At 49.5% G+C, this 43,499-nt stretch carries 43 protein-coding genes and 10 pseudogenes; 26 read left to right on the plus strand and 27 right to left on the minus strand.

Annotation, left to right across the window (positions count from 1 at the left end):
- Positions 1–140: 140 nt before the first annotated feature.
- The 3 genes from prc to HV477_RS24710 form a co-directional block, all read right to left on the minus strand.
- Positions 141–2,189 carry a carboxy terminal-processing peptidase gene (prc, locus tag HV477_RS24700; protein ID WP_001091237.1) on the minus strand — a complete coding sequence of 683 codons (2,049 nt, stop codon included), beginning with the start codon at positions 2,187–2,189 and terminating at the stop codon, positions 141–143.
- 19 nt (positions 2,190–2,208) lie between these two features.
- Positions 2,209–2,895, minus strand: coding sequence for an RNA chaperone ProQ (proQ, locus tag HV477_RS24705; protein WP_000431401.1), 687 nt, complete (start codon positions 2,893–2,895; stop codon positions 2,209–2,211).
- Positions 2,896–2,992: 97 nt separating this feature from the next.
- Positions 2,993–3,490 carry a GAF domain-containing protein gene (locus tag HV477_RS24710; protein ID WP_001518229.1) on the minus strand — a complete coding sequence of 166 codons (498 nt, stop codon included), beginning with the start codon at positions 3,488–3,490 and terminating at the stop codon, positions 2,993–2,995.
- Positions 3,491–3,618: 128 nt separating this feature from the next.
- Between HV477_RS24710 and yebS the strand changes: the two genes are divergently transcribed.
- The 5 genes from yebS to HV477_RS24735 all read left to right on the plus strand — a co-directional run bounded on the left by yebS (position 3,619) and on the right by HV477_RS24735 (position 9,677).
- Entirely contained in the window at positions 3,619–4,902 is a 1,284-nt protein-coding gene (gene yebS, locus HV477_RS24715; RefSeq protein WP_001207294.1) for a membrane integrity lipid transport subunit YebS, read from the plus strand.
- Entirely contained in the window at positions 4,871–7,504 is a 2,634-nt protein-coding gene (locus tag HV477_RS24720) for a PqiB family protein (protein ID WP_001521100.1), read from the plus strand. Before yebS ends, HV477_RS24720 begins: the two co-directional genes overlap by 32 nt.
- 77 nt (positions 7,505–7,581) lie before the next feature.
- Positions 7,582–9,021 (plus strand): 16S rRNA (cytosine(1407)-C(5))-methyltransferase RsmF, encoded by a 1,440-nt coding sequence (rsmF, locus tag HV477_RS24725; protein WP_079898836.1) that lies wholly within the window; start codon positions 7,582–7,584, stop codon positions 9,019–9,021.
- Positions 9,022–9,138: 117 nt separating this feature from the next.
- Positions 9,139–9,375: a YebV family protein gene (locus tag HV477_RS24730; RefSeq protein ID WP_024131108.1), complete on the plus strand. Its 237-nt coding sequence runs from the start codon at positions 9,139–9,141 to the stop codon at positions 9,373–9,375.
- Positions 9,376–9,485: 110 nt separating this feature from the next.
- Positions 9,486–9,677, plus strand: coding sequence for a YebW family protein (locus HV477_RS24735; protein ID WP_000457838.1), 192 nt, complete (start codon positions 9,486–9,488; stop codon positions 9,675–9,677).
- A gap of 18 nt (positions 9,678–9,695) precedes the next feature.
- Here HV477_RS24735 and pphA read toward each other — a convergent pair whose 3' ends face one another.
- From pphA to sopE2, 4 genes are all read right to left on the minus strand, one after another.
- Positions 9,696–10,346, minus strand: a complete 651-nt coding sequence (pphA, locus tag HV477_RS24740) for a protein-serine/threonine phosphatase (protein ID WP_000986176.1) — start codon at positions 10,344–10,346, stop codon at positions 9,696–9,698.
- 17 nt (positions 10,347–10,363) lie between these two features.
- Positions 10,364–10,579: a hypothetical protein gene (locus tag HV477_RS28935; RefSeq protein WP_001574231.1), complete on the minus strand. Its 216-nt coding sequence runs from the start codon at positions 10,577–10,579 to the stop codon at positions 10,364–10,366.
- Positions 10,570–10,734: a membrane protein gene (locus HV477_RS24745; RefSeq protein ID WP_001134856.1), complete on the minus strand. Its 165-nt coding sequence runs from the start codon at positions 10,732–10,734 to the stop codon at positions 10,570–10,572. The genes HV477_RS28935 and HV477_RS24745 overlap by 10 nt, the downstream gene beginning before the upstream one ends.
- A gap of 284 nt (positions 10,735–11,018) precedes the next feature.
- Complete coding sequence (gene sopE2, locus HV477_RS24750; RefSeq protein WP_175065500.1) at positions 11,019–11,741, minus strand: SPI-1 type III secretion system guanine nucleotide exchange factor SopE2; 723 nt, start codon at positions 11,739–11,741, stop codon at positions 11,019–11,021.
- A gap of 683 nt (positions 11,742–12,424) precedes the next feature.
- Here sopE2 and HV477_RS24755 point away from each other — a divergent pair.
- The gene (locus HV477_RS24755; protein WP_000422890.1) at positions 12,425–12,820 is read left to right on the plus strand and encodes a DUF1398 domain-containing protein; all 396 of its coding nucleotides are present in this window, start codon (positions 12,425–12,427) and stop codon (positions 12,818–12,820) included.
- Positions 12,821–13,149: 329 nt separating this feature from the next.
- Positions 13,150–13,626, plus strand: coding sequence for a hypothetical protein (locus HV477_RS24760; RefSeq protein WP_000030942.1), 477 nt, complete (start codon positions 13,150–13,152; stop codon positions 13,624–13,626).
- Positions 13,627–13,998: 372 nt separating this feature from the next.
- Here the strand turns inward: HV477_RS24760 and HV477_RS24765 are convergent, their stop codons facing one another.
- On the minus strand, positions 13,999–14,418 hold the full coding sequence (locus HV477_RS24765) for a GNAT family N-acetyltransferase (protein WP_079898761.1): 420 nt from the start codon (positions 14,416–14,418) through the stop codon (positions 13,999–14,001).
- A 369-nt stretch (positions 14,419–14,787) separates the two neighbouring features.
- Between HV477_RS24765 and HV477_RS24770 the strand changes: the two genes are divergently transcribed.
- Both HV477_RS24770 and HV477_RS24775 read left to right on the plus strand, forming a co-directional pair.
- Positions 14,788–15,057 carry a hypothetical protein gene (locus HV477_RS24770; protein ID WP_001752421.1) on the plus strand — a complete coding sequence of 90 codons (270 nt, stop codon included), beginning with the start codon at positions 14,788–14,790 and terminating at the stop codon, positions 15,055–15,057.
- 165 nt (positions 15,058–15,222) lie between these two features.
- Positions 15,223–15,363, plus strand: coding sequence for a hypothetical protein (locus HV477_RS24775; RefSeq protein ID WP_079898760.1), 141 nt, complete (start codon positions 15,223–15,225; stop codon positions 15,361–15,363).
- A gap of 145 nt (positions 15,364–15,508) precedes the next feature.
- On the opposite strand, the pseudogene HV477_RS24780 reads toward HV477_RS24775, so the two are convergent.
- Positions 15,509–16,703: pseudogene (locus HV477_RS24780) on the minus strand (IS256 family transposase).
- A 73-nt stretch (positions 16,704–16,776) separates the two neighbouring features.
- On the opposite strand from HV477_RS24780, the pseudogene HV477_RS24785 reads away from it, so the two are divergent.
- From HV477_RS24785 to HV477_RS24800, 4 genes and pseudogenes are all read left to right on the plus strand, one after another.
- Positions 16,777–17,196 (plus strand): annotated as a pseudogene (locus HV477_RS24785) (tyrosine-type recombinase/integrase); the annotation flags it as partial.
- A 1,083-nt stretch (positions 17,197–18,279) separates the two neighbouring features.
- The gene (locus HV477_RS24790) at positions 18,280–19,194 is read left to right on the plus strand and encodes a DMT family transporter (RefSeq protein WP_001233445.1); all 915 of its coding nucleotides are present in this window, start codon (positions 18,280–18,282) and stop codon (positions 19,192–19,194) included.
- 132 nt (positions 19,195–19,326) lie between these two features.
- Positions 19,327–19,485 carry a DUF5993 family protein gene (locus HV477_RS24795; RefSeq protein WP_000480735.1) on the plus strand — a complete coding sequence of 53 codons (159 nt, stop codon included), beginning with the start codon at positions 19,327–19,329 and terminating at the stop codon, positions 19,483–19,485.
- A gap of 9 nt (positions 19,486–19,494) precedes the next feature.
- The gene (locus HV477_RS24800) at positions 19,495–20,109 is read left to right on the plus strand and encodes a disulfide bond formation protein B (RefSeq protein ID WP_175065501.1); all 615 of its coding nucleotides are present in this window, start codon (positions 19,495–19,497) and stop codon (positions 20,107–20,109) included.
- A gap of 326 nt (positions 20,110–20,435) precedes the next feature.
- Here the strand turns inward: HV477_RS24800 and HV477_RS29095 are convergent.
- Positions 20,436–20,582: pseudogene (locus tag HV477_RS29095) on the minus strand (helix-turn-helix domain-containing protein); the annotation flags it as partial.
- Between the two features lie 14 nt (positions 20,583–20,596).
- On the opposite strand from HV477_RS29095, the gene HV477_RS29100 reads away from it, so the two are divergent.
- Positions 20,597–20,743 carry a hypothetical protein gene (locus HV477_RS29100; protein WP_000951652.1) on the plus strand — a complete coding sequence of 49 codons (147 nt, stop codon included), beginning with the start codon at positions 20,597–20,599 and terminating at the stop codon, positions 20,741–20,743.
- Positions 20,744–21,258: 515 nt separating this feature from the next.
- Here the strand turns inward: HV477_RS29100 and HV477_RS24815 are convergent.
- Complete coding sequence (locus tag HV477_RS24815; protein WP_000457876.1) at positions 21,259–21,384, minus strand: hypothetical protein; 126 nt, start codon at positions 21,382–21,384, stop codon at positions 21,259–21,261.
- Here HV477_RS24815 and HV477_RS28640 point away from each other — a divergent pair.
- Together HV477_RS28640 and HV477_RS24820 are read left to right on the plus strand one after the other, a co-directional pair.
- A pseudogene (locus tag HV477_RS28640) lies at positions 21,375–21,576 on the plus strand (IS3 family transposase); the annotation flags it as partial. The gene HV477_RS24815 and the pseudogene HV477_RS28640 sit on opposite strands and share 10 nt — an antisense overlap.
- Positions 21,577–21,953: 377 nt before the next feature.
- On the plus strand, positions 21,954–22,154 hold the full coding sequence (locus HV477_RS24820) for a PagK family vesicle-borne virulence factor (RefSeq protein WP_079898758.1): 201 nt from the start codon (positions 21,954–21,956) through the stop codon (positions 22,152–22,154).
- Positions 22,155–22,250: 96 nt separating this feature from the next.
- On the opposite strand, the pseudogene HV477_RS24825 reads toward HV477_RS24820, so the two are convergent.
- The 4 pseudogenes from HV477_RS24825 to HV477_RS24835 form a co-directional block, all read right to left on the minus strand.
- A pseudogene (locus tag HV477_RS24825) lies at positions 22,251–22,739 on the minus strand (tail fiber assembly protein); the annotation flags it as partial.
- A pseudogene (locus HV477_RS28290) lies at positions 22,706–23,080 on the minus strand (macro domain-containing protein); the annotation flags it as partial. The pseudogenes HV477_RS24825 and HV477_RS28290, both read right to left, overlap by 34 nt.
- A pseudogene (locus HV477_RS28645) lies at positions 23,072–23,296 on the minus strand (tail fiber protein); the annotation flags it as partial. The pseudogenes HV477_RS28290 and HV477_RS28645, both read right to left, overlap by 9 nt.
- A pseudogene (locus HV477_RS24835) lies at positions 23,289–23,549 on the minus strand (DUF1441 family protein); the annotation flags it as partial. The pseudogenes HV477_RS28645 and HV477_RS24835, both read right to left, overlap by 8 nt.
- 54 nt (positions 23,550–23,603) lie before the next feature.
- Here HV477_RS24835 and HV477_RS24840 point away from each other — a divergent pair.
- Both HV477_RS24840 and HV477_RS24845 read left to right on the plus strand, forming a co-directional pair.
- The gene (locus HV477_RS24840; protein WP_079898756.1) at positions 23,604–23,792 is read left to right on the plus strand and encodes a hypothetical protein; all 189 of its coding nucleotides are present in this window, start codon (positions 23,604–23,606) and stop codon (positions 23,790–23,792) included.
- 64 nt (positions 23,793–23,856) lie between these two features.
- Positions 23,857–24,024: a lytic enzyme gene (locus HV477_RS24845; RefSeq protein ID WP_000789530.1), complete on the plus strand. Its 168-nt coding sequence runs from the start codon at positions 23,857–23,859 to the stop codon at positions 24,022–24,024.
- A 256-nt stretch (positions 24,025–24,280) separates the two neighbouring features.
- On the opposite strand, the gene HV477_RS24850 is transcribed toward HV477_RS24845, so the two are convergent.
- On the minus strand, positions 24,281–24,814 hold the full coding sequence (locus HV477_RS24850; protein WP_060588443.1) for a DUF2514 domain-containing protein: 534 nt from the start codon (positions 24,812–24,814) through the stop codon (positions 24,281–24,283).
- Positions 24,815–24,867: 53 nt separating this feature from the next.
- Positions 24,868–25,059, minus strand: a pseudogene (locus HV477_RS24855) (glycoside hydrolase family 19 protein); the annotation flags it as partial.
- Between HV477_RS24855 and HV477_RS24860 the strand changes: the two are divergent.
- Together HV477_RS24860 and HV477_RS24865 are read left to right on the plus strand one after the other, a co-directional pair.
- A pseudogene (locus tag HV477_RS24860) lies at positions 25,048–26,202 on the plus strand (exonuclease VIII); the annotation flags it as partial. The pseudogenes HV477_RS24855 and HV477_RS24860 sit on opposite strands and share 12 nt — an antisense overlap.
- 29 nt (positions 26,203–26,231) lie before the next feature.
- The gene (locus HV477_RS24865; protein ID WP_079899311.1) at positions 26,232–27,311 is read left to right on the plus strand and encodes a tyrosine-type recombinase/integrase; all 1,080 of its coding nucleotides are present in this window, start codon (positions 26,232–26,234) and stop codon (positions 27,309–27,311) included.
- A gap of 373 nt (positions 27,312–27,684) precedes the next feature.
- On the opposite strand, the gene HV477_RS24870 is transcribed toward HV477_RS24865, so the two are convergent.
- From HV477_RS24870 to yobA, 3 genes are read right to left on the minus strand one after another with little or no spacing between them, the layout of a single operon-like run.
- Positions 27,685–28,038, minus strand: a complete 354-nt coding sequence (locus HV477_RS24870) for a YebY family protein (protein ID WP_000722368.1) — start codon at positions 28,036–28,038, stop codon at positions 27,685–27,687.
- Positions 28,039–28,054: 16 nt separating this feature from the next.
- Complete coding sequence (gene copD / locus HV477_RS24875) at positions 28,055–28,930, minus strand: copper homeostasis membrane protein CopD (RefSeq protein ID WP_079899312.1); 876 nt, start codon at positions 28,928–28,930, stop codon at positions 28,055–28,057.
- On the minus strand, positions 28,931–29,305 hold the full coding sequence (gene yobA, locus HV477_RS24880) for a CopC domain-containing protein YobA (protein ID WP_000168393.1): 375 nt from the start codon (positions 29,303–29,305) through the stop codon (positions 28,931–28,933).
- A 137-nt stretch (positions 29,306–29,442) separates the two neighbouring features.
- Between yobA and HV477_RS24885 the strand changes: the two genes are divergently transcribed.
- The 3 genes from HV477_RS24885 (at position 29,443) to exoX (ending at position 31,159) form a co-directional block, all read left to right on the plus strand.
- Positions 29,443–29,673 (plus strand): DNA polymerase III subunit theta, encoded by a 231-nt coding sequence (locus HV477_RS24885; protein WP_000856224.1) that lies wholly within the window; start codon positions 29,443–29,445, stop codon positions 29,671–29,673.
- Positions 29,674–29,780: 107 nt separating this feature from the next.
- Positions 29,781–30,437 (plus strand): carbon-nitrogen hydrolase family protein, encoded by a 657-nt coding sequence (locus tag HV477_RS24890; RefSeq protein WP_000100257.1) that lies wholly within the window; start codon positions 29,781–29,783, stop codon positions 30,435–30,437.
- Positions 30,438–30,460: 23 nt separating this feature from the next.
- Positions 30,461–31,159, plus strand: coding sequence for an exodeoxyribonuclease X (gene exoX / locus HV477_RS24895; protein WP_000944285.1), 699 nt, complete (start codon positions 30,461–30,463; stop codon positions 31,157–31,159).
- 34 nt (positions 31,160–31,193) lie between these two features.
- Here exoX and ptrB read toward each other — a convergent pair whose 3' ends face one another.
- From ptrB to yebG, 4 genes are all read right to left on the minus strand, one after another.
- On the minus strand, positions 31,194–33,245 hold the full coding sequence (gene ptrB / locus HV477_RS24900) for an oligopeptidase B (RefSeq protein ID WP_000936999.1): 2,052 nt from the start codon (positions 33,243–33,245) through the stop codon (positions 31,194–31,196).
- 212 nt (positions 33,246–33,457) lie between these two features.
- The gene (locus HV477_RS24905; RefSeq protein ID WP_000024707.1) at positions 33,458–34,117 is read right to left on the minus strand and encodes a tellurite resistance TerB family protein; all 660 of its coding nucleotides are present in this window, start codon (positions 34,115–34,117) and stop codon (positions 33,458–33,460) included.
- Between the two features lie 93 nt (positions 34,118–34,210).
- Positions 34,211–34,564, minus strand: a complete 354-nt coding sequence (gene yebF, locus HV477_RS24910) for a protein YebF (RefSeq protein ID WP_001042123.1) — start codon at positions 34,562–34,564, stop codon at positions 34,211–34,213.
- 67 nt (positions 34,565–34,631) lie between these two features.
- Positions 34,632–34,922 carry a DNA damage-inducible protein YebG gene (gene yebG / locus HV477_RS24915; RefSeq protein ID WP_000257723.1) on the minus strand — a complete coding sequence of 97 codons (291 nt, stop codon included), beginning with the start codon at positions 34,920–34,922 and terminating at the stop codon, positions 34,632–34,634.
- A gap of 130 nt (positions 34,923–35,052) precedes the next feature.
- On the opposite strand from yebG, the gene purT reads away from it, so the two are divergent.
- A complete protein-coding gene (gene purT, locus HV477_RS24920) occupies positions 35,053–36,231 on the plus strand; it encodes a formate-dependent phosphoribosylglycinamide formyltransferase (RefSeq protein WP_052932130.1) in 1,179 nt (392 codons plus the stop codon).
- Positions 36,232–36,330: 99 nt separating this feature from the next.
- On the opposite strand, the gene kdgA is transcribed toward purT, so the two are convergent.
- From kdgA to zwf, 3 genes are all read right to left on the minus strand, one after another.
- Positions 36,331–36,972 carry a bifunctional 4-hydroxy-2-oxoglutarate aldolase/2-dehydro-3-deoxy-phosphogluconate aldolase gene (gene kdgA / locus HV477_RS24925; RefSeq protein ID WP_000800494.1) on the minus strand — a complete coding sequence of 214 codons (642 nt, stop codon included), beginning with the start codon at positions 36,970–36,972 and terminating at the stop codon, positions 36,331–36,333.
- Between the two features lie 37 nt (positions 36,973–37,009).
- The gene (edd, locus tag HV477_RS24930) at positions 37,010–38,821 is read right to left on the minus strand and encodes a phosphogluconate dehydratase (RefSeq protein ID WP_001069118.1); all 1,812 of its coding nucleotides are present in this window, start codon (positions 38,819–38,821) and stop codon (positions 37,010–37,012) included.
- Between the two features lie 234 nt (positions 38,822–39,055).
- Complete coding sequence (gene zwf / locus HV477_RS24935) at positions 39,056–40,531, minus strand: glucose-6-phosphate dehydrogenase (RefSeq protein ID WP_000301711.1); 1,476 nt, start codon at positions 40,529–40,531, stop codon at positions 39,056–39,058.
- Positions 40,532–40,872: 341 nt separating this feature from the next.
- On the opposite strand from zwf, the gene HV477_RS24940 reads away from it, so the two are divergent.
- Both HV477_RS24940 and pyk read left to right on the plus strand, forming a co-directional pair.
- A complete protein-coding gene (locus HV477_RS24940; protein WP_020898861.1) occupies positions 40,873–41,742 on the plus strand; it encodes a MurR/RpiR family transcriptional regulator in 870 nt (289 codons plus the stop codon).
- Positions 41,743–41,865: 123 nt separating this feature from the next.
- Positions 41,866–43,308: a pyruvate kinase gene (pyk, locus tag HV477_RS24945; RefSeq protein WP_000091156.1), complete on the plus strand. Its 1,443-nt coding sequence runs from the start codon at positions 41,866–41,868 to the stop codon at positions 43,306–43,308.
- Positions 43,309–43,499 lie beyond the last annotated feature (191 nt).

Genomic DNA, 43,499 nt, shown 5'->3' on the forward strand with positions numbered 1-43,499 from the left:
CCAGACCGCAAGATGTTTTAACAAATCAAAAGGGGTTTTAATAACTGACTTAAAGCTGAAAGCTTTCCGGAACCCCCAGCCTAGCTGGGGGTTTTCCATAGACAAAAAAAACAGGCACAATTTTTTGTGCCTGTTTAGCGTTACTTATTGGCTGCCGCCTGCTCCGCTGGTTTTTCTTTTTCAAGATGCGCCAGGTCCAGAGCAATCTTCACCGTTTCATCAAGGTACGGGTCCGGCTCCTGGTAATCCTTTGGCAGATCATCCAGTTTCTTCAGCAACGGTTTACCCTCACGTTTAAACCGATCGTTAATACGCGCCAGACGCAGAGCGTCTTCTTCATTGTTCTCTTTCTCACGCTGCGCATAATTCAGAGAGACGATGTTGCGCTTATCCTTCATGGCATTGAAACGTGCAATATCCTTCATGATGTACTGAAACTCAGGATCTTTGGCGATACGCGCGTTGTGTTCTTTCAATAATTCCGGGCCAAACGGGGCCAAATCGTCCGATTTCACGTATTTCGCCGCATCAATGCTATCCCACGGCAAGGCGTTATCTTCAAATTTTTCTCCGGTTTCCGTCTCTTCATTGCCAGTCGGCATGATGATATCCGGCGTGACCCCTTTACGCTGCGTACTACCGCCGTTGACACGGTAAAACTTCTGAATGGTGTACTGCACCGAACCCAGCGCAGGCCATTCCGGGCGAAGCATCTGATCGTAAATTCGGTTTAGCGAACGATATTGCTGTACCGTCCCTTTACCGAAGGTCGGCTCACCGACAATCAGCGCGCGACCATAATCCTGCATCGCGGCAGCGAAGATTTCCGATGCCGAGGCACTGAAACGATCGACCAGCACCACCAGCGGGCCTTTGTAGTAGACCACGCCGTCGGTGTCGCTATCCTCACGCACTTTGCCGTTATTGTCGCGCACCTGAACTATCGGACCAGAAGGGATAAACAGACCGGAAAGCGAAACGGCTTCCGTCAGCGCCCCACCGCCGTTTGAACGCAGATCGATAACGATGCTGTTAACATTCTGTTTTTCCAGCTTCTGAAGCTGAACTTTGACATCATCGGTCAAGCCAACATAGAAGCCAGGAATATCCAGTACGCCAACTTTTTCCTTGCCGACGGTTTTCACCGACATTTTAACCGCGCGATCTTCAAGACGAATCCGTTCACGCGTCAGCGTGATGATACGCGTTTTCGTCCCTTTACCAGCCGGCAGTATTTCCAGTCGGACCTTGCTGCCTTTTGGCCCTTTGATCAGCGCCACCACATCGTCAAGACGCCAGCCAATGACGTCGACCATCGGTTTTCCGGCCTGCCCTACGCCGACGATACGATCGCCGACGCTAATCGACTTGCTCTTCGCTGCTGGGCCGCCGGCGACCAATGAGTTAATGACAGTGTAATCGTCATCCATTTGCAGCACCGCGCCGATACCTTCCAGAGACAGGCTCATTTCGGTATTAAACTGCTCGGTATTGCGGGGAGAAAGATAATTCGTATGCGGGTCGATTTCACGCGCAAAAGCGGTCATCGCCAGTGAGAACACATCTTCACTGTTGGTCTGCGCCAGGCGACGAATAGCGAATTTGTAGCGACGCGTCAGCGTTTCGCGAATTTCTTTGTCGCTCTTGCCGGTGAGTTTCAGACTGAGCTCATCGAATTTCACTTTACCATCCCACAGCGCATTTAGCTCAGCCTCATCTTTCGGCCAGGGCGCTTTACTGCGGTCCAGGTTAAACGTATCGTTTCCGGTGAAATCCATTGGCCGTTCCAGCACTTTTAGCGCGTACTGGTAACGTTCAAACCGGCGCTTTTGCGCCAGGTTATAAAGATCGTAAAAAACATCCAGCTTACCCGTGCGCAGCTCATCGCCCAACACGGTTTTCTTTTTCGCAAACTGCTCGACATCGCTCGCCAACAAAACGTTGTGGCTATAGTCGAGAAGATTCAGATAGCGATCAAAAATCTTTGCCGAAAATGCCTCATCCAGATCGAACTGGCGATAGTGGGAGCGGGTAAAACGCGACGTTACGCGCTCGCTCACCGTCGCATGTTGCGTCTCTTCCTTTAGTACGGGAATTTGATCGGCACGCGTAATATCTTCCACGGCGAAGGACTGGCCTGCTAATGCAAGCAGGCCAGCTAACGCGGTAAGCCTAAAAAAAGTGTTCATGCCAGGCCTGGCCTCCGTTTCAGAACACCAGGTGTTCTGCGCGTACAATCAAAGACATACCCGAATTCAGCTGTACACGGACACCATCTTTGGTGATTTCTAATACGGTGGCATCCATCGCATTATTACCCGCTTTCACCTTGAGGGACTGCCCTACGGTCAATACTGAAATATCAGAAACCGGCGTGTGCTTCTCTTCGCGAGGCGCACGCGGCGCTTTCGTCGTCGGTTTATCAGCGCGAGGTTTACGTTCAGCGCCTTCTTTACGACGCGCTACCGGGCGAGGTTTACGCTCGCGTCGCGGCGCGTCTTCTTTTTCGCCAGCCGCCGCGGCAGCTTCGCGTTTTTTCGCTTGCTGCTCTGCGCGCTGCGCCTGAACACGGGCTTTGGCTTCTTCAAGCTGCTTACGCGCATGTTCGACATGCTGTTCTTCCAGCTCGCCGCACGGATTGCCATCAAGGTCGACGCGCGTTGCGCCCGGCTTAACGCCGTACAGGTAACGCCAGCTTGAAGTATAAAGACGTAAAGCGGAACGAAGTTGCGTTTTGCTGAGGTTCATTTCGCCCCCAACTCGCTCTACCAGATCCTGAAAAATACCAATTTTCAGCGGGCGAGCTTCGCCTTCCGCACTAAAACAGTGAGGAAAACGCTCGGCCAGAAACGCGATAACTTCTTTACTGCTATTCAACTTAGGTTGATTTTCCATGAAATTTCCTGATTACAACGGACGTAGCCAACAAGCAGCAGGCATGAACAGGCGTCATTATAATGACGCCATCAGTAATTGCTACGTTATCCGTTGATTATCCTGCGACGCTCGCAAAGAATTTTTTGTAATCCGTCGTTGCAAGCACGGTTTCAAGCTGTGCGACCAGCGTACGCAGGCCGTGTTCATCTTCTTCGGTAAAACGGCCAAACGCCGTGCTATCTATATCCAGCACGCCGATAATCCGTTCGCCAACCGTGACAGGCAGCACAATTTCGGCGTTGCTGGCGGCATCACAGGCAATATGGCCGTCAAACGCATGAACATCATCAATACGTTGAACCTTATTCTGCGCTACCGCTGCGCCGCACACGCCGCGACCAACCGGAATCCGCACACAGGCGATTCGCCCCTGAAACGGCCCCAACACCAGCGTATCGCCTTCGAGGAGATAAAATCCCGCCCAGTTCACCTCGGTAAGGCGTTCGAACAGTAGCGCGCTGGTATTCGCCAGCGTGGCCAGAAAGCTGGTTTCACCTGCCATTAACGACTGAAAATCGCGGTTTAACGCCGCGTATAGTTCTGTTTTGCTCATTATATAATCACTTCGTGGTCTTACTCCTAAACACAGGCTATTAAAATAAGCATTAAATGCGTTCTTGCTCAAGATTATTCCTGTCATGAGTTAAGATTACATTATTCTAACACTTTGATTCACGATACATGGCTCTGAACACCTCACACGTCACGCCAACAAAAAAGCTAACGATCAGGTCAATTAGCGAAGCGCTGCCGCGCAGCCACTACCAGCGCTGCCCTGAATGCGACATGCTGTTCAGCTTGCCGGAGATGAGCGCTCATCAAAGCGCTTATTGTCCTCGTTGCCAGGCCAAAATTCGCGATGGGCGCGACTGGTCGCTGACGCGGCTGACCGCGATGGCGGTAACCATGCTGCTATTAATGCCGTTTGCCTGGAGCGAACCGTTACTCCATATCTACCTGTTGGGCGTACGCATTGATGCCAATGTGATGCACGGCATCTGGCAAATGACGCAGCAGGGCGATCCGTTAACCGCCGCAATGGTGCTCTTTTGCGTGGTTGGCGCGCCGCTTATTCTCGTTTTTTCAATTGCTTATCTGTGGTTTGGCAGCCTTCTCGGCATGAATCTGCGTCCAGTCCTGCTGATGCTGGAAAAACTGAAAGAGTGGGTGATGCTGGACATCTATCTGGTCGGTATTGGCGTTGCCTCTATCAAAGTGCAGGACTATGCCTTTCTGCAGCCGGGCATCGGGCTTTTAGCGTTCGTTTCGTTGGTGGTTCTTAGCATTCTGACTATGATTCATCTGAATGTGGAACAACTATGGGAACGATTTTATCCGCAGCGCCCTGCTCAACGTGCGGACGAAAGATTGCGCGTCTGTCTTGGCTGCCACTTTAGCGGCTATCCGGATGCGAAAGGACGCTGCCCGCGTTGTCATATTCCGCTACGGTTACGCAGAAAACAGAGCATACAGAAGTGTTGGGCGGCCTTGCTGGCGTCTATTGTCTTTTTGCTGCCGGCAAACCTGCTGCCTATCTCGGTAATCTACATTAATGGCGGGCGTCAGGAAGATACTATCCTGTCGGGCATTATGTCGCTTGCCAGCAGCAATATCGCCGTCGCCGCCGTCGTTTTTATCGCCAGTATTTTGGTGCCGTTTACCAAAGTCATCGTGATGTTTACGCTACTGTTGAGTATCCATTTTAAATGCCAACAGGGACTGCGGACGCGAATTCTGTTGCTGCGTCTGGTGACATGGATAGGCCGCTGGTCGATGCTTGATCTTTTCGTTATCTCGTTAACCATGTCTCTGATTAATCGCGATCAGATTCTGGCTTTTACTATGGGACCGGCTGCGTTTTATTTCGGCGCAGCGGTAATTTTGACTATTCTTGCAGTGGAATGGCTGGATAGCCGCTTACTTTGGGATGCACATGAGTCAGGAAACGCCCGCTTCGAAGACTGAAGCGCAAATTAAAACCAAACGCCGTATTTCACCTTTCTGGCTGCTACCGCTTATCGCGCTAATGATCGCGGGGTGGCTGGTATGGGATAGCTACCAGGATCGCGGCAATAGCGTGACTATCGATTTTATGTCGGCGGACGGTATCGTACCGGGCCGTACTCCCGTGCGTTATCAGGGAGTAGAAGTCGGCACCGTGGAAGATGTCAGTCTGAGCAAAGATCTGCGCAAAATTGAAGTTCGCGTCAGTATCAAATCAGATATGGAAGATGCGTTGCGCGAAGAGACGCAATTCTGGCTGGTGACGCCCAAAGCCTCGCTGGCGGGCGTTTCCGGCCTGGATGCGTTGGTCGGCGGGAATTACATCGGTATGATGCCAGGTAAAGGCAAGCCCAGAGATCATTTCGTCGCCCTGGATACACAGCCTAAATACCGGCTTAGCAACGGCGATCTGATGATTCATCTCAATGCGCCGGATCTCGGTTCGCTTAATAGCGGTTCACTGGTCTATTTCCGTAAAATCCCTGTCGGACGGGTGTATGACTATTCGATTAACCCTAACAAACAGGGCGTGACGATTGACGTTCTGATTGAGCGACGGTTTACCGATCTGGTGAAAAAAGGCAGCCGTTTTTGGAATGTCTCCGGCATTGACGCCGATCTAAGCCTGAGCGGCGCGAAGGTGAAACTGGAGAGCCTCGCAGCCCTGGTCAATGGCGCGATTGCGTTTGATTCGCCGGACAATTCCAAACCCGCCGCCCAGGATGACACGTTCGGCTTATATAAAGATTTAGCCCACAGCCAACGAGGGGTAATCGTTAAACTTGAGCTGCCCAGCGGAGACGGTCTGAAGGCGGAATCTACGCCGCTCATGTACCAGGGACTGGAGGTGGGTGAGCTTTCTAAACTGACGCTCAACCCTGGCGGTAAAGTCACCGGAGAGATGACCGTCGATCCCAGCGTTGTTCCGCTGATGCGGGAAAATACGCGTATTGAGTTACGCAATCCCAAACTGTCGCTGAGCGACGCGAATATCAGTTCGTTGTTAACCGGAAAAACCTTCGAGCTGGTGCCGGGCGACGGCGAACCGCGCAGTGAATTTGTGGTGGTGCCGGGTGAAAAGGCCCTGCTGCATGAGGCGAATGCCTTAACCCTGACGCTGACGGCCCCGGAAAGTTACGGTATCGAACCGGGCCAGCCGTTAATTTTACATGGCGTAAAAATTGGCCAGGTCATTGAGCGCAACTTATCCAGTAAAGGCGTGTCATTCATCGTCGCGATTGAACCGCAGCACCGGGATTTGGTACAGGGCGACAGTAAATTCGTGGTCAACAGCCGGGTGGATGTCAAAGTCGGCCTTGACGGCGTAGAGTTCCTCGGCGCCAGCGCCAGCGAGTGGATTGACGGCGGAATTCGTATTTTACCCGGTACGAGCGGGAAGATGAAATCCACCTACCCGCTCTATGCTAACCTGGAAAAAGCGCTGGAAAATAGTCTCAGTGACTTACCGACTACCACCCTGACGCTGACAGCCGAAACGTTGCCGGATGTCCAGGCAGGTTCCGTCGTGCTGTATCGAAAATTTGAAGTAGGCGAAGTCATCACCGTTCGCCCACGCGCCAATACCTTTGACATCGACCTGCATATTAAGCCGGAATATCGCCACCTGTTAACCAGCAATAGCGTGTTCTGGGCGGAAGGCGGCGCGAAGGTGCAACTTAACGGCAGCGGCCTAACGGTACAGGCCTCGCCACTCTCCCGCGCGCTGAAAGGGGCCATTAGTTTTGATAACCTGAGCGGCGCCAGCGCCAGTCGGCGCAAAGGCGATAAACGCATTCTTTATGCTTCAGAAACCTCCGCTCGCGCGGTAGGCGGACAAATTACGCTGCACGCGTTCGACGCCGGAAAATTGGCGGAAGGGATGCCCATTCGTTACCTCGGTATTGATATCGGCCAGATCCAGACGCTGGAATTGATCACCGCACGTAATGAAGTGCAGGCAAAAGCCGTACTTTATCCGGAGTATGTACAGACATTTGCCCGCGCCGGGACACGTTTTTCCGTTATCACGCCACAAATTTCCGCGGCGGGCGTCGAGCATCTGGATACGATTCTCCAGCCCTATATTAACGTTGAGCCAGGACGCGGCGCGGCACGGCGCGACTTTGAACTGCAGGAAGCCACGATTACCGACTCACGCTATCTGGATGGGTTAAGCATCGTCGTGGAGGCGCCAGAAGCAGGCTCGCTTAATATTGGTACCCCCGTCCTGTTTCGCGGTATCGAAGTGGGAACCGTCACCGGAATGTCCCTGGGGTCGCTCTCCGATCGCGTGATGATCACCTTGCGCATCAGTAAGCGTTACCAATATCTGGTGCGTAATAACTCCGTATTCTGGCTTGCCTCCGGCTATAGTCTCGACTTTGGTCTGACAGGCGGCGTGGTGAAAACGGGGACATTTAATCAGTTCATCCGTGGCGGTATCGCCTTCGCTACTCCACCAGGTACGCCGCTGGCGCCAAAAGCGCAAGCCGGTAAGCATTTCCTGTTACAAGAGAGCGAACCGAAAGAGTGGCGTGAATGGGGTACCGCTCTGCCACGTTAAACACCCGGCTCCGGCGTACTCGCGCCGGAGCGTTTTATGCTACACTGCGCGCCTGTTTTTTTGCCGGCGATACACCTGTGGCTCAACACGCTGTCTATTTTCCTGACGCTTTTCTGACGCAAATGCGTGAAGCAATGCCTTCCACGCTCTCTTTTGATGAATTTATTTCGGCCTGCCAACGCCCGTTGCGCCGCAGTATACGCATCAATACGCTTAAAATATCCGTGGCTGATTTCCTTGCCCTAATCGCGCCCTACGGCTGGTCGCTCACGCCAATTCCGTGGTGTCATGAAGGATTCTGGATCGAGCGCGATGATGAAGAGGCATTGCCGCTTGGCAGTACCGCTGAGCATTTAAGCGGCCTGTTTTACATTCAGGAGGCCAGTTCGATGCTGCCGGTCGCGGCCCTGTTCGCCGATGATAATCATCCGCAGCGGGTCATGGATATGGCAGCGGCGCCTGGCTCCAAAACCACGCAGATCGCTGCCCGCATGGGGAACCGCGGCGCCATTCTGGCCAACGAATTTTCGGCCAGCCGCGTCAAAGTTCTGCACGCTAATATCAGCCGATGTGGAATCGCCAATACCGCACTGACGCATTTCGATGGCCGCGTATTTGGCGCTGCGTTACCGGAGATGTTTGACGCTATCCTGCTGGATGCGCCCTGCTCTGGCGAAGGCGTAGTACGTAAAGATCCTGATGCGCTAAAAAACTGGTCGCCAGAAAGCAATCTGGATATCGCGGCGACACAGCGGGAACTGCTCAACAGCGCTTTTCATGCTTTACGACCCGGCGGCACGCTGGTCTACTCCACCTGCACGTTAAATCGCCAGGAAAACGAAGAGGTCTGCCTCTGGCTGCAAGAGACCTACGCCGACGCCGTTGAATTTTTGCCGCTGGGTGATCTGTTTCCTGACGCTGACCGCGCCCTCACCCCGGAAGGCTTCCTGCACGTCTTCCCGCAAATTTACGACTGCGAAGGATTCTTCGTCGCACGTCTGCGTAAAATGTCATCCCTTCCAGCCATGCCCGCGCCGGGGTATAAAGTGGGGGCGTTTCCTTTTACCCCCCTCAAAGGCCGCGAAGCATTACACGTTACCCAGGCGGCCAACGCCGTCGGACTGTTATGGGATGAAAATCTCCATCTTTGGCAGCGTGAAAAAGAGGTCTGGCTGTTCCCGGCAGAGATTGAATCACTGATCGGAAAAGTCCGTTTTTCCCGGCTCGGCATTAAACTGGCTGAAAGTCATAATAAAGGCTATCGCTGGCAACATGAGGCGACGATAGCCCTTGCCTGCCCGACTCATGCTCACGCATTCGAACTCTCTGCGCAAGAGGCGGAGGAGTGGTATCGCGGTCGGGATATTTATCCGCAAACACCCCCTGCCGCTGATGATGTCCTGGTGACGTTCCAGCGTCAGCCGCTTGGTCTGGCAAAACGTATCGGCTCAAGAATAAAGAACAGTTACCCGCGTGAACTGGTGCGGGATGGCAAACTCTTTACTGGTAATAGTTAAAAGGCGCACAAAAAAACCGCACTTTTTGACTGGCGCTTTTGCGTACATTGACTACGCTGAAAAATGGACGACTAAACTGGTCGTACCACAATTAGCGTATTAACGGAGAGCACGATGATGAAAACCAGTGTGCGCATTGGCGCTTTTGAAATCGACGATGCCGAATTACATGGCGAATCGCCGGGGGAGCGAACGTTAACTATCCCCTGTAAATCCGATCCGGATTTATGTATGCAACTGGACGCCTGGGATGCCGAAACCAGCGTTCCCGCCATTCTCAACGGGGAACATTCCGTTTTGTTCCGTACTCATTACGATCCTAAATCTGATGCCTGGGTTATGCGTCTTGCCTGACTCAAAAAGAACCCGTCGCCAGGCGGGTTATTTATTCTTCCTTTTCTCATTTCCCCCCTGCGCTAACCTCTCCTACACTATCGTGTAAAGTAGTTAACATTGAGGATGTAATGTTCGCGCTGGTACTTTTTGTATGTTACCTGGATGGAGGATGCGAGGATATTGTCGTGGACATCTACGATACCGAGCAGCAATGTCTTTATTCGATGGACGATCAACGGATTCGCCATGGCGGCTGTTTTCCGGTAGAGGATTTTATCGACGGCTTCTGGCGACCTGCGCAGCAATATAGCGATTTTTAACCCTGGTCGCTGATACCGCTATTGTATCCGCGCTAACGTCAATTGCCCGCCAAATACCGCGCCCGTATCAATATAGTGTACGTTGGCGAAATCCATGCGCCTGCGCAACGGCGTATGGCCAAACCAAAAATGATCGGCTCCGCTAATCCCACCGCGCTTATTTATGAGCCGTTCGCGGCTCCAGAGAACCTGATGTAAGTCGACCTTTTTTTGCCATTGATAGGTTGACGCTGGATAATCAGCATGAGCGATCACATGCGTGCTATGGCGGCAGCGAACTTCCAGTATCCAGGGCAGTCGCTGACAAAGGATAAAAAGCGCTTCAGCTTGCGCAGCGTGTTCAGCGGTCAGGCGGGTAAACCAGTCGCCACCATTCATCAACCACAGCGTCGACTGCGATGAGGCCCGCGCATCCAGCGCCATTTGTTCATGATTGCCGCGAACCGCCGTCATCCAGGACTCACGCAGTAAAGCCAGGCAACCCAGGCTGTCCGGGCCTCTATCAATGAGATCGCCCACAGAAACTAACAAGTCTTGTTGCGGATCAAATCGACACTCACGTAACCTTTTCATTAACATTGAAAAACAGCCGTGAATATCGCCAACCACCCAGACATGCCGCCAATTCTTTGCCTCTATTCGCTGATAAATCTCTTCAGGCCGCATCATGTTTTTCCTGTCGTTCATTATCCAGGACAGATATAAAAAGATAGCGTGTGCAGATTTTTTTGCTTAGTAAGCGTGCGCTGTTGTAAATAGCGAATTTCACCATTAGCGAGTAAATGCTTTGTTATCATCGCAATAAAATATAACTGGCTGCGCCAGGGGAGGGTTATCCCCTGGCGCAGCGAGCTACTCACTATCGCCTGTTCACCTTCAATACTCTTCCTCCTTAAAAACATATCGGAAACATAAACCACATCGCCTCAGCACACGATATAGCACACTCTTTAGCGGAGTGATCCTCAAGGCAAACCAGCGCCAATGCAGGTGTCGTTACCGTGGCGACCATCGCCCCCACAAACAGGCGCAGCACAATTTTTTTTAAAGGCGGCATAACCTCTCCTGACAGTTAACAGACCATTAATCCTTATCGAGACATCATCCGTGCGCGGGTATCATAAACTTAACAACACGCAGCGTTTCAAAAAAAGCTGTCTGGTTATACCGGCATTTAGAGTAATAACAATTATTTTAAGTTTTAAGTGTATCCATTTGATTTTTATATTAAAATAAATATGACGACGTTTTGTTAAAAGCGTCGCCATAAAAATGAATATATAGTTTCAGAAAATCTGCTATTAATTCATATGGTTAATAGCAGTATTGTATTTACTACCTTCAGGAGGCATTCTGAAGATACTTATTCGCAATATTTTCTATAGTTAACTGAAATTGTTGTGGCGTTGGCATCGTCCCCTTATTAAACAGCGGCGTAACCTCTTTCATAACGATTTTCTCAGCATACGCTTTAAAAGATACCTGCTGATTATGATTTATAAACATATGCGGATATTTAATACTCGCGGAAGCAATGAGGGGGACGACAAAAGGATTCGCCCCTGCCCCACCTGGAGTAAATACACCATTTTTTATCTCCCCAGGTAGCCCCGCATTCTGCGCAGCCTCTCCTATCTCTTTCAGAAAGGGGGTAATACTGACCCCTTTACTGATGAGTAATTTACAACAGTGATCTTTATTATTACTGTACACGGCTGATAATATGGCTTCGCATGTCTGACGAGCATAGGCCGGATCTTTACTCGCATTACCTTTGATATCCAGGCTATTGAGCTTTTGCAGCATAAAATCTTTAACAGTTTTACTGGTTAATACTGACCTACCCTCAGAGGCGCTCCCACGATGAAAATGGGTAGTCGGTATGTCTGTTTGTTGATGCAGGCTAAAACGATCTGACAGACTCGTCGACAGGCTGATAAAGCTATTTCTAACGGCAGTAATACTTTTCGCAAAAATGTCCTTCTCCGTTGTTTTTTCTTTTACTGGTTCAACGTCACTTCTATGGATTCTGTAGTGCTGGGTGGATAGTGTTATGTTAGTCACGGTAGTTCTCCTTTTAGATAACTATGCATAGCTACACTTTGTTTATATTTCTTGCTTTCAAAAAATAGCCACCTTCTCCACAACCATTTTTACTCATTGATATTTATAAATTTTATTTTCCTGATGGATTTTGTTCTTCTGTCACTTAGCCTGTTTTTTTTCGGCGCAAGGTGATCGACTTTTATCGAGGAACATTTTTATCGGGACAATCCTGAACAGGTAAAACATCACTTCAATTCAACTGCTGCGTCACATAAAACATTCATGAATATTATTATTTATGCTGATGTTATTACGATTTTGCCCCCATTCGCAGGCTGGCTACCAATTATCCTGCCAGCGAGTTAGCCGCTTTTTCAAAACCTATAAAGTCGCCACGCCAAACCTCTCCGTCACTGTAATCCTTATCTAAACATCAATTAATTAACTGATTTTTATATATTATGACTTTTCATGACGTTCAGAAAAACTACAAATGAAATGGATTGACGCATCTATTAGTGGTCAAAAAAACGCGCTACGAGAAATAATCAGTAACAATTGCAACACTATTCCAATCATAACGTAAACTATATGATACCAGGCGATTATTATTGCTTTTAGGTAACATCTTTGTATGGCTGCTTTTAAGCAACAATACTCTAACACAACATATAACATTATAACTTACAATAGGTTAACAAATGGAATTACAGCTTATGCTTAACCACTTTTTCGAGCGCGTCAGAAAGGATGCAAATTTCAACGCATTTCTAATCGATCTGGAATATAATAATATCGCTTATTACATCTATTTTGTTGCTACCGGCAATGTGAAAATTATCACTCATGCAGGCCACTTCATTTCTATTAAAAGCAATAGAAAGCTGATTAAAGTCAATTCAACACCGAATACGCAATTAATAAAATTGACTTCAGATAAACACTTTTCGGGGGAGCATTCCTATGAAAAATACTGTACTGATCTGGCAACGGCAGGCGTTTTTAAATGGATTGTTGAATTAAACCAAAAAACTCGACAATACTGGTCGAAAGACAACCAATTATTATATATAGAAAATGTGGTCATGCCGCTTTAACAAGCCAGGGTAATAATAGCGTCAGTCGTGACATCCGGCGTGTTACGACTGCGGGTTATCCAATTTAGAGACCATAATGAGAGTCTGACTGCGAGAGTTACCCTGTGCAGTCCGACCGACGCAGCAACGTTTGACACGATTCTCGACAACAGCATCTCCTGGTGCAGGAGAAATGATATTCAAAGCGATATCGACTAAAAGCTCAAAATATTTGCCTTCTATTTATATTCTATCTAATTAATACCCTCCAGGAAGTGTGGCATAATTGCAGAATCTGTCAGAATTCCGGGAGCATACCGGAGCGTAATCGAAAAAACATCTGGAGATGTATGAGCAAGGATGAAATCAGTTATCAAATTCTTTACCGGTACTCTCTGGAAAAGCTGTACAGTACTCTGACCAGAAGAGTAGATAACGTGTTGTCATTCGCCCTCATTTTTCTCGGGGTCGGCGTCACCATAAACGTCGGGAGTCCCTTTATTCTGGGGCCAGGCATTGTGGGTATCGCCATACTAAAAAGAGTACTCCGCTTCGGCACGCGATCAGCCCAGGCCGACCGGCAGTCCCGCGCCTGGCTGAAACTTTTTAATACTCAGCACCGCTTTCCTTCAGATAAAACACTGTTCCTTGCCTTCACATCGCTTGAGCAAGACGCGAGTGAAGTATGGTCCATGCTTATTGGTCCTGCCATCGTCATGACTGAGACCGCCCTCGGAAAAACGCCCATTGAGCCATTGACGGCGGGTGAAAAACTCTGTGCATTTTTGAGCGGCGCGACGAAATCCCAGCTAGCAGATCGCAATTGACCTGTCTTCTAAACGCCTGTGCCATACCACAGAGATTTAGTACAAAATTAATTAATGGAGTACTAACGCTGTCAGCAGGTTTCTCTGAGTGAAAGATTCGTATTATACGCACAGCCCAGTTTACAGTTTATATAACAGCGCTATATGTTTTTGTATCCGTACCATGCCGCCTACAAGCGGCTGTCTGAGTATCTCTAGCCGTGCCAGGGGGTATTAGCTCAAATGTGAGCTGACAGCCAAACCTAATCTGACTGTCCGCCCTGTGCCAGAAGCGGACGCTGATCATGGTGTGTACAGGCCAACGGTACGATATATTTTAAAGCTACCTGATTACAGCTTTCATAAAGCTATGGGTATTCAAATGCAGCAAAGCTATAAACCGAGCTTAATTAAATAATGCCTTTGCGAACCTACTTTAGGAAAGTCCGGTAGCGACATTTGAAGTATATAACCCTGTTTTTCATAAAAAGGGAGAGCCTGGAAGCTAAAGGTATCTACAAGTCCATGAGCACAGCCTTTCCGCAAACCTTCTTTTTCGGCCATCGCCATAAGTTTGCTCCCCAGACCGCAGTTCCTTGCAGATTCACTTACCCAAAGATAGTCGATGCAGAGCCACGGACCTTTTCTGTCAGCAATTAATCCGCCTACCATTTCGCCGCTTTCGTTTCTGCAGTAGACCCCAAGCTGCCCATTTTTACTAAAATCGACGAACTGAGCATTGTAGCTTCTTAATCCGGCTAATAGTTCTTCTTTATCAAATTCAGTAACTTGATGTGTGATTTGAATGTCCATACATGCCCAATTGAACAAGTTTGTATTTGGAATATAACGTTATAAATAAGTTAATTAAATGTATCAATAGAAAGTTTGTTTTTACTCCTGGGGGCAGGTCACGTCCGCTACTCGCTTAAAGCAAACTGTCAGTTGGAGTCTGAGCTGGTACAATTAATGTGCCACTGGTTAGAAATCAGTAATACGATTTTATCAGGCTGGTGCTCTGGCCTGTCAGGATTTGAGGTATCCACCCGGTTTACCAGCCCCCTGTATTTGGCACCAGTGGAACCCACTTCCCGATCCAGGATATCCAGTACCCACCACCGAACCTCTTTCCCCAAAAGACATGAGCAACCTCAAGCGCCTTGTCTGGATGATAACCACGGTATGAAGTTTGATAACACGTGGAATCAGGGCGTATGGTTCGCTCTCCGTTCAGCAACTGGACGCCCTTCTCCCCAGCCTTTCAGCGTTGAAGATTTGCCAGCGCTGGGTGAAGAGTATAGGCGAATTATGAAAATCATTTCTGCCGTTTATACTTCGAAAAAGACGTTATCAAAAAGGTGGTTCGCAAGCGCGGAGTTATTAAACCTTTACTTAACGAAATACGGTTTAAGTTGCTTGAATTGCAGCAGAAAGAAAACGACGGCTTGCTGATGCTGGACAAATTAAGCAAGCATGGCATCAATGGACTGATACGCCGTCAATAAAAGGAAGGGTGCATGGACGATCCCGTCACATCACCAATCACAACAGAAGAGCACAAAACAACATTTCACAGTGTAAAGGATAAAACACGATGCCATTTTCAATCAAAAACATATGTTCAGGTCCAAAAGGACATTGCCCAGAAATCTCCAGCCCTATACAGGACAAGCCAGTACCGAGGAATTGCACACTGACCTCAACAACATGCGATATACAGAGCTATACAGTATTCAGCAGGTGGTCCTGCAGTTATGAAATGCGCCCACCCGGTGCAGAAGAAAGAACCCCACGACTAAAATTCTCAGCGACGGAGCTCTCATGGCTATCTAAAACAATAGAAACAGAGAGGCGCAACACAAAAGAATGAGCCTGTCAGTAATTCTGTGTAACTGCCCAGTTATTAAAGGTGATCGCTCAGGCGGTCACCGAACTCGATAATAAAACGGCTCATCGCCAGCCGCCAGTTCTGGATCGGCATACTCCATTTTTTGACGCATCCTTGATCGCCAGATAAATAACTTTTCGTACTGAGTCATCCGTCGGGAACACCTTGCGTTTCTTAATCGCGGCACGGATCACGCAGTTCAGGGATTAGATTGCGTTTGTGGTGTAGATGGCCTTGCGGATATCCGGCGGATAACTGAAGAGCGTATTGAGGTTTTCCCAGTGCGCACGCCAGCTTTTGCTGATTTGCGGATATTTATCGTCCCGGGCTTTCGCGAACGCATCCATCGCCATCAGTGCCGCCTCTTCGGTCGGGGCCTGAGGCCGCTGGTGGCGACTTTGTAGCCTTTCCAGGCTACGTATTTCAGACTGTTACGCACCATGTGGATACTGCACAGCTGGATATGGGGCTGCGGGAAGACGCTGTTTATCGCATCCGGGAAGCCCTTCAGACCATCCACACAGGCAATCAGGATGTCCTGAACGCCCCGGGTTTTCAGCTCCGTCAGCACGCTTAGCCAGAACTTTTCGCCTTCATTTTCGGCCAGCCACCTACCCAGTAACTCTTTCTGGCCTTCGGTGTTGATACCCAGTGCCAGGAAGACGGCTTTGTTGATTACGCTGCCATTCTGACGGACTTTGACAACAATGCAGTCCATATAAACAATGGGGTACAGCGCATCCGGTTGCCGGTTTTGCCTCTCAGTGACCTGCTCTTTTACGGCGTCGGTGACTTTAGATATCAGCGAGGGTGACACATTGGCGTCGTACATCTCTTTGAAGGTGGCGACGATTTCGCGGGTAGTCATGCCTTTGGCGTAGAGGGATAAAATTTGGCTGTCCATCTGCGTAATGCGCGTCTGGTGCTTCTTAAGCAGCTGTGGTTCGAAGGTGTTTTCACGGTCACGCGGTGTGTTGAGTTCTATCTCGCCGTCATCGCACAACACCGTTTTGGACGAGTAGCCATTACGGGTGTTTGAGCCTGTTTTGGGCGCATTTTTCTCATACCCGGGGTGGTCAGCCAGCTCCGCATTGAGCACCGTTTCGACGGTTAATTTCGTCAGCATACGGGAAAACGGATTGAGGTCGGCTTCGGTTTTAAGGCCTTTAGTCAGTTCAACCGCAAGGGCTTTGAGTTTCTTTTCGTCCATAATTGCCTGTCCCCGTTACTGGAGTGAACATATCAAACACAGGCAATTACACAATTTTATATTACAGTCTCAGTTCAGTCACATTATTGATGAGCGACTGTACGTTAAGCAAATCAAGACCGAGATGAAAATCGCTCTGCCACTTTCGCTCACCCCTCCTTCCATGGGTTTACGCCTCAGTACGGTGATTGATCGTTGCCGCCTGGTAAGCCGTAGCGAATACCTTATCAGCGCTGGCATACGCAAAAACAGCCCGAACGGGAGTATTCATCCTGATAGCCTGACTAAAAAATTTGTTGCGGCACGAAAATTGACCGGAATAAATTTCAGTGAAAACCCACCGCCGTTTCACGAGATCCGCAGCTTATCCGGACGACTGTATAAAGACGCTTACGGCGAAGGGTTTGCTCAGAAACTCCTGGGACATACTTCAGAGAACACAACAAAAATATACCTTGATGGACGTGACGAAAAGGCATACATGATGCTCTGATTTTCTGTTTTAAAAATGTTAAATCAGGTTTTATCGTGGTATAAAGAAAAAAGACCGAATACAGAAATTCGGACGTATTTCGGGCCATTTTGCGTATAAATCCCCCGACCAAACAAACTCACTGCCCAATACATCACTCCCCTCTTCCATTGGGGGACTCTCGATGCCAAATACCCATGTAGACGAAGGCTTAATAGTGATGCCAACAAAAGCGATCGCGAAAAGTTGAACAGGTGGCTAGTTTCAGATTAAACACATTGGTTAGTCATCCTGAACAAGTAAAATCCGCCGCAACTGGCAACCATTCAATACTCGCACTATCGAACGATCGCCAGCTTGCCGCAGCCCGTTCTTGCATACGATGTGGCTGCGGTTCCATTACATCAGGAATGTGAAAATCGGGATAAACCTGCCACTTAACCTGAAGCAGGTCTTCATAGCGGGTGGTATACCGAGGCGAAAGCATTTCTCTTAAGGTCGCCATATAAAAACATTCTATTACAACGAGTTATCTCCTCCTGCCTCCGCCCCGGCGCAAAGCTATAGTTTTTTCTATCTCCTTGTGAAACAAACAATTATTCTTGCTATGGCGCTGATTAACAATCGTTCGCGGGCAACGTACATTCAGCGAGTTTCAGAGCTTCCTGACGGAATTCAGCCGGTGCTGTTTCTGGGGCTTCTTACTGGTTGATACAGATCCTGCCTCTTACTTGAGAATTTACTCATTTAGCCGTATGTCCATTATGGGTGGATAAGATCATTTATCATCGTAAGGGTTGAAAGCGATAAGTTAAACTTGTCCTGGCTCAACAAGGGACCCGACTAATGATGAGCTCTTCATCTTCAAGGCGTTTTATGCCTTCCAGCAAGAATAGACATTAAATCGACAACTGCTGCCAGGTCTTACAGGCGCAGTGGACAATCGTGTGGTAACAGCCTGAGTCATTTATTATTTTTCTCATTCAGCATAACTGCGTCTTCTGATAGAGAAATTTTTATCTAAACATATAAAAAACACAGTGAAGAAAACGCTACTTTTTTCTAGCTAAAAAGCTAAATTAATTTTTTTACGGAGAGGATCTTATGCGCAAGGTGTCGATATCTATATTATTCATGCTAGTTTCACTGACTTGGGGGACTACATGGTTGGCCATGCGAATTGCCGTTGAAACTATCCCTCCAGTGTTTGCAACCGGAATGAGGTTTATGTTTGCAGCACCTTTTTTAATCATCATTGCATGGTTAAGAAAAAAAACACTGTTGTTTCCTCCCGGACAACGATTATTCCAGTTTGTGATATGCATCTTTTATTTTTGCATTCCTTTCTCACTAATGATTTATGGTGAAACCTATGTCAACTCTGGGCTTGCCGCCATTATCTTTGCGAATATGCCTGTGGCCGTTTTGATAGCATCGGTTTTGTTTCTAAATGAAAAAGCGAAACTAATGCAGATCGCGGGCTTAACTATCGCAATCACTGCATTGACGGGGATACTTCTTGAAGAAACGAATACAAGTACAGAGAGTCACTGGCAGGGTATCACTGCGCTTATTTCTGCTGTGTTAATCCATGCCATAATATATACACAATGTAAGAAAAGAAGTTGTACTGTCTCTGTTATCACATTTAATGCGCTCCCGTGCCTTTTAGCTGGGTTGATACTTTCTGCGACAGGATGGTTTTTTGAAAGACCACAAGTATCAACCTTCTCAGTACACTCAATATTAGCTACCCTGTATCTCGGGGCTTTTGCCGGAGTTTTTGGTATCCTGTGCTACTTTGCGCTTCAGCAAAAGGCTAATGCCTTCCAGGCTTCGCTTGTATTTCTTATCTTTCCGCTGATTGCGGTAAGTCTGGAAGACTATATTTATGGATATGCTATTTCAACACACTCAATGCTGCTTATTATACCATTAGTTATCGGGATATTTCTTACTCTTGTCGCCAGAAATATCCCTGTAACCAGCAGATGCCGGGATAACTCATCACAGAAATAATCGATTTATAATAACGCAAATAATTCCTGATGCCTTACTGAGCTCCGGCTAATGCGGGGTGGATAAGCTGGAATACAGACCCGGTAATACACAGCGATTATATTAACAAGCAATGTAATAAAGGAGTTTTTTATGTTCATGTTTCTGCCATTCTTGCTTGCACTGAGCGTGGCAATGGGGGCCATAAACAGAAAGGATAAAGTCAGCTACATTCTGTGGGCCGTTTTACTCATCGTCACTATTTTATCATTCATTCATCATATGACCAATTCGCTGACTTTGTCATTTTAAGGAGTGTGTATGAAAACGCATCATCATCCAACAACATTTGTTCATCTGATTAATCAGGTGGGACTCCTTGGGATATGCGTTGCTCTGGTTGTAGCCTTTTATTATCAACTCGTCAGGCATGAGCTGCCTTGTCCAATTTGCTTATTACAGCGGGCTGGCCTCACCATCGCCGGTTTTGGCTTTTTATTTAACCTCTGCTTTGGTCTACGAGGTATACATTACGGGATGGTAATTATTGGCAGTATCCTGACCGGAGTTATGGCATCCCGGCAAATATGTTTGCATATCATGCCCGGTGACACAGGATATGGTTCTGCATTTTTTGGATTACACTTTTATACCTGGACTCTGATTACGTCAATTCTGATTATTATTGCTGTTGCGGTAATTCTGGCAATCAGTAGCATGAATGTTGCATTTCGTTCATTGAATATTAATCCGGACCTGTTCAGTATTGTCGGTTGGGTATTTCTGTTACTGATTACTGCCAACCTTATTTCAACTGTACTGGAATGTGGCGGAGGGGAATGTGCTGCTAACCCGGTCACATATAAGCTACTGTCGAAACAGGATATTGCCTTTCTGAAAACAGGCCTCCTGACGAGGACAGTTCTCCGGTTATGACGCACTTTTAAAATGACTGATTGGTAAATATATAGCAAGCACCTGTCTTGTAGAAATTGGAATGGTTATGGGCTAACACGGAAGTTACAGTAACATTGAAATGTTGCAATAACAGGAATCAAACTTACAACCTTCGCATTACGAATTAGTAGAATCACATTTAACTAACTGTTTCAAATACACATTTCCGCATTCACATTGCTCAACTCAATGGCACATGATGTTAGAAATAGAATGATGCTTCACCATGTTTGACACAAAAATGGCACACCCTATAAAGCATCCACAGCACATATTTGGGTGGCACGCACCGTGGAAATACTGCATTACCCTAACACAGGGAATTTTCTGTACAGCGTCGACAGCCCCGCATCATAAATAATCGCTACCTGCTGTCGCGGTACTCCTGCCCTAATAAGGCACCCTGCCTGCGCCCATTGCTCCGGCGTCAGTTTTGGCCTACGGCCACCAATGTAGTGGCACTGTAGTGGCACACTGGGTACTGAAGCAATGGCCACAACTGGCGCTTGATGCTATCAGCCAGATAACCTTCCAGATGGATAACAAACATAGCAGCTATCCTGTCTGTATCGGATTTGTAAAACCAGACGTTGACCATCTTCATCAAGGTTAAAGGAACAAAGAGCTCTTTAAAGTAACTCTTTGTTCCATTACGATAGTTTAAATATGATGTTCTGAATGGGCCTTCACTACATGAACAGGAAAGGCTCAGGATAACCACTTCTCAGACATTAAAAGCAAATGAGAAAACCAAGGGGGCCTAAACCTGCCGCCAGGGAACAAACCTCTGCACATTCTTTAGTGCTACCACCGTCCCCTAAGCACCCCAGAGCGAACGCTCTGGCTGGGCAGCAGACGACAACAGCAGAAGAGTTGTTATGAATAAAACTTTACGTGATTTAATAAGAGAAAACATATTATTACCCTCATAGTAAGCAGTATTAAATAAGCCGGGATATATCTGATGTTCAATCAGTCCCTCATATAGGGTTAGCACCATAGCGAGTCGTTTTCACAAAAAACACAGACTGTTGAAACTTTATTTATCACTTTGACATTTGCAATACATGACACATGATTAGCTTCAGCCGCCATTATAGGGAAAGCTCCATTTCCATACTCATTTACTCACTTCTCCCTGCGGAAAAAGAAATGCAGTATAGCCAGCGTGGTGCTTTTGCTGAAACCAGGCGCGAGCAACACGGCAATGATGATCGGCGTCAGAATGAGTTCGGAATCGGCATTGGCAAACAAGGCGCACAGTCGTTAATACCCACCAGCAGTTCCGGCAGGACTGCGACAATGTCGTAAGAGAGGCCTTCAGCCAGGCAAAACAGCGCTACGGTGCGCCCCGGCTTGCTGAGGAAGTGAACCTGGGGCCTGAGGTACAATGTAAAAACGATAGCGTCCAGCCTGCGCCGTCAGGGTCTGCGGCGATCTCAGTCCGGAACAATTTGAAAACCAGAACCTCGCTTAAGGCTGTATCCACAATACGCGGACAGGATCAAAACTGTTAGTGTGGCTGGCTTACAAGAATGAAGTGAAGTTGATTGATATAACAAACACTCCTGATAATGTTAACTGGCCTGTTCCTCCGGGGGGGCGAGCCAGCCATGATTTGAAAAGCACATGAAATCACTTTCACATGAATTAATTTACATTGGAAATAAAATATAATAGTGCTTATCATTTTTATTTAAGTTAAATATTTTATAAATGGTTTTTATTTACTCACCTGATGGTAATGAATAACGTTTAATATCTATAGTAAAGGATGCTGTAACCGTAAGGATAGTGTGCCACAATTTAACAGGTAACATATTATGAAACACGTTAAGAGCGTATTTTTAGCAATGGTTTTAATATTACCATCTTCACTATATTCTGCTCTTACAATAGCGGCAGACCCTCAAGATCATAAAAAAGAAGAAACAATTAAGCCAATTCCTCAAAAGTGGTGTACTCTTTGGCCTGCTGGCATACCCTTCCCTGAAGATTGGTTTAAAATGTGTAGAGGTTATTGAGTATAAATTTAATATACTAACCAGTAACCATATCAGTTATGACAGACAGGCCTTCTTCATATTTGCTATAAATAAGGCCTGAGCTTTCCTGACAAATTATAAACTACTGGCTGGTTTCTCCGGCCAGACAGGCTTTAAAGTATCAACACGGTTTACCTGTACCCGGTACTTTCTCCATGCCAGAAGAGAAGCTTTTTCTTTATTGGTTGCTTCGTCCAGATCCACTGCATCCTGTAACGGCGCGATTTTTTCAGACGCTATTTGCAGGAGTCTGTTTTTCGTTCCTTCAGCTTCACGAAGTCTGGCTGCGGCCTCCGCAGCTTCATCATTCATCCAGACCTGAGCCTTACTATCCCATTTTTTGTATCCACCACCTGGTGAAACTGATGTGACGTTTTCAGGTAGCGGACCAAGATCGGAGATATAAACCTGATTGCCGGTTGTTGTGTCGTAAACCGTCTCGCCGCGGTGATCCTCCTGCAGACTCCACGTTTGGGTTTCAGCGTCAAAAACAGCAATATGACTGGAGGGAATATCAGGAGGGGCTATATCAGTACAATTTGCCGGGCGACGCTGTCCGGGGGGACCTGACCACATCCGGCCCCCATTGCAGGTAATGCAACAGATGTAATTTTCCGGTCTTCTCCGGCGCTTTTATTGTGCTGAAAAATTGCCAGTAACGCAGCCCGTGTTGCATTATAAACCGCGTCGGTGCCGGCAATAATCAGCGGAACGCGCATCGTCGGGGCGTGAACCAGCCACGGATGTTTACTGTTACCCGTTTCAATAACAAAGGCGGTGCCGACGGGCTGTTCCCCCAGGTATTCACGGATGATATTTTGCTGTACCCGTTCCTGTAATTGCGACCCGAAATATGCCGTAATAGCAGCATCCACACCGCCGTCCATAAGACCAAAGGTTTCCGCATTACCGTCTGCGTCCACAATAACGACGTGTCCGTGTGGACCGATATACATGGTGTGCTCGTGTCCTCCGATATAAACTGTATGCGCATGGTCGCCAGCGGCCTGTGTCCACGCACCACCTCCAGGCTGAAATGAAGTGTGATTGGAATCTCCCCAGTATGAATTGATATAACCGCCGAACTGGTTAGTATGATTGCCCGTGGTATTAACGCCCCTTTTCGGAGTCAAACCAGTTCTTACGCTCTTTTGGAGTCATTTTATTCGGGTCCTGATGTTCAGCAGCCTGGGAAACGGGCGTTTCCATCAGTACGCGGATCACATCCGTCAGGAGATACAGCTTGTTTTTTTCATTGCTTCCCAGTGCCAGGGGAACGCCCGAGAGGCGACTGACAACCGTCTGTCGATATAACCCTGTAATAGCGGCAAGCTGACTGATATTGCATTTGAGGTTCTTCAGTTCGCCGTCCATTTTTACCTCTGGGGCTGTTTCTTAGCGCGCCCTCCCCCGGAAAAACGAAATATAATGAACAAAAAACATACAAACCATCATCTTTTAAAAATAAATGACATTAAAACAGAGAGTTACAACATGATGATGATGCATGAAAAATCAAAAATGCACCAAATCCCGCGCCGCTGCCGCCCCGTGGCAGGCCGCCCCGCCGGGAGTACCTTTTTAAAATGCGAACAATTATCAACAACTACCACTTAATGATTATTTATTTCATTTTGCGATATTGATTATCATTTTCAATAACAACACACAGAGAACATAAATGAAAAACATCATCACTATTATCGTAGCCATTATTATCGTTTTTTATGCAGGTATGTGGTCGCAGAAATTCCTGATGGAAGATGAGTGCCTTGATTCAGGTGGTTCATACAATGAAAATGGAATTTGCAATATTGCAGGCAGTCATCAGGATGTTCCCCCTAAGTAAGCAGAATGCTTTTTAAATTCGTTACCCACCTCTACAGATAAGGAGGCGAATGGTCACTAAAAGTAAAATCCATTGCAGAAGAATTTCCGGAAAGTTGTTATTCCAGCACCCCGACAGGTTATTCAGACAGATTTCAGCTATATCAAAACTGAGTGAGTACTTATCAGTTTCATCTGGTGAAAAACCTGTTCTTATTCATCTGGTTCCATCTGATGATATGTAGTCACTTTTTTACAGCAATATTACAGGGGGAGTTTCAATGCCTCCTGTAATTATTTGACTCTCTCACCGAATCATATACTCGTTCACACGTCATTCCTGCCCGGTAGCGCTCGTCAGCGATTCCAGCATAATGTTTAGCTTCTTCTGCAATATCTCCGAGCATGTTGGCAAGCATTCTGGCGTCGGCGTTGGTTGTTTTGCTTCTGACGGCAGCGGCAAGATTTGCGGTGTGCTTTGCGGCGTCCAGGCGGGTGGCAAGTTTTTTTGCTTCGGTACGCAGCTGGCTAACAGTGGCAGACAGGCCAGCAGCAGTGGCAGCAGATTTAGCGGCTTGCGCTTGTGCATCTTTCACAGCCTCATCACGGGCAATAATGCGGCCCTGTTCAATAATACGGGCGGCGGTCTGGGCGTTGACTTCCTGAGAGGATTCAGCGCTGTCGCGATCTGCCCATTTTTTTTGCCAGCCCCTGTCACTCCAGACATTACCGGCGATAAACGCACCAGCCATCAGCAAAATAAACACCAGCTGCAACCAGTATCTTTTCAGAAGAGCAGATAACAGATTCATACCAGCACCGATTTTGCTTTCTCAAAGCGCTCCCGCCGATCACCGATGCCGTTCTACCCTCCGTTGATGATCTGCGTAACACGTACCAGGTCGCCGGAATATTTCAGACACCCTTTAGTCACAAAAAGCCACGCTGCGGATCGGGCGGCATGACGTTCTAGCTCAAGCTGTCCTGGATTCGCCACTAGATCCAGTTTCAGTGCAACGCCACATCTGGTGTAATTCTCCAGCCCGGTAATCCTGATCTTCGCCGAACGTGGTGCGAAAGCTTTCTTGCCGTTCATGGCGTTCGCGATCCGGACTGGTACGAATATGTGCCTGATAACCCCCCAACAACCCATGAAGAAAATGCAGCAAGGCTTAGTCAGGCGGGCAAATGTCTGCGGGATATTGAGGCAGGGAGATTTCAGTGTGATGAAGAAAAACAGCAACCGACAGGCGAACTGGCAGATGAACCAGCAACGCCTGAAGCAGTGGAACAGGACACAACTGAACATCATCCGGACCCACAGCCGCTGGAGAATGAACCACCTGTAAGCCAGACAGAAGCAGGCTACCAGAAAATACGGGCAGAACTGCACGAAGCACGTAAAAACATTCCACCCAAAAACCCGGTTGATGTTGGTAAACAACTGGCAGCCGCGCGCGGTGAATATGTCGAAGACATCAGCGACCCGAACGATCCGAAGTGGGTTCATAACAATTACAGCGCCTCAAATCAGGGTGAAAAAGAAGAAGTGGTGCCGGAGGAAAAACAACCAGCAGCAGAGCCGGAGGCTGTCACCAGAAACGCGGACGGGACTTTCGATGTATCAGCGCTATTCCCGCCCCCCTCAAACCAGACCGAAAAAACGGAAGCCAGAACAGAAAGAGATGGAGAAACGCCGAAAGAGAGCAACCAGCAGGAAACGGCTGGCGATACAGGGCAGGAAATTACAACGGACGGTGGATCAGGTACTGGCGGTGATGAAGCTGGCGAAGCGGCAGATCCCGTAGAAAACGGAAATTTCACTGTCCCTGATAATATACAGCCAGGTATTTACTATGACATCCCTAACGAGGCGTATCACGCTGGCCCCGGCGTCAGTAAATCACAGCTTGACGATATCGCAGACACACCAGCAATTTATCTGTGGCGTAAAAATGCCCCCGTGGACACGGAGAAAACAAAGACTCTCGATACAGGAACGGCTTTTCACTGCCGGGTACTGGAACCAGAGGAATTCAGTAAACGCTTCATCATCGCTCCGGAATTTAACCGCCGTACCAGCGCAGGAAAAGAAGAAGAGAAAACCTTTCTGGAAGAGTGCGCCCGGACAGGAAGAACCGTGCTTACGGCAGAAGAAGGCCGGAAAATCGAACTTATGTACCAGAGTGTGATGGCGTTAACCGAGTGCATTGCTGGAGAAGTTGATCAGTGAGTCGAAAAAAGTACGATGCTAACCTTCCGAGGTACCTCACCTACCGTAAGGCCAGTAAATCTTTTTTCTGGCGTAACCCGGTAACTGACAAGGAATTTCCGCTCGGTCAGATCGCCCGCAGGGACGCTATCACACAGGCCATAGAGGCAAACAACTTCATAGCGCAAAACCACACGCCAGTGGCGCTTATTGAAAAACTAAAAGGAACGGACTCATTCACTGTGTCCGCATGGATTGATCGCTATGAGGTTTTATTACAGCGCCGGAGTCTGTCGGTTAATGCCTACAAGATTCGCAGTAATCAATTAGCGACCGTACGCGAAAAAATGGGAGAAATAATACTGGCAGAAGTAACAACCCGGCACATTGCCAAGTTTCTTGAGTCGTGGATAACCGAGGGAAAAAACACTATGGCGGGAGCAATGAGATCAGTTCTATCTGACATGTTCAGAGAGGCTATTGTCGAAGGGCATATTGTGAAAAACCCGGTGGAAGCAACCCGGATACCAGAGATTAAGGTGGCCAGGGAACGCCTGCAACTGGAAACGTATAACGCCACACGAGCGGCAGCAGAGCATATGCCTGCATGGTTCCCTCTCGCGATGGATTTAGCGCTCGTTACTGGTCAACGTAGGGAGGATATCGTAAATATGAAATTTAGTGATGTTTTTGACAACCGCTTATACGTAACTCAGATTAAAACCGGAATGAAAATAGCCATTCCCCTCTCCCTGACACTTCAGGCGCCAGGGTTACGTCCGGGAACGGTTATCGATCGCTGCCGGCTGGTAAGCAAAACCGATTTCATGATCAGTGCAGGAATCAGGAAAAATAGCCCGACCGGGAATATTCACCCGGATGGGCTGACAAAGAAATTTGTAAAAGCCAGAAAAATTTCAGACGTTAAATGTAGTGATAACCCACCGACATTTCACGAGATCCGTAGCCTGCTCGGGCGGTTGTACAAAGACGAACGCGGCGAGGAATTCGCTCAAAAACTCCTGGGCCACACCTCAGAGAACACCACGAAACTCTATCTCGATGAACGCGATAATAAAGCTTACGTGATGCTCTGATTTTGTTGTAAAAGAAATGTTAAACTGGATTTGGATGTGATATAACCAAAAAGACCGGAATACAGAAATTCGAGGAAATTTCGAGGAATTTCGAGGGGAAACACATAACCCATTGATTTATAATCCAAATAAAAAGAGACCGAATACGATTCCTGTATTCGGTCCAGGGAAATGGCTCTTGGGAGAGAGCCGTGCGCTAAAAGTTGGCATTAATGCAGGCTAAATCGCCTTGCCCTTTAAGAATAGATGACGACGCCAGGTTTTCCAGTTTGCGACGAAGGTGATTGAAAAAACCTGGCGTTTTGTCTGTTATCAGAGATAAAAAAACCGTAAGCCTTTTCGTGAAGGTTTACGGTTTTTTATTAAAAATCAGTCAGCTATTGGATGGATCACAAAGCTTTTGCGCACGTTCGATAAACGGCGCCAGACTCATTTTCTCACCGGGCTTCGCCGGGTTATCGATTTGAATGACGGCAATAGGCTGAGCGCGCGTTTTACCCTCCGCTACTTGCTGTTCGGCAATGGCATTCAAGGGATACTGCACCAGCGTACTGGGGTTGATCACATAGAGCGCCTGGCCAGGCCGACAGGTCAACATGACCTCTTCCCGATTAAACGCCCACTTGTCTTTTCCTACTTCAAAACGACTTACGGTAATCACCTGCGGCGCCGCCAACGCTACGCCCGAAGTGGCCAGCAGAAGCGCCGGAAGGAGTATTTTTTTCATTCGTTATGCCAGTCCATCAGAAAGGTTCGAGGGTTGCAAACAGGCTGACGATCGCCAGAACTATGCCTCCAACTCCCAATTCAATTTGCGTCATCCTGACAAACCATAGGTCAGTCTGGGGATTTTCCTGTCGCATACGTGGTACGAGAACATACCGATTCGTCAGCGCAATTGCTACCATAAGCACCACCAGCGCACATTTTAACAAAAGCAACTGTCCATAGGTGGTCTGCCAGATAGCGGTAAATCCCGTGATAAATAGCGTGTTGCCCATGCCTGTGAGCAATACGCCCGCCACGAAAAAGTGACCATAACGAGAAAAACGCATCATGGCGCTAATAGCATGTTGACGCCAGCGTCCCTGAGCCATGCGCATACAATAAACCACTGGCAACAACCCACCAAACCAGGCTGCGGCACAGAGTAAATGCAGAGCATGGTTAATCTGCTGTAATGTTCCCGCTACACCGTCGCGCATCGTCGCATGTCCAACGCCTGCCAGCAGGATAAACTGAGCAACGGTTAGAATAAGAAGCCGTCGTTGCATTTTTACCGGCGCAATGACTACCACCGCCAGCGTGACCAGCGCGAGGATAATTTGCCATATCCAGACCGCGCCAAAGCGGGTTTGCAGTACCGCGCCCCACACCGAGACGGAAAAAACATCGGGCCAGCCGCCGCCCATCAGTCCGCCCTGAATCGCCAGCATAAAAGCCGCGCTGATAACGCTCCAGGCGGCGGCATGTCGTTGCAGATGTAAAAATCGACGCGTCATTAAACGACGAATTGATGCGGGTGCCAGCCAGGCGCCGTAAAGCGCGCAGCCGTAGACCAGCATCACACTAGCAAAATGAATAAATCGGAGAGTTATCCAGACGAATGTCAGCATCATTTATTTCACGCTGAAGGTGTATTTCCCTTTTGTTTTATGTCCATCCACCGACACAACGTGCCAGTCTACCGTGTAAGCGCCAGATTTTAACGGCTGCTCAAGCGGGATAATCAACTGCGTTTTATCCTGTTCATTTCGCTTTGCCGGGCGCGTTTTGATGAGCTCTTGCTGAGGGCCAGTAATGGTTGCGCCGCTGAACCCTGGCTCAATCCCTTCAGAAAAGTTCAGGGTCAGCGCCTGTGGCGAGGCCGTAACGGCAGCATTCGCCGCTGGATACTGATGCGTCAGGTGCGCATGTGCCCAAGCCGCTGGCGTCGCAAATGTCGATGCCAGCAGCAGTAAAGCTAAACGTCGCGATGGTGCAGAAGAAGCCATATTCACTATTCCTTTTTGTTATACCTACGTTACAAAGAATAACCTTCAACAATCAATGAGTCGAGGATCATCATTTCCATCTTGCCATTACCGCGGACTCTTAGTACCTTCTGGCGGCAACAAAAAAGGAGACACGTATGAAAACAAATCTGGCTCAGCTTGAACAAGCGGAAATGGATAAAGTCAATGTGGACCTGGCGGCAGCCGGGGTGGCATTTAAAGAGCGCTACAATATGCCTGTTGTCGCGGAGGCGGTCGAACGTGAGCAGCCAGAGCATCTACGCGCCTGGTTTCGCGAGCGGCTGATTGCCCATCGTCTGGCTTCCGTATCACTATCCCGACTCCCTTACGAACCCAAAGTTAAATAAAAATTATATAACGTTACACTTCCTTACATGCAGACGACTACATTATAAGGCGATTCTTAACCTATGCTTTTTAGAATGGCTGTAGAGACTATGAAAAGGAAGTCATTATGTCCTCCTGGAAAATTGCTGCTGCGCAGTATGCGCCCCTGAACGCCTCGCCGGCGGAGCATGTCGCCCATCATCTGGAATATATTGAGCTTGCGGCTCGTCAACAGTGCGAACTGCTGGTCTTTCCGTCACTGTCGCTATTAGGCTGCGACGAAAGGAATAAATCGTTGCCCGCCCCGCCTGACGAGGCGCTTTTACAGCCGCTCACTCATGCGGCCGATACCCACCATATGACTATCATTGTGGGTATGCCTGTTGAGCATAACTGCCGCTTCGTAAAAGGCATCGCTATTTTTGCCCCATGGCTAACGTCGCCGCTCATGTTTCACAAAAGTCATGGCGCCTGTATTGCCAGGCAGCGAAGCGCTATCAACGTGGTGGATGAGCAGCCAGAAGGTGGTGATATAGATCCCTCATTTACGTTATTCACAACCAGTCAATGTCTTAACGAACCTGAACTCCATGCTTCTACCTCACGCTTACAACGTTTTTCGCATAAATATGCGCTGGCCGTACTGATGGCCAATGCCTGTGGCAGTAGCGCGCTGTGGGATGAAAGCGGGCAACTTATTGTTCGTGCCGATTGCGGTTCGCTATTACTGACGGGTCTGCGCACAACCGAGGGTTGGCAAGGCGATATCATTCCATTACGCTAAGGTCTTTCGGTGAGGAATGAATCATGTTGCGGATTATAGACACGGAAACCTGCGGGCTGCAGGGCGGGATCGTAGAGATAGCCTCTGTAGATGTCATTGATGGCAACATTGTCAATCCCATGAGTCACCTGATACGCCCCGATCGCCCTATTACGCCGCAGGCGATGGCGATACACCGTATTACCGAAGCCATGGTCGCCGATAAGCCGTGGATTGAAGATGTCATACCGCTTTATTACGGTAGTGAGTGGTATGTCGCTCACAATGCCAGTTTCGACAGACGCGTATTACCTGAATTGCCGGGTGAGTGGATCTGTACCATGAAGTTGTCGCGACGCCTGTGGCCGGGAATAAAATACAGCAATATGGCGCTCTATAAATCGCGCAAACTAAGCGTACAAACGCCACCGGGGCTGCATCATCACCGGGCGCTTTATGATTGCTATATCACCGCCGCCTTGCTGATTGATATTATGCGAACCACCGGCTGGACCGCGGAAGAGATGGTCAATATCACGGGCCGTCCTGCGCTGTTAACCACTTTCTCGTTCGGTAAATACCGCGGTAAGGCGGTATCTGAAGTCGCAAAACGCGATCCGGGCTATTTACGCTGGCTTTTTAATAACCTTGATAATATGAGCCCGGAACTTCGCCTGACGCTTAAACACTACCTGGAAGATGTTCAGGCTGGCGAGCAACGCAGCAATGGAACACCACAATAACCCGCGACGCTCACAAGCCGTTGCGGGCGCGCGTCTATGCGCTATGTAAGGTTCCCTGCGCCAGGCCGATTAAAAAGGCGAACTCCAGCGCGACGCCTTCGTAGGATTTAAACCGCCCCGACTTACCACCGTGCCCGGAGTCCATATCCGTACATAACAGCAGCAGACGTTGGTCCGTTTTTAGCTCGCGTAATTTTGCCACCCACTTCGCCGGTTCCCAGTATTGCACCTGGGAGTCGTGCAATCCTGTCGTCACCAGCAGGTGCGGATAGTCCTGCGCTTTGACATTGTCATAAGGACTATAGCTTTTCATATAGTCATAATATTCAATATCCTGCGGGTTCCCCCACTCTTCAAACTCTCCTGTCGTTAGTGGGATCGACTCATCCAGCATCGTGGTTAATACATCAACAAAGGGTACCTGGGCAATAACGCCGTGGAAAAGCTCGGGGCGTTCGTTGATAGCGACGCCCATTAGCATTCCGCCCGCGCTCCCGCCCATCCCATAACACAGCGACGGCGAACCGTAACCCAGTTTTAATAAGGCATCGCAGGCATCAAGATAGTCATTAAAAGTATTCCGCTTTTTGAGGAATTTGCCATCTTCATACCACTGCTGCCCCAGCTCACCGCCGCCGCGAACGTGTACGATTGCGTAAACAAAGCCACGATCCAGCAAGCTCAGTCGGCTGCTGCTGAAGTCGGCGTCAATACTGGAACCGTAAGATCCGTAGCCGTAAACCAGAAGCGGATTTTGCCCTTTACGAAAATACTTCTGATGATAAACCAGCGATACCGGCACTTCGACGCCGTCGCGTGCGGTGATCCACAGGTGTTCGCTCTGATAACAGCCAGAATCAAACCCAGGCACTTCCGTCTGTTTAAGTACCCGTCGTTCACCGGTATCCATATCCAGTTCAAACAAGGTATCTGGCGTCGTCATTGAAGAATAGCCGTAACGCAGCCGGGAGGTCTCAGGTTCGGGATTATAGGCAAGCCACGTCACGTAAGCCGGATCGTCAAAGGCGATGCCTATCACTTCACGGGTTTTACGGTTAATTTGCCGCAGGCTGGTAAGCCCCCGTTGACGCTCTTCGACCACTAACCAGTCGGTAAACAGGGTAAACCCTTCCAGCATAATATGCTCGCGCGGAGGGATCAGCTCTTCCCAGGCGTTTTCATTGCGCACGCGGGTACGGTACAACCCAAAGTTTTTACCGTTCCGGTTAGAACGCAGGTAAAACTTATGTTGATAGTGATCGAGACTATATTCGTGGTCTTTGCGGCGCGGTAAGAATGAAAACGGCTCGGCATCGGCCAGTTCCGCGTCAAGTAATAGCACTTCGCTAGTGGTGGCGCTGGCAAGATGAATCACCACATAATGCTGCGAAGTGGTTTTATGCAGGCTGACATAAAAGGTATCGTCTTTCTCCTCATATACCAGTTCATCTTGCGATGACGGAGTGCCAATCGTGTGCCGCCAAACCTGATAGGGCAGCAGCGTCTTCTTATGCTTACGCACATAGTAAAGGGTCAAGGAATCATTGGCCCAGACAAATTCAGGCGCAACGTTATCCAGCAGTTCCGGATACCAGTTACCGCTTTCGAGGTTACGAAAACGCAACCCATACTGACGACGGGATAAATAATCTTCCGCCAGCGCCATGATGGTATTATCCGGCGTAATGGCAAGTCCGCCGAGCGTATAAAATTCGCTGTGCGCGGCCCGCTGGTTCGCATCGAGCAAGGTTTCCCACACATCCCACTCTTCGCTTAACGCCGATTGTCGTTGATAGATGGCATATTCGCAGCCGGGTTCATAGATATAACGGTAGCGATAGCCGTTTTTCACATACGGAGCGGAAACTTCTCTGGGCGGGATGCGATCGATAATTTCTTTTAGAATGCGGTCCTGTAACGCCTGCTGAGAGGTCATGACCTTCCGGCCATACTCATTTTCCTGATGCAGGTAATCAAGGACTTCCGGCTGCGAGCGAGTGTCATCTCGCAGCCAGTAATAATTATCAATGCGCGTATCGCCATGTACGGTCATGGCATAGGGAATTCGATTGGCTTTTGGCAACATGTCGTTTTTTCTTTTGCGTTAATATTTGTTATATATCACGCGGCAAACACAGCGGCGTAGCATGGTAGTCCCGGTCGCTCACCTCGGTAAGCGCCTGAGATGTCACTGCTTCGCCGCTATCCTGCAACATGAATGACGTAAACTATCCATCCTATAAGGGTGGCAAAAGACACGCATGATGCAAGCGAAACATGTTACTTAATGGCAGGTTATCAGCCCGGTAGCGCCTGTTTTTGCTGCTGCAAGTCCTGCTCGATACCGTCCCGAACCTCCTGAGGAATTTTTAGTGCGTCTCCTAACGCATTCAGATAGCTACGTTCCATAAAGTGGTCAATATCAATGGCGGCGCAGCTCAGGAAGTAGATTTCCAGGGCTTCTTCTTCATTGCGAACGCCCTGTGCCAGACGTTGTGGATCAAGCGGCTGCTCAATAGCTTTTTCGATAAACACACGCCCTTGCTCTTCCACGCCTGATTCTCGCAGTTGGTGCTCAATCGCCGCGCGTTCTTTGGCATCAATATGCCCATCGCTTTTTGCAGCAAAAACCAGTGCCAGGATCAGTCGCTCAGTGCGAACATCCAGCGGGGTACTTTGGCTGCCGAATTGCGGCTCCCCCTGATGCGCGGCGCGTACTTTATCTTTGTACTTATTCCACAATACGGAACCCGCTACCGCGCCGCCGCCCACCAGCAAAGCGCCAGTACCGTATTTAGTTAATAATTTGCGCGAAGACTTATTGGCGACCAATAGTCCAGCCAGACCGCCCAGCGCGCCGGGAACCAGCAGTTTATTTAACCCCTGTTCACCGGAAGGCGATGCGGAAGCGCCTTTTTGCCCAAGAAGTGATTGTAATTGGTTCAACCAGTTAGCCATAGTACCCCTCAAATACAGACCAATAATGGTCAAGCGTACCTGAGGGGATGTCAGGAATTGTCTGTTCCGGCAAAAGAAGCGCAAATTACGCTGCTAGCGGGGCTTATATTCCGCCTTGCCGGCTTTGCAATCAACGATGACCTGATAATGAATATCGGCGCTTTTACCGCGAACGGTTAGCGGAACTGTCCATTTATCATTTTGACCCACAACGTCCTGCACATTAACCCACGCGACCGGGTCAGCCTGCCCGACCTTTTTTTGGTCGTCTGCCCACCGCACGATACGATTTTGCTGGTAGTCGCGCTTCACGCTTGCCGCAATCCCGGCGGCATCCAGCCCTTCGCACTGCGGAAACTTAACCGATTTACTCTCGGTGGATGCCGCAAATGCTGATACGCTGGCGGATAACAACAGCAGGCTCAACAACGCTCCTCTTTTATTCATACTTTTCTCCTTAGCACAATGATTCAGGAAAAGCATGGTACAAAACGCCGGGAGCGCAAGTATGGGTTCAGGCGGCTTGCTTTTTCGTTTTACTCGCGGCGTCCTTTTCAACCGCCTGCGGAGAAGGCAACTTACCGGTTTTGAGGATAGTGCTTAACACCTCTTTATGTTCCGCCAGCCACAGCGACAACGCTTCGCGCTGCCCATCTTCCAGCACGACTGGCGACTGCTCAAGCCAGGTATCAAGAAGATCGGCAGTATCGAGCATTTTGTCCCAGGCGTCGGCTTCCTTTTTACTGGTAAATGACATCTTCTCCTCACCCTCGCGAATGACTACGTATTTAACTTCAACCGCCATTTTGCAGCCCCTTATTTACCTGTGTTTATATACAGTATATTGCAAGGCAGCAAGAAAAGCAATTTATTCGAAAAGACATACGCAAACGTTTTCGTATATACTGCGCGCAGGTAAATAAGGGGACAGAAATATGACGCTATTAGGCACTGCGCTGCGTCCGGCAGCAACGCGAGTGATGTTATTAGGGGCAGGAGAATTAGGAAAAGAGGTGGCGATTGAATGCCAACGCCTGGGGATCGAGGTTATCGCCGTCGATCGCTATCCTGATGCTCCCGCCATGCATGTGGCTCACCGTTCACACGTCATTAATATGCTGGACGGCGAGGCGCTACGTCATGTGATTACAGAGGAAAAACCGCATTATATCGTGCCGGAAATAGAAGCGATCGCCACCGATACGCTGCGCGAGCTGGAGGGCGAAGGGCTGAATGTCGTGCCTTGCGCCCGTGCAACGCAGCTCACGATGAACCGCGAAGGGATCCGTCGCCTGGCCGCAGAAGAATTAGGACTGCCGACATCGACGTATCGCTTTGCCGACAGTGAGGCCAGTTTTCATGATGCGGTAGCCGCAGTGGGTTTTCCTTGCATCGTCAAACCGGTCATGAGCTCTTCCGGCAAAGGCCAGAGCTTTATCCGCTCGGCCGAACAGCTCGCGCAGGCATGGGAGTATGCTCAACAGGGCGGACGCGCTGGCGCGGGTCGCGTGATTGTGGAAGGCGTGGTTAAATTTGATTTTGAAATTACGCTGCTCACCGTTAGCGCCGTCGATGGCGTGCATTTCTGCGCGCCGGTCGGTCATCGTCAGCAAGATGGTGACTATCGCGAATCCTGGCAGCCACAGCAGATGAGCGAACTGGCGCTGAAGCGGGCGCAAGAGATTGCTCGTCATGTGGTACTGGCGTTAGGCGGTCATGGCCTGTTCGGCGTTGAACTCTTCGTCTGTGGCGATGAAGTCATTTTCAGCGAAGTCTCCCCTCGCCCGCACGATACCGGAATGGTCACGTTGATTTCTCAGGATCTTTCTGAGTTTGCGCTGCATGTGCGCGCCTTTCTGGGAATGCCCATAGGCGCTATTCGCCAGTATGGTCCCGCTGCCTCGGCCGTGATTCTGCCGCAGCTTACCAGTCAAAATGTGACGTTTGATGATGTACACGCGGCGGTAGGGGCCGGAGTGCAGGTACGGCTGTTTGGTAAGCCTGAGATCGACGGCACCCGTCGTCTTGGTGTAGCGTTAGCGACAGGTGAAAACGTTGAAGAAGCGGTGATAAGAGCGAAAAAGGCCGTCAGCCGCGTGACGGTAAAAGGCTAATGCGCCATCGCCTGATGGCGACGTTAGCGCATTTTTATCAGACCTGCCTGATCGCCACTCGTAAGCCCGATAAGCAAGCGCCATCGGGCATTTAACGGCTTACTGCTTCGCGCCTTCTACCGCTTCGCGCGCCAGTTTGGTGATGCGATCGTAATCACCCGCTTCCAGCGCGTCGGCCGGCACCAGCCAGGAACCGCCGATGCACAACACGCTTTTCAGCGCCAGATAGTCACGATAGTTTGCCGGAGAGATGCCGCCAGTTGGGCAGAAACGTACCTGAGAGAACGGACCGGCAATCGCCTGCAACGCTTTAGTGCCGCCATTCGCTTCCGCCGGGAAGAATTTGAACTCTTTCAGACCATAGTCCATGCCCAACATCAGTTCAGAAACGGTGCTAATACCGGGAATCAATGGGATAGTGCCTGCCGTCGCGGCTTTCAGCAGTGGCTCAGTCAGTCCCGGGCTAATCGCAAATTGCGCGCCCGCTTCCGTCACCTCCGCCAACTGCTGCGGATTGAGAACGGTTCCGGCGCCGACAATCGCTTCCGGCACGTCTTTAGCGATAGCGCGAATAGCATCCATCGCGCAGGCCGTACGTAAAGTCACTTCCAGAACGCGAACGCCCCCGGCCACCAGCGCTTTAGCCATCGGCACCGCGTGCTCCAGTTTATTGACTACAATGACCGGGACAACCGGGCCGGTGGTCAGGATTGCTTCTGCACTTGTTTTCCAGTTTTTCATCGGAATTCTTCTCTCGCCTGATTACTAGTGTGTCATCTTAAAAAGTGATACAGGTTGCGCCCTGCTCCGCACCCGACAGCTTTTCGCGCAGCGCGCCAAACAACTCACGCCCCGTTCCGACGCGCGACGCGCTCAGGTCCGGAATATGAGGCTGACGAGCGGCAAGTTCCGCCTCGTCGACCAGCAGAGTTAACTCACCTGTCTGCCCATTCACGCGAATGATGTCGCCATCGCGCACTTTTGCCAGTAAGCCGCCATCGTAGGCTTCCGGCGTTACGTGGATAGCTGAAGGCACTTTACCCGAAGCGCCTGAAAGTCGTCCATCAGTAACTAACGCGATTTTGAAACGGCGGTCCAATAATACACCAAGTGGCGGCATGAGTTTATGTAATTCTGGCATTCCATTCGCTTTTGGTCCCTGATGACGCACGACAACAACACAATCCCGATCAAGCAGACCCGCGTCAAACGCAGGCAGCACATCATGCTGACTTTCAAATACCATGGCAGGCGCTTCAATGATCTGGTTTTCAACCGGTACCGCAGACGTCTTCATTACTGCGCGCCCCAGATTACCGCTTAGCACCTTAGTACCGCCGTGAGGAGAGAACGGCTTATCAAAAGAGGCAATGACATCGTTATCCAGTGACCTTTCCGCGCCTTCACGCCAGTCCAGCTCGCCGTTGTTGAGCCAGGGCTCCAGCGTATAGCGTTTCAGGCCGAAGCCTGCGACAGTGTTAACGTCTTCGTGCAGCAATCCGGCATTGAGCAGCTCACGCATCAATACCGGTACGCCGCCCGCCGCCTGGAAGTGGTTAATGTCCGCCGGACCGTTCGGGTACAGACGCGCCATCAACGGAACCACTTCCGACAAATCCGAGAAGTCATCCCAGTTGATCAGAATGCCCGCCGCGCGCGCCATTGCAACCAGATGCATGGTGTGGTTGGTGGAGCCGCCGGTAGCCAGCAGCGCGACAATGCCGTTCACCACGACTTTTTCGTCGATCATTTTACCGAGCGGCATCCACGTATTGCCGTTGCCGGTAAGACGTGTTACCTGACGTGCGGCAGCGGCAGTCAATGCCTCGCGCAGCGGCGCATCCGGATGCACAAACGAAGAACCCGGCAACTGCATTCCCATAAACTCCACCACCATCTGGTTGGTGTTGGCGGTGCCGTAAAATGTACAGGTGCCCGGCGCATGGTAAGAGGCGGCTTCCGACTCCAGCAGCGCCATTCTGTCAACTTTTCCTTCCGCATATAGCTGACGAATACGGACTTTTTCTTTATTCGGCAGGCCGCTCGCCATCGGGCCTGACGGAACAAAAATCGCGGGTAAATGACCAAAAGAGAGCGCGGCCATCGCCAGCCCCGGAACGATTTTGTCGCATACGCCGAGGAATAACGCGCCGTCAAACATATTGTGAGAGAGGCCAACTGCTGCCGACATCGCTATCACTTCGCGGCTGAGTAATGACAACTCCATGCCATCCTGCCCTTGCGTAACGCCATCGCACATTGCCGGTACGCCGCCTGCGACCTGACCAACCGCATTCACGGAATGCAGGGCCTGACGAATAATTTCCGGATAATGTTCATACGGTTGATGCGCAGAGAGCATGTCATTGTAGGAGGTAATAATGGCGATATTATTGCGCAACATACTTTTCAGCGAGGCTTTGTCCTCTGGCTGACAGGCGGCGAAGCCATGCGCCAGGTTGCCGCAGGCCAGTTGAGATCGGTGGACCGTGGCGGTTTTCGCCTGCTCAATGCGGGCAAGATAGGCTTTTCGGGTCTGCTGCGAGCGTTCGACAATGCGCTGTGTTACGCGTAACAAATTAGGATTCATAGAGGCTCCTGAAATTTATCTGTCCGGCTACCGGGTTTACCATGCGTTTCATCAATGTGGAAAGACAGTGAAATACATGATGTCCGGTGATAATGGGGCAAAATCGTTTCAGGCAGTGTAATAAAAAAAGCCTCGCAGGTGAATCCACACGAGGCTTAAAAGTGCAAAAATGATTCTACAATCTGTGTTAGATCATGTTACCGGTAAAATACCACCTAAGAGTGAGTGGCAAATTTACTCAAACTCATTCCACGAACGACCGTCACGGGTAATCATCGCCACGGACGCTACCGGTCCCCAGGTGCCCGCCTGATACGGCTTCGGCGCGTCGTTGTCCATCGCCCATGCTTCGGTAATGGAGTCCACCCACTTCCAGGCTTCTTCCACTTCGTCACGGCGGACAAACAGCGCCTGAATGCCACGCATCGTTTCCAGCAGCAGGCGCTCATATGCATCCGCCAGGTGCGTCTGATTAAAGGTCTCGGAGTAGCTCAGATCAAGCTTCGTGATCTGCAGATTATGCTTATGATCCAGCCCCGGTACTTTGTTAAGCACCTGAATATCTACGCCTTCATCCGGCTGCAGGCGAATCGTCAATTTGTTCTGCGGCAGGTCTTGCCAGGACTCTTTAAAGAGATTCAGTTCAGGCGTCTTGAAATAAACCACGACTTCAGAGCACTTGGTTGGCAGACGCTTGCCGGTACGCAGATAGAATGGCACGCCCGCCCAACGCCAGTTATCGATGTCGACGCGGATCGCGACGAACGTTTCGGTGTTGCTGCTTTTATTCGCGCCCTCTTCTTCCAGATAGCCCGGCACCTTTTGCCCCTGCGCAAAGCCAGCGGTGTATTGACCACGAACCGTTTTTTCACGCACGTTGGAGCGATCAATACGGCGCAGCGATTTCAACACTTTGACTTTTTCATCGCGAATACTGTCGGCGCTCAGGTCAGACGGCGGTGACATGGCAATCATGCAGAGAATTTGCAGCAAGTGGTTCTGGATCATATCGCGCATCTGACCGGCCTGGTCAAAGTATCCCCAGCGCCCTTCAATCCCCACCTCTTCCGCTACGGTAATCTCAACGTGATCGATAGTGCGGTTATCCCAGTTATTAACGAATAACGAGTTGGCAAAACGCAGCGCCAGCAGGTTGAGAACCGTTTCTTTGCCCAGATAGTGGTCGATACGATATACCTGGCACTCTTCAAAGTATTCGCCGACCCGATCGTTAATCTCACGCGAGGTCGCCAGCGAAGTTCCCAACGGTTTTTCCATCACGACGCGCGCCGGTTTGGCGTTGAGTTTAGCCTCCCCTAACCCTTTGCAAATAGCGCCAAAGGTGCTGGGCGGCATCGCAAAATAGTTAATGGTGGTGCGATTTTTTTGATCCAGCATATCGCCCAGGCGACTAAACGCAGGCGTATCGTTAACGTCAAGATTACAAAAATCCAGACGGCCGCTCAGCGTATCCCACAAGCCTTCATCAATTTTTTCCTTCATGAAGGTTTCCAGCGCTTCACGCACAACGTGGGTATAGGCTTCTTTATCCCAGTCCGCGCGCCCCACCCCAATGATACGGGTATCCGGATGGATCTGGCCGGCTTTCTCAAGCTGATACAGGGAAGGCAGCAGTTTCCGGCGCGCCAGGTCGCCTTTCGCGCCGAAAATGACCAGGTCACATGCCTGGGCTGTTTGCGTTACCGCCATGTCATTCTCCTTAGTTAATCTCCTGGTACTTTAGCCAGGATATCGTTGTAATTTTATTACACAGCACTGTACTGCTTTTACGAGATTACGGAAACCGTAAACGCCTTTTCATGGATGAACCGGCGTTTGATTGGCAATATAATCGGCAAAACGCCTAATAAAATTGTCGCTTTTCCACACAAGCTGGAACTTAAAATCCGACGTCGGTCATGTAATGAAAAAAAACGACACCTTTTTTAGCCATTTTGCCCCCTTTGACAGCCGCCAGGAGTAATATCTAACAAAACGCGCTCGGTTTCGCGCATCATTGAAATCGCTAATACCCATGAGCCTTGCTAATCATGAATATGCTGGAAAAAGTCCAGTCTCAACTGGAACATTTAAGCAAATCTGAACGAAAAGTCGCCGATGTTATTCTGGCCGCCCCAGGCAGATCGATTCACTTAAGCATTGCCATGCTGGCCCAGGAAGCTAACGTTAGCGAGCCAACGGTGAACCGTTTCTGTCGCAGCATGAATACCCGCGGCTTTCCTGATTTTAAACTGCATCTGGCGCAAAGTCTGGCAAATGGCACCCCCTATGTTAATCGCAATGTGGATGAAGATGACAGCGTTGAGGCCTATACAGGAAAAATCTTCGAGTCCGCCATGGCCAGTCTCGACCATGTTCGTCAGTCGCTGGATAAATCGGCCGTCAACCGCGCGGTCGATTTACTGACCCAGGCAAAAAAAATCGCCTTTTTTGGTCTTGGTTCCTCCGCCGCGGTCGCGCATGACGCCATGAATAAGTTTTTTCGCTTCAATGTGCCGGTGATTTACTCCGACGATATCGTGCTGCAACGGATGAGCTGTATGAATTGTAACGATGATGACGTCGTCGTGCTCATTTCGCATACTGGCAGAACCAAGAGTCTGGTGGAACTGGCGCAGTTGGCGCGGGAAAACGATGCGATGGTGATCGCCCTGACCTCCGCTGGAACGCCGCTGGCGCGCGAAGCCACGCTAGCCATTACCCTCGACGTACCGGAAGATACAGACATTTATATGCCCATGGTCTCTCGACTTGCTCAGCTGACCGTGATAGATGTGCTGGCAACGGGATTTACTTTGCGTCGCGGGGCAAAATTCAGAGATAACTTGAAGCGTGTCAAGGAAGCGCTCAAGGAATCGCGTTTTGATAAAGAATTACTCATCAAGAGTGATGACCGCTAAAAGCAATAACAATGTTCTACCCTTTTCGTCATCCGGGGACGTTCATTTTATACCGTTAAGGTTTCAGAACGACCGGATCAATGTTCACGCAACACCAAGTTGTTTTAGTCAACGGAGTATTACATGTCCAGAAGGCTTCGCAGAACCAAAATCGTTACCACGTTAGGCCCGGCAACTGACCGCGATAACAACCTTGAGAAGGTTATCGCCGCGGGCGCAAACGTCGTACGTATGAACTTCTCTCACGGCTCGCCGGAAGATCATAAAATGCGCGCTGATAAAGTCCGTGAGATTGCCGCCAAACTGGGGCGTCATGTGGCTATTTTAGGCGACCTGCAAGGGCCAAAAATTCGCGTTTCCACTTTTAAAGAAGGCAAAGTGTTCCTCAACATCGGGGACAAATTTCTGTTAGACGCTAACCTGGGTAAAGGCGAAGGCGACAAAGAAAAAGTCGGCATTGATTACAAAGGGTTGCCGGCAGACGTCGTTCCTGGCGATATCCTGCTGCTTGACGATGGTCGAGTGCAGTTGAAAGTGCTTGAAGTCCAGGGCATGAAAGTCTTTACCGAGGTCACCGTCGGCGGCCCGCTGTCTAACAATAAAGGCATTAACAAGCTCGGCGGCGGGCTTTCTGCTGAAGCGCTGACCGAAAAAGACAAAGCCGATATTCAAACCGCTGCGCTGATAGGTGTTGACTATCTGGCCGTCTCCTTCCCGCGCTGCGGCGAAGATCTGAACTACGCACGCCGCCTGGCACGCGACGCCGGCTGCGACGCGAAAATTGTGGCTAAAGTCGAACGCGCCGAAGCGGTATGCGACCAAAACGCCATGGACGATATCATTCTGGCCTCTGACGTTGTGATGGTCGCACGTGGCGATCTGGGCGTTGAAATCGGCGATCCGGAGCTGGTTGGTATCCAGAAAGCGCTGATTCGCCGTGCGCGTCAGCTAAACCGCGCAGTCATCACCGCAACGCAAATGATGGAGTCGATGATCACCAACCCGATGCCGACCCGTGCGGAAGTGATGGACGTGGCGAACGCCGTCCTGGATGGCACGGATGCGGTTATGCTGTCTGCCGAAACCGCAGCCGGTCAGTATCCTTCTGAAACCGTTGCCGCAATGGCGCGCGTCTGCCTGGGCGCAGAAAAAATCCCCAGCATCAATGTGTCTAAACACCGTCTCGACGTGCAGTTCGACAACGTTGAAGAAGCTATTGCCATGTCTGCGATGTATGCGGCAAACCATCTGAAAGGCGTTACCGCGATCATCACCATGACGGAATCCGGTCGTACCGCGCTAATGACTTCCCGTATAAGCTCCGGCCTGCCGATTTTCGCCATGTCGCGCCATGAACGCACGCTCAACCTGACCGCGCTCTACCGCGGAGTAACGCCGGTGCATTTTGATAGCGCGGCTGATGGCGTTGTCGCGGCGCATGAAGCTGTTAATCTGCTGCGCGATAAAGGGTATCTGGTTTCCGGCGACCTGGTTATCGTGACCCAGGGCGATGTCATGAGCACCGTCGGTTCAACCAATACCACGCGTATTTTGACCGTTGAGTAAAACTCCCCCACGCCTGTTCATCAGGTAGTACAGGGTTTGTCAGCATAAAGCCTCTCTTACGAGAGGCTTTATTTATTTGATTGACCCGTCCTGAATAGCGTTGACACGTTCCAGACTTAAATCCGGAGAACGTGATGATGACTGAGTTCAAACGCACCCAACGCGATTATCCTCTATCCTTTAAAATAGCC

The organism is Salmonella sp. SG203, from assembly GCF_013350575.1.
In the GTDB taxonomy this organism is placed as follows: Bacteria; Pseudomonadota; Gammaproteobacteria; order Enterobacterales; family Enterobacteriaceae; genus Salmonella; species Salmonella enterica.

Coding starts and splice junctions, on each gene's coding strand:
- copD (WP_079899312.1), bottom strand. CDS start 28,930: ATGATGCTGACATTCGTCTGGATAACTCTCCGATTTATTCATTTTGCT.
- HV477_RS24890 (WP_000100257.1), top strand. CDS start 29,781: ATGTCCTCCTGGAAAATTGCTGCTGCGCAGTATGCGCCCCTGAACGCC.
- yebF (WP_001042123.1), bottom strand. CDS start 34,564: ATGAATAAAAGAGGAGCGTTGTTGAGCCTGCTGTTGTTATCCGCCAGC.
- HV477_RS24710 (WP_001518229.1), bottom strand. CDS start 3,490: ATGAGCAAAACAGAACTATACGCGGCGTTAAACCGCGATTTTCAGTCG.
- yobA (WP_000168393.1), bottom strand. CDS start 29,305: ATGGCTTCTTCTGCACCATCGCGACGTTTAGCTTTACTGCTGCTGGCA.
- prc (WP_001091237.1), bottom strand. CDS start 2,189: ATGAACACTTTTTTTAGGCTTACCGCGTTAGCTGGCCTGCTTGCATTA.
- HV477_RS24795 (WP_000480735.1), top strand. CDS start 19,327: ATGTTCATGTTTCTGCCATTCTTGCTTGCACTGAGCGTGGCAATGGGG.
- kdgA (WP_000800494.1), bottom strand. CDS start 36,972: ATGAAAAACTGGAAAACAAGTGCAGAAGCAATCCTGACCACCGGCCCG.
- HV477_RS24765 (WP_079898761.1), bottom strand. CDS start 14,418: ATGGACATTCAAATCACACATCAAGTTACTGAATTTGATAAAGAAGAA.
- edd (WP_001069118.1), bottom strand. CDS start 38,821: ATGAATCCTAATTTGTTACGCGTAACACAGCGCATTGTCGAACGCTCG.
- HV477_RS24940 (WP_020898861.1), top strand. CDS start 40,873: ATGAATATGCTGGAAAAAGTCCAGTCTCAACTGGAACATTTAAGCAAA.
- proQ (WP_000431401.1), bottom strand. CDS start 2,895: ATGGAAAATCAACCTAAGTTGAATAGCAGTAAAGAAGTTATCGCGTTT.
- zwf (WP_000301711.1), bottom strand. CDS start 40,531: ATGGCGGTAACGCAAACAGCCCAGGCATGTGACCTGGTCATTTTCGGC.
- HV477_RS24770 (WP_001752421.1), top strand. CDS start 14,788: ATGAAGTTTGATAACACGTGGAATCAGGGCGTATGGTTCGCTCTCCGT.
- exoX (WP_000944285.1), top strand. CDS start 30,461: ATGTTGCGGATTATAGACACGGAAACCTGCGGGCTGCAGGGCGGGATC.
- purT (WP_052932130.1), top strand. CDS start 35,053: ATGACGCTATTAGGCACTGCGCTGCGTCCGGCAGCAACGCGAGTGATG.
- HV477_RS24820 (WP_079898758.1), top strand. CDS start 21,954: ATGAAACACGTTAAGAGCGTATTTTTAGCAATGGTTTTAATATTACCA.
- HV477_RS24745 (WP_001134856.1), bottom strand. CDS start 10,734: ATGCCGCCTTTAAAAAAAATTGTGCTGCGCCTGTTTGTGGGGGCGATG.
- HV477_RS24720 (WP_001521100.1), top strand. CDS start 4,871: ATGAGTCAGGAAACGCCCGCTTCGAAGACTGAAGCGCAAATTAAAACC.
- HV477_RS24840 (WP_079898756.1), top strand. CDS start 23,604: ATGAACAAAAAACATACAAACCATCATCTTTTAAAAATAAATGACATT.
- HV477_RS24775 (WP_079898760.1), top strand. CDS start 15,223: ATGTTCAGGTCCAAAAGGACATTGCCCAGAAATCTCCAGCCCTATACA.
- HV477_RS24850 (WP_060588443.1), bottom strand. CDS start 24,814: ATGAATCTGTTATCTGCTCTTCTGAAAAGATACTGGTTGCAGCTGGTG.
- HV477_RS24885 (WP_000856224.1), top strand. CDS start 29,443: ATGAAAACAAATCTGGCTCAGCTTGAACAAGCGGAAATGGATAAAGTC.
- pyk (WP_000091156.1), top strand. CDS start 41,866: ATGTCCAGAAGGCTTCGCAGAACCAAAATCGTTACCACGTTAGGCCCG.
- HV477_RS24735 (WP_000457838.1), top strand. CDS start 9,486: ATGTTCGCGCTGGTACTTTTTGTATGTTACCTGGATGGAGGATGCGAG.
- yebS (WP_001207294.1), top strand. CDS start 3,619: ATGGCTCTGAACACCTCACACGTCACGCCAACAAAAAAGCTAACGATC.
- HV477_RS24905 (WP_000024707.1), bottom strand. CDS start 34,117: ATGGCTAACTGGTTGAACCAATTACAATCACTTCTTGGGCAAAAAGGC.
- yebG (WP_000257723.1), bottom strand. CDS start 34,922: ATGGCGGTTGAAGTTAAATACGTAGTCATTCGCGAGGGTGAGGAGAAG.
- pphA (WP_000986176.1), bottom strand. CDS start 10,346: ATGATGCGGCCTGAAGAGATTTATCAGCGAATAGAGGCAAAGAATTGG.
- HV477_RS24755 (WP_000422890.1), top strand. CDS start 12,425: ATGGAATTACAGCTTATGCTTAACCACTTTTTCGAGCGCGTCAGAAAG.
- HV477_RS24845 (WP_000789530.1), top strand. CDS start 23,857: ATGAAAAACATCATCACTATTATCGTAGCCATTATTATCGTTTTTTAT.
- HV477_RS24870 (WP_000722368.1), bottom strand. CDS start 28,038: ATGAAAAAAATACTCCTTCCGGCGCTTCTGCTGGCCACTTCGGGCGTA.
- HV477_RS24800 (WP_175065501.1), top strand. CDS start 19,495: ATGAAAACGCATCATCATCCAACAACATTTGTTCATCTGATTAATCAG.
- HV477_RS28935 (WP_001574231.1), bottom strand. CDS start 10,579: ATGTTTTTAAGGAGGAAGAGTATTGAAGGTGAACAGGCGATAGTGAGT.
- HV477_RS24730 (WP_024131108.1), top strand. CDS start 9,139: ATGAAAACCAGTGTGCGCATTGGCGCTTTTGAAATCGACGATGCCGAA.
- HV477_RS24760 (WP_000030942.1), top strand. CDS start 13,150: ATGAGCAAGGATGAAATCAGTTATCAAATTCTTTACCGGTACTCTCTG.
- HV477_RS24790 (WP_001233445.1), top strand. CDS start 18,280: ATGCGCAAGGTGTCGATATCTATATTATTCATGCTAGTTTCACTGACT.
- ptrB (WP_000936999.1), bottom strand. CDS start 33,245: ATGTTGCCAAAAGCCAATCGAATTCCCTATGCCATGACCGTACATGGC.